A 56,995-nucleotide genomic window follows, 5' to 3' on the forward strand; every position below is an offset into this window, starting at 1 on the left:
CGACCGGCACATGCTGCACGAGGTAACGTCACCGCAGGCGTTCGAGGGGCTTCGGCTGGCTGGGCGGACGCCGTGGCGGATTGATGCGAATCTGGCGACGGTGGATCACAACGTGCCGACCACCGGGCGTGAGAATGGTGTTGAGGGGATCGAGGACCCGATCTCGCGCACCCAGGTTCGGACTCTGGATGACAACTGCAATGAGTTCGGCATTGTCGAGTACGGCATGAACGATCAGCGCCAGGGGATCGTTCACGTCATCGGGCCGGAGCAGGGAGCGACCCTGCCGGGGATGACGGTGGTATGCGGGGATTCGCATACGTCCACCCATGGGGCTTTCGGGGCGCTGGCGCATGGGATCGGCACCTCCGAGGTCGAGCATGTGCTGGCGACCCAGTGCCTGGTGCAGAAGAAGTCAAAGAATATGCTGGTGCAGGTCGATGGTGAGCTGAAGCCGGGGATCACGGGCAAGGATGTGATGCTGGCGATCATCGGAAAAATTGGCACCGCCGGCGGTACCGGTTATGCCATTGAGTACGCGGGCTCGGCGATCCGCGGCCTGTCGATGGAGGCGCGCATGACCATGTGCAATATGACCATCGAGGCGGGTGCGCGGGCCGGCATGGTGGCGGTGGATGACACGACCATCGACTACGTGAAGGATCGGCCCATGGCGCCGAAGGGCGAGATGTGGGAGCGCGCGGTTGCGTCCTGGCGCGAGCTGAAGAGTGACGACGATGCCGAGTTCGACAAGGTGGTTCATCTGGATGCGGCTGATATCGAACCCCAGGTCAGCTGGGGAACGTCGCCGGAGATGGTGACCAATGTCGGGGATCGTGTCCCGGATCCGGCGAATGAGTCGGATCCCATCAAGCGTGAAGGCATGCAGCGGGCCCTGAAGTACATGGGGCTGGAACCGAACACCCCGATGACGGGCATCCAGCTTGACCGGATCTTCATCGGCTCTTGTACCAATGCCCGGATTGAGGACCTGCGTGAAGCGGCGTCCATCCTCAAGGGGCAGACGATTGCATCCACGCTCAAGCAGGCGATGGTCGTGCCCGGCTCCGGTATGGTGAAAGCCCAGGCCGAGAGGGAAGGGCTGGACCGGATCTTCATTGATGCAGGGTTCGAGTGGCGGGAGCCGGGCTGCTCCATGTGTCTGGGGATGAACCCGGACCAGCTGGGTGAAGGGGAGCATTGTGCCTCCACCTCCAACCGGAACTTCGAGGGCCGGCAGGGCTTTGGCGGGCGCACGCACCTGGTGAGCCCGGCTATGGCAGCTGCCGCCGCTATTCATGGCCATTTTGTGGATATTTCCGACTACTACGACAGGGCGGGGTGAGATCATGAAGGCATTCACCAGGCACACGGGGCTGGTTGCCCCCATGGATCGGTCCAATGTCGACACTGACATGATCATCCCCAAGCAGTTCCTCAAGTCGATCAAGCGCACTGGCTTCGGGCCCAACCTGTTCGACGAGCTGCGCTATCTGGACGAAGGTCAGCCAGGCAAGGACAACAGTCAACGGCCGCTCAACCCTGAGTTCGTGCTGAACCAGGCGCGTTACCAGGGAGCGAGTGTGCTGCTGACGCGCGCCAACTTCGGTTGCGGCTCCAGCCGTGAGCACGCGCCCTGGGCGCTGGAGGATTTTGGTTTCCGGGCGATTATTGCCCCGAGTTTTGCCGATATCTTCTACAACAACTGCTTTAAAAATGGCCTGTTACCGCTTGTTCTGAAAGAGGAAGAGGTCGACGAGCTGTTCCGTGCGGTGGAGTCCGTCGAGGGCTATGCACTGACCGTGGATCTGGAGAACCAGACTGTTGCCACGCCGGACGGTAAGATCTATCACTTCGAGGTGGATGAGTTCCGGCGCCACTGCCTGCTCAACGGCCTCGACGATATCGGCGTGACACTTGAGGATGCGGATGCCATCCAGGCCTACGAGGAACGCCGGAAGCAGGAGGCGCCCTGGTTGTTTCCTGCCGGGTGAGTTCCTGGAAGCTGTTCCGGATTGCCTGCGGGGGCAGGCTTCTACAGTAATACATTAGTTTTCATATGTAGGAGCCCGCTTTGCGGGCGATTTTCGTAATAACCCTCGAAACTGGATTACTGGACAAGGATCATGATGCTATGACACAGAGAGTACTCTTCCTGCCGGGTGACGGCATCGGCCCGGATATCATCGAGCAGGCACGCGCGGTTCTTGGGCACGCCAATGAACGGCTTTCGCTGGGACTCGATTTCGATGAGGCGTTGGTCGGCGGTGCCGCCATTGAGGCCGCGGGCACTGCGCTCCCGGACGACACCATGAGCAGGGCGCGGGAAGCCGGGGGCATCCTGCTGGGCGCTGTGGGCGGCCCCAAGTGGGATCATCTGGAGATGGCCAATCGGCCCGAGAAGGGGCTGCTGGGCCTGCGCTCCGGCCTGGGTCTTTTCGCCAATCTGCGTCCCGCGTTCCTGTACCCGCAGTTGGCGGAGGCCTCCAGCCTGCGTCCGGAAGTGGTCAGCGGCCTGGACATCCTGATCGTGCGGGAGCTCACCGGCGGCATCTACTTTGGTCAGCCCCGCGGCGTTGAGACGCTGGAAAGCGGAGAACGGGAAGGGATCAATACCTATCGCTACAACGAATCCGAGATCCGGCGCATCGGGCGCGTGGCATTTGAATCCGCGCGTCAGCGCAACGGACGACTATGTTCCATCGACAAGGCCAACGTGCTGGAAGTGACCGCGCTGTGGCGTGAGGTAATGGAGGATCTGGCGAGGGAGTATCCGGACGTTGAGCTGAGTCACATGTATGTGGATAACGCCGCCATGCAGCTGGTGCGCGATCCGAACCAGTTTGACGTGATTGTCACCGGCAATATGTTCGGTGATATCCTGTCTGATGAGGCAGCCATGCTGACCGGTTCCATCGGGATGCTGCCCTCGGCGGCGCTGAACGAGAGCAAGCAGGGCATGTACGAACCCTGCCACGGGTCGGCGCCGGATATTGCGGGCCAGGACAAGGCGAACCCGCTGGCGACGATTCTGTCCGGTGCCATGATGCTGCGGTACAGCTTTGGCATGGAAGGTGCAGCGGGCGCGATCGAAAAAGCGGTGCAGGACGTGCTGGAACAGGGGCTGCGTACGCCGGATATCCATTTCGAGGGCACGCAGCTGGTTGGCACCCGCGCCATGGGCGAAGCGGTGCTATCGGCCCTGGACACGCACCTGTAGGAGCGGCCATGGCTGCGATCGCCGCAGCCCCGGCGAAAAACCCAAGACACTGAAAACAGAGGCGGCACAATGAAGCGAGTAGGTCTGGTTGGCTGGCGTGGCATGGTCGGATCCGTGCTCATGCAGCGGATGCAGGAAGAGAATAATTTCGCCGGAATCGAGCCGGTGTTCTTCACCACATCCCAGGCGGGCAAGCCCGCGCCGGACTTCGGCAAGGAGGCGCCGCCGCTCAAGGATGCCCGGGACATTGATGAACTCAAGGCGATGGACATCATCGTCACCTGTCAGGGTGGGGACTATACGAATGAGGTCTATGGCCCCCTCCGCCAGTCAGGCTGGAATGGTTACTGGATTGACGCCGCCTCCGCCCTGCGGATGGAGGATGAATCGGTGATTGTTCTGGACCCGGTGAATCGTGGCGTGATTGACCGGGCTCTGGATGCCGGGCAGCGTGATTTCATCGGCGGTAACTGCACGGTCAGCCTCATGCTGATGGGTATTGGGGCCCTGTTTGATCATGATCTGGTGGAATGGATCAGCCCCATGACCTACCAGGCCGCCTCTGGCTCCGGCGCCAAGCACATGCGGGAGCTGCTGGATCAGATGGGGGCGCTTAACGGCGCCGTATCCGATCTTCTGGCGGATCCTTCCTCGGCGATCCTGGAGATTGACCGGCAGGTGACCTCGACCATGCGCAGTTCCGAGTTCCCCACGGAGAATTTCGGTGTGCCCCTGGCGGGCAGCCTGATTCCCTGGCTCGACAAGCCCATGCCCTCCGGCCAGAGTAAGGAGGAATGGAAAGCGGGCGCGGAGAGCAACAAGATCCTCGGGCGTACTGATAACCCGATCCCGATTGATGGCACCTGTGTTCGCGTGGGCGCCATGCGCAGTCACAGCCAGGCGCTGACCATCAAGCTTCGCAGGGACGTTCCGCTCGCGGATATCGAAGCCATGCTCCGGGAGCACAGTGAGTGGTGCGAGGTGGTACCCAATGAGCAGCAGGCCAGTATGGAAAAGCTGAGCCCGGCTTATGCCACCGGCAGCCTGACGGTTCCGGTCGGTCGGCTGCGCAAGCTGGCCATGGGCGGGGAGTATCTCAACGCCTTCACCGTGGGCGACCAGCTGCTGTGGGGGGCGGCTGAACCGCTGCGGCGTATGCTGGCCATCCTGCTTGAGCGTGATGGCTGATTCCTGAATGCAGCGTCCCGGTCTGGCGTGAACCGGGGCGCATTCCCGCCAGCCGGGCGCTTCCAGTGCCCGGCGATTTATTGCGTAATTCGCAGTTATCAACAATACTTCCGCTTAACTTCATAATTACAGGTCTATTTCCGTAATCTGCGCGGAATCCGTGGACGGCTGCCTGACGAGAACGGGGAAAGGAAACGGCATGAAAGTACGCAAACTGGCGGTGGCGCTCGCCCTGGCGGGTGGGCTTGGATCAGGTCTGGCTCAGGCGCTCGGCATGGGCGAGGGTCGAATACTGACGAACCTGAATGAACCGCTGCGGGCCGAGATCGAGCTGAGTGAGCCGGGCGATCTGTCCGCAGACCAGATCCGGGTATCGCTGGCACCGGAGTCCGCATTTGAGCGGGCCGGGCTTCGTCGCATGGATGTTCTCCATGATCTGGATTTTGACGTGATCGAATCCGATGGCGGGTTCCGGATTAACGTTACTTCTGAGGACCCCATCCGGGAGCCATTCCTGAACTTTCTCGTGGAGCTTGCCTGGCCAAATGGGCGGCTGTTGCGTGAATATTCCTTCCTGGTGGATCCCCCCTCCCGTGATCCCGGCCCGGAAGCGATTGGGCCGAGTGCGGAAACCGGTGGCGGCGATACCCGGACACGTGAGCAGGCCGCTCCGGAGGCCCGGGGCGAGCGCCGGCAGCCGGAAAGCGCGACTTCGGCTACGGGCGGAAGCCCTGACGAATACGGACCCACTGGTGCCAATGACACCCTCTGGGGGATTGCCGGGGAGGTCAGCCCGTCCAGCGACCTGAGCCGCCACCAGGTGATGCTGGCGGTCCAGGAAGCCAATCCCAATGCGTTCAGCAACAACAATATCAACCAGCTGCGCCGGGGGCGCGTCCTGCGCATCCCCTCTGAGGAAGCCATGCGCTCCCGCTCCAGGCAGGAGGCGATCCAGCAGGTGATGGCCCAGAACAAACGGCACCAGCAGGCTGGCCAGAGCCAGGCGGAAACCGCGGCTGCGCCTGAAGCCGAGCAGGCTGGAGGAGCGGATCAATCCCAGCAACAGGCGGGCGCAACCGGGCAGCAGTCGTCATCCGGTGAGAGCGGCGATGAACTGCGGATCCTGGTAGCGGACGGTGAGAACAGTGCTGGTGACGGCACCATGGCCGGCATGGGCGACGGTGAGGGTGATGAACGCCTTGCTGCTGCTCTGGAAGAACTGGAGCGGGCGGAAAGGGATCGCGAGGAGCTGTCGGATCGCCTGAAGGATCTCGAGGAACAGCTGGATACCATGAGCCAGTTGATCGAGTTGAAGGACGATCAGCTTGCGGAGATGGAACAGCGGCTTGCCAAGGCACGCGAGAGTGGTCAGGCGTCTGGTGATACGGAGTCGGAAGGTACCGGCGGTACCGACGGTGATGAAACCGCGGCGGATGATGCAACTGGGACCGGAAGCGGTCAGGCCTCCGGTGGAGAGACCACGGAAGGGGATTCGGGCGAGGATTCGGTCGCTTCTGAGGAATCTGTCGAGGAGTCCATGGCCGAATCGGACACGGCTGAGTCAGGTTCCGGGGAAGCGGGCGCCGATGACGATGAGTCTGACCCGGCCGCAGCGGCGAGCTCCGGCGGTGAGCCGGATGATGGCGACGCTTCGGCGCAGCCTGATCCGGAACAGACCAAGAGTCAGGGTGCTCCAAAGAGTGCCGGTGATGTTGTTCAGCGCGTAATCAATGATCCCCGTTACCAGATCGGTGCGGGTGTACTGGGCATTGCGTTGCTGGCGCTGCTCTGGGGCCTGGCACGGCGCAATGCTGCGCGGGAACAGGCTTTCTACGACCAGCTGAAGGATGTCTCCGAAAACCCGGAGGAACCGGTTGAGGCTGAGGACCCACTGGATCTGGACGCGGCCGGAGATGAAACGGCCACGGAGGCTACCGGTGAAGAGGCGGCACCGCGCAGCGAGGGCAGCGAGGATGCGCTGGCTGAGGCGGATGTCTACCTGGCCTATGGTCGTCTCGGGCAGGCTGCCCGGCATCTTGAAGGGGCCATTTCATCGGAACCCAGCCGCGTGGACCTGCGGCTGAAGCTGCTCGAGGTCTATGCCGATGCCGGTGAGTCAGAGAATTTCGAAAAGCAGTATCGCGAGCTCGGGGCCTTCAATGACGATGAAGCCATCGAGCAGGCGGATGCGCTTCGCAGCCGTATGGAGGCCGCTGACGAGGACCTCAGCATTGAGGACCTGACCGAACAGCTGAAGACGGGCACGGGCTCCGAAGCGGAGACTGGCGGGCAATCCCTTGAGGATGATGCGTCGCTTGAGGACGAGGGCTTTGACTTCAGCGCCCTCGAGGACGTTGACGATCTGCTGGATGAATCCAGCGGCTCGGAAAGCAGCGATACCAGCCATGCCGAAAAGGGCGGGGATCAGGAGCTGCAGTCCGAGGAATTCAGTCTCGACTTCGATCTTGGCGAGGAAGAAACCCCGGCTGCATCCGAAACGACAGGCGCCAGCGAAGACACCGTGGATGCCTCAGACTCAGAAGAGGATGTGGCCGATCTCGGGTTCTCCATGGATGATCTGGAGCTGGAGGAGCCGGGAGAGACGGAAGAAGAGTCCGTGCCTGAGCTGGATGCGGAAGCTGAAGCCGCTGAGCAACCCGTGTCTGAAACCGGTGATAACACTGAACAGGCGAGTGATGCGGATACGGATCTGAGCCTGGACGATCTGGATGTTGATCTGGACACCGGGGAGGAACCGGCAGAAACCGCTTCCGAGGCGCCATCCGGTACGGATTTTGATGACTCCTTCCTCGAAGAGCTGGATGCGGAACTTGATCGGGTGACCGATGGTGAGGCTGAAGCTGGAGAGTCCGGGGAAACAGCTGCCCCGGCCGGGGAAAACGCCGCACCGGAAGGTGATGATGAGCTGGATGACCTGAGTCTGGATGTCTCGGACGAGGATCTTGAGCTTGCTGAAGAGGTGGCTCAGGAGGGCGTTGGCGAAGAACCCGAAGCGCCCGGGGAAACCAGTGACGCTTCCGGCGGTGAGGACGAAGCCCCCGCCGATCAGCTGGAAGAGAGTCTGATGGACTCTGAGATGGAGGATCTCGGGGCCGAGAGCGCGCTCTCCGACGAGGAGCTGGCTGCTCTTGAGGGTGAGGAATCACAGGCATCCCAGGGACACCAGGAAGAGACGGGCGATATGGAGTCAGGCGAGACGTCCACTGGATCGGAAGACAGTGATGATGAGTTCGACTTCCTTGAGGGCACGGATGAAGCGGGCACCAAACTGGATCTGGCCCGGGCCTATGTTGAGATGGGCGATGCGGACGGCGCACGGGACATTCTGGAAGAGGTGGCCCGTGAAGGCAGTGAAGAACAGCAGCAGGAAGCCCAGCGGCTTCTCAGCGAACTCTGATCTGCCGTGCTGCAGGACCCCGTTGAGCTGACGACTGCGATCGCGGCTGGCCCCGGGCGTATTGGCCTGGTTGTCGAATACGATGGCGGCGGCTTCCATGGTTGGCAGGACCAGAAAAGCAGTATCCGGACCATTGGCGGCACTCTGGCGGCAGCTGTCTCCAGAGTGGCGAATGAGCCTGTAGAGCCAGTCTGTGCCGGGCGTACGGATTCAGGCGTTCACGCCTGCTACCAGCTTGTGCACTTTGATACGGGGGCCTCGCGCGCCATCCGCTCGTGGGTTCTGGGCATCAACAGTGCTCTGCCGGCCGACATCCGCGTTCACTGGGCTGGCAATGTGGCATCGGATTTCAGTGCACGTTTTACTGCCCACTCCCGCCGTTACCGGTACGTGATGCTGGACACGCCAACACCTCCGGCACTGCTGCGCGGGCGCGTGGCGTGGACCCATACGCCACTCGACGCGGATGCCATGCATCAGGCCGCACAGTACCTTCCAGGTGAACAGGATTTTTCGGCCTTCCGCGCAGCCGGCTGTCAGGCCAACAGCCCCTGGCGCTGTATTGAAGCGGCCACGGTTAACAGGGAAGGGCCCTTTCTGGTGCTGGATATTGCGGCCAATGCCTTTCTTCATCACATGGTGCGCAATATCGCCGGGACCCTGATGGCTGTGGGTCACGGGGAACGCCACCCGGAGTGGGTCGCTGAGCTTCTGTGCCAGCGGGATCGTCGCCGTGCGGGTATCACTGCACCGCCACAGGGGCTCTACCTGGTGGATATCGGCTATCCGGAGCAGTGTGGGGTGCCCCGGCCCAGACTGGGCCCCTGGTGGCTTTCCGGGAATCTCTGAGACTTGGTCTGTGGGGCCGCGGGCGCTATCCTGTGCGTTTTGGCGCAGGAGGTGGTCTTGCCACGCACCCGAATCAAGATCTGCGGCATCACCCGCGAAGAGGACGCCGTGGCAGCGGCGCAGGCTGGCGTGGATGCCATCGGGCTGGTCTTCCACCCTGGGAGTCCGCGTCATGTCACCTTGGAACAGGCTCAACGGATCCGCGCGGCGCTGCCCCCGTTCGTGACCACAGTGGGGCTTTTTGTGAATGCCTCTGAGTCGCTGGTCCGGGAGGCGCTGTCAAAAGTGCCGCTGGATCTGCTGCAGTTCCACGGGGATGAATCAGCCGAATTCTGCTCGGGGTTCGGGCACCCATGGATCCGCGCGGTCAGGGTTCGGGATTCCCGGGTGGTTGCCGCAGCCGAGAGTACCTATGATAGAGCGTTCGGCCTGCTTGCCGACGCTTACAGTGAGGACCGCTACGGCGGTACCGGCAAAACCTTCAACTGGGATTGGCTGCCGGAGACACGGAAACTGCCCCTGATTCTGGCCGGTGGTCTGACGCCGGATAATGTGGGTGAGGCGGTGCGCCGTGTCCGCCCCTGGGCTGTGGATGTCAGCGGCGGTGTCGAGTCGGCGCCGGGTATCAAGAGTTCCCAGCGCATCAATGAATTCGTCCGGGAGGTTACCCTGACCCATGAAACTGACTGAACAACAGATCAAGGATAGTCCGGACGCGCGGGGCCATTTCGGCGCCTACGGGGGCCGCTTTGTCTCCGAGACCCTGATCGACTCACTGGAACATCTGGAAAGTGAATACCGGCGGCTGCGTGAGGACCCCGATTTCCTCGCCCGGTTCAACAGTGATCTGGCGGATTATGTGGGAAGACCCACCCCCCTGTACCACGCGGATCGACTGAGCAGTGAGCTGGGCGGTGCTTCCATATGGCTCAAGCGCGAGGACCTCTGTCATACCGGTGCGCACAAGGTGAATAACACCATTGGGCAGGCACTGCTGGCGAAGTTCCTGGGGAAACCGCGCGTGATCGCGGAAACGGGCGCGGGTCAGCACGGTGTTGCCACGGCAACAGTGGCAGCAAGGCTTGGTCTCAAATGCAAGATCTATATGGGCGCCGAGGATGTTCGCCGGCAGGCTGTCAACGTCTACCGCATGAAGCTTCTCGGGGCCGAGGTTGAAGCGGTCGAAGGCGGCACAAGGACTCTAAAGGATGCCATGAACGAGGCACTCCGGGACTGGGTCACCAATGTCGATGACACCTTCTACATCATCGGCACGGTGGCGGGCCCGCATCCCTATCCGATGATGGTGCGTGATTTCCAGTCAGTGATCGGCCGTGAAACCCGACAGCAATGCCTGGAAAAGAACGGGGCACTGCCGGACGCGCTGGTGGCCTGTGTCGGCGGCGGCTCGAATGCGATCGGTCTCTTCCATCCCTTCCTGGGTGACGAATCAGTGGCCATGTACGGGGTGGAAGCCGGCGGGTACGGCATCGAATCCGGTCAGCATGCGGCGCCGCTGAGCGCTGGCAGGCCCGGAGTGCTGCATGGTAACCGGACCTACCTGATGGAAGACGAGTACGGCCAGATCTCCGGAACCCATTCTGTGTCCGCGGGGCTGGACTATCCTGGCGTAGGGCCCGAACACTCCTGGCTCAAGGACATCGGGCGTGTGAACTATGTATCGGTGACGGATGACGAAGCGATGGATGGGTTCCGGCGATTGACGGCGGTGGAGGGCATCATGCCCGCGCTCGAAACCGCTCATGCCATTGCCTGGGCCATCAAGCTGGCGCCCCAGATGCGCCCGGACCAGTCCATTGTCATCAACCTTTCGGGTCGTGGCGACAAGGATATGGATACCGTCGCCCGCATGGACAACATCGAAGTGGAGGGGCGCTGACTCATGAGCCGAATCGAACAGAGACTCACGGCCTTGGGCGAGCAGCGCCGCAAGGGCTTGATTCCCTATATCACTGCCGGGGATCCGAATACCGGTGAAACCCTCCGCATCATGCACAGCCTGGTGGCATCCGGTGCGGATCTCATCGAACTCGGGGTGCCGTTCTCCGATCCCATGGCGGACGGCCCGGTCATCCAGCGGGCCTGTGAACGGGCCCTGGCAAACGGCTGTACCAGCCGTGATGTGCTGGAGGTCGTGCGCCGGTTCCGCGAGACGGATACGGAAACCCCTGTGGTGCTCATGGGCTACCTGAATCCGGTGGAAGCCATGGGTTACGAGGCGTTTGCGGAAAACGCCGCACAGGCCGGTGTGGATGGTGTCCTGATGGTGGACCTGCCGCCCGAAGAGGCCGGGGAGGTTGTGCCGTGGTTCCGTGCCCAGGGTCTGGATCTGATCTTCCTGATCTCGCCCACTACTTCGGATGAACGCATCCGGCGCATGGGGGAACACAGCAGCGGCTACGTCTATTACGTCTCGCTCAAGGGCGTAACCGGCTCAGCCAGTATTGATGCCGGGGCAGTGGAGGAACGGGTTGCCCACATCCGGGAACTCACGGAGCTGCCAGTGGGCGTCGGTTTCGGAATCCGGGATGCGGAAACAGCGGGCGCCATAGGACGGGTTTCGGATGCTATTATCGTGGGTAGTGTTATTGTTGACTGCATTGGCCGGCATCCCGAGGGCGGTGATTCACTGCACCAGGCGTTGAAATCCCTGGTGAAGCCCCTGCGGGACAGCCTTGATACACCCTGAGCCGGAGGACAGTTCATGAGCAGCTGGCTCGATAAGATCATGCCCGGGATGATCCGTTCGGACGCACAACAGCGTTCCACGGTTCCCGAAGGGCTCTGGAAGAAGTGCCCCAAGTGCAACGGGTTTCTGTACCGCCCGGAACTGGATCGCAACCTTAACGTCTGCCCGAAGTGCGAGCACCACATCCGGATCAATGCCCGTCGCCGTCTCGAGATCTTTTTTGACGGCACAGACAGCCGGGAGCTCGCGGCGGATCTGGAACCGGTGGATCGCCTCAAGTTCAAGGACACCAAGCGCTACAAGGATCGTCTGAGCCAGGCTCAGAAGAGTACTGGCGAAAAGGATGCCCTGGTGGCCATGGCTGGCACCGTTCAGGACGTGCCGGTGGTGGCTGTAGCCTTCGAATTCCAGTTTCTGGGTGGCTCCATGGGGCAGGTGGTGGGCGAGAAATTCGTCCGCGCGGTGAACTTCTGTATTGAGGAGAACGTGCCCCTGGTGTGCTTCGCGGCCAGTGGTGGGGCGCGCATGCAGGAGGCGATCCTGTCCCTGATGCAGATGGCCAAGACCGCGGCAGCGCTGCAGCGCATGCGCGAGAAGGGTATCCCCTTCATCTCGGTACTGACCGACCCGGTCTTTGGCGGCGTTTCCGCGAGCCTCGGGATGCTGGGGGATCTCAACATCGCCGAACCCTATGCCCTGGTGGGCTTTGCGGGGCCGCGGGTGATTGAACAGACGGTTCGGGAGAAGCTCCCCGAAGGCTTCCAGCGCAGTGAGTTCCTGATCGAGCACGGGGCGATCGACATGATCGTTTCCCGGCACGATATGCGTGATCGCATCGCCCATGTTCTGGCCAAGCTGCAGCGTCGCGAGCAGCCGCCGGAGGATGAACACGAGCCGCTTGCTGAGCAGCTGCCCGAAGAGGAGGGCAGCGGGGACGCCAATGCCGCGGAGTGATGCCAGCCTGGATGACTGGCTGGCGTACCTCGAATCATTGCATGCCAGCGAGATGGAGCTTGGCCTTGACCGGGTAATGATCGTCTACCGGCGTCTCATGCAGGAAGGCCTGCCCGGTCAGGTGGTGATCATCGGGGGCACCAATGGCAAGGGCAGCACCCTTGCAGCCCTGGAATCCCTGCTCCGCGCCGGGGGGTACAGCACCGGCGCTTACACTTCACCCCATATCCGTTGCTTCAACGAGCGCATCCGCATCGACGGTGAGGAAGCCACGGATGAGGCCATCTGCAGGGCCATGGCGGCCGTGGAGCGGGCGCGCCGCAATGTGCCACTGACCTATTTCGAGTTCACGACCCTGGCGGCGTTCTGGCTCTTCCGGGAGGCGGGAGTGGCGTATCCGCTCCTGGAGGTGGGCCTGGGCGGACGCCTGGACGCGGTGAATGTGGCGGACCCCGTACTGCCCATCATTACGGGCGTGGACCTGGATCATACCCAGTGGCTGGGTAATGACCGGGAACAGATCGGCTATGAAAAAGCCGGTATCCTGCGGGCGGGGCGGCCAGCGCTGTTCGGTGATCCGGATCCGCCTTCCTCCGTGACGGATCAGGCGGCCGCCCAGGGGATCCCGCTGCGCATACGCGGTCGGGATTTTGGTGGCGAGGATGGCGAGGGAGGGCTCGCGGCCTCCCAGCAGACGGCTCTGGAGGCCTATGGCATTCTCGGATTCGAGGCGGATTCCGGCTTGTTGGCAACCCTCCGCGAAGCTCCCGCACCGCCCGGGCGATTCCAGAGGCTGGAAGGTGCGCCGCCGGTGATCCTGGACGTCGGGCACAATCCCCAGGCGGCACGCTGGCTGGCCCAGCGCCTGAGCGATATTCCGGAGAAACCGGTGCAGGCCGTCTATGGCGCAATGGGCGACAAGGACATTGAGGGCGTTTCGGGTACCCTTGCCGACGTGATTGACGGTTGGCACCTGGCCCCGCTTCCGGGACCGCGCGGGCTGACCGCGGAGCAGGTCAGTGACCGGATTTCCGGAGTCATACCGGATGACCGGATCCGGACATTCCCGTCGGTCCGGGAAGCCCTGGCTTCGGCCCGGGAGGCGGCCGGAAAGGAGGGATGCGTTCTGGTGTTCGGATCCTTCCTGACGGTCTCGGAAGCACTGGCCTTGCTGGGGTCGTAACTGGCCCCGGGCTCATCAAAGCGGTTACACTCGCGCAGAACCAAAGACAACCGAGGCGCAGGGATTTGGACGGATTCAAACAGCGGATTATCGGGGCACTGATCATTGTCAGTCTGGCTGTGATCTTCCTGCCGATGCTTTTCGACGAACCGCATCAGGCTCGCCGGGAACAGACTCTGGAGGTTCCGCCGGAACCTGAAATGGAACCGGTTGAGGTTGAGCAGCCCCGGGAACCGGAAATGCCGGAATCCGAAGAGGCGCCTGAGATCCCGACAGCCGATGAAGGCGAGGTCGAGCGTGACGGGGCGCGTGATGAGAAGATAACGGCAACCAGGGATGAGCCGGAGCCCGACCGTGTTTCCGAGGCTGAGCCCACTCCCGAGGTTGAGCAGGAAGAGAGCGGAGCGCTCAGAGGGGCATGGCTGGTACGCCTCGGCAGCTTCAGCAACCGCGACAATGCCCTGAAACTGCGTGATAGCGTACGGGATCAGGGGATGGACGCGCACAGCGAAACGGTGGAAAACGACAAAGGCACCTTTACGCGCGTATTCGCGGGGCCCTTTGTGGATGAACAGAAAGCAGTGTCCGCAATGGAGCAGCTCGAGAGCGAGTTCAATCTGGAAGCAATGGTGGTTGAAGGAGAAGAGTAACGCCGGTTTGGCGGCTTCCCGATTCCTGCTAGAATGCCCGCTTCCTGAAAGCACTGGGGCCTCCGGATGGATGCGCTGATCTGGATTGACTGGGTCATTATTGCCATTGTCGCCATTTCAACCCTGATCAGCCTGAAACGGGGCTTCGTCAGGGAAGCCATGTCGCTTGTGATCTGGGTGGGCGCCTTTGTGATCGCCCGCACCTTTCACCCCAACATGCAGATGCTGCTGGCGGATACCGTCGGCAATCCCACGGTTCGTCTCATCGCGGCTTTCGGCATACTGTTCGTGGGCACACTGGTCGTCGGTGCTGTGGTTAACAACGCACTGGGCCGTCTGGTGGAAGCAACCGGTCTCAGTGCCACCGACAGAACCCTGGGCATGTTCTTCGGGCTGGCGCGCGGTCTGGTGGTGGTGCTGGTTGCGCTGGCGCTGCTGCGGATGACACCGGTCACTGGTGACACCTGGTGGCGCGAGTCGGCCACCGTCCAGGAACTCGCAAAGGTGGAGGCCTGGACGCGGGATGTGCTTGGTGACGAGATCGATGCGCTTCTGCCGGATGCAGAAGCTACCAGTGCCGCCTCCGGAGAGGCCATGCAGGAAGGCGCAAAGCGCCTTATCGAAATGCAGGAAGACCGATCCCAATCCCCAGCAACCGCGGAGTAACCCAATCCGATGTGTGGAATCGTTGGCATCGTTGGCACGACCAACGTTAACCAGTCACTCTATGATGCACTGACTGTACTTCAGCACCGGGGCCAGGATGCCGCCGGAATCGTGACCTTCGAGAATGAGCGCTTTTTTCTGCGCAAGGACAACGGCCTGGTCAAGGATGTCTTCCGGACGCGGCATATGCGTCGACTGGTGGGCAATGTGGGCATCGGCCATGTGCGCTACCCCACGGCGGGCACCTCCAGCTCCGCCGAAGCGCAGCCGTTCTACGTCAACAGTCCCTATGGCATAACCCTCGCGCACAACGGCAACCTGACCAATACCGAGGAGCTGGCGAACGACGTATTCCGCTCCGACCTGCGGCATATCAACACCAACTCGGACTCCGAGGTTCTGCTCAACGTCTTTGCCCATGAGCTCCAGAAAAAGGGCAAGCTGAATCCGACCAGTGAGGACGTGTTTGACGCGGTGCGCACCGTTCACCGGCGGTCCAGGGGCGCCTATGCCGCCATTGCCATGATTACCGGCTACGGGATTGTGGGATTCCGTGACCCCAATGGCATCCGGCCGGCCTGTTTCGGCGTACGCGAGACGCCCGAAGGCAGGGAATACATGATCGCCTCTGAAAGCGTGGCGCTGGCCTCCCAGGGTTTTGAGCTGATCCGGGATATCGCTCCGGGCGAAGCGGTCTACATCGAGACGGATGGCAGTCTCTACACCCAGCAGTGCGCGGAATCCCCCAAGCTCAACCCCTGCATCTTCGAGCATGTGTATTTCGCGCGCCCCGACTCCATCATCGACAACATCTCCGTGTACAAGTCCCGGCTGCGCATGGGCGAGGCCCTTGCCGGCAAGATCAAGCGCGATATGCCCGACCATGACATTGATGTGGTGATCCCCATCCCCGACACCAGCCGCACCTCAGCGTTGCCGCTGGCCTACGACCTGGGGGTCAAGTTCCGGGAGGGGCTGATCAAGAACCGCTACATCGGGCGGACCTTCATCATGCCCGGGCAGACCATGCGCAAGCGCTCGGTACGCCAGAAGCTCAACCCCATCGAGCTGGAATTCCAGGGCAAGAACGTGCTGCTGGTGGACGACTCGATCGTGCGCGGCACAACCTGCCAGGAAATCGTGCAGATGGTACGGGATGCCGGGGCAAGGAAAGTCTATTTCGCCTCCGCGGCGCCGCCGGTTCGCTACCCCAATGTGTACGGCATCGACATGCCGGCCGCGAAGGAGCTGATCGCACATGGCCGGACCGAAAAAGAGGTCGAGGAGCTGATCGGAGCGGACTGGCTCATCTACCAGGATCTGGACGATCTGGTGGCGTGTGCCCGGGAAGGCAACGAGGCCATCAGCGAGTTTGACTGTTCGGTGTTCAATGGCCATTACCCCACCGGGGATGTGACCGAGGAATACCTGACGCGCCTGGAAGAAGAGCGTTCGGAAGCGAAGAAGAACGAACGCAACAAGGAGCTGACGGCGGACAGCGACGTTATCGATATCCATAACGACGAGTAGACCCATGAGTGATTCCAGCAAGCAGGTGCCGCATGCCGATCTGACCGGCACACGGGTCGAAACCCGGGCCGTGCGCGCGGGTCAGCGGCGGACGCCGGAACTTGAGCACAGCGAAGCCCTGTATCCGACGTCCAGCTTTGTCTACAACAGCGCGGCCCAGGCAGCGGCACGTTTTGCCGGGGATGAGCCGGGCAATATCTATTCCCGGTTCACCAATCCCACGGTCGCCACCTTTGAGGACCGCATTGCCGCTCTGGAGGGCGGTGAACGCGGGGTAGCCACAGCCTCGGGTATGTCCGCGATACTCGCGACGTTCATGGGCCTGCTCCAGCAGGGGGATCACATCGTGTGCTCCCGCGGCGTCTTTGGCACCACTACGGTTCTGCTGCAGAAGTACATGGCCCGTTTCGGTATCGAGACCACCTTCGTGGACCTGACCAGCCAGGCGGAGTGGGAAGCGGCGATCCGGCCCGAGACCCGGATGCTCTTTCTCGAGACCCCTTCCAACCCCCTGGGGGAAATCGCCGACATGGAGGCCCTGGCGACCCTGGCGCACAGCAATGAGGCGCTGCTGGTGGTGGACAACTGCCTGTGCACGCCCGTTCTGCAGCAGCCGTTCCGCCATGGGGCGGATATTGTCATCCATTCAGCCACCAAGTACCTGGATGGTCAGGGCCGTTGCGTGGGTGGAGCCGTGGTCGGAAGCAATCAGCTGATGGAAGAGGTCCATGGTGTGATCCGGTCGGCTGGCCCGACCATGAGTCCGTTCAATGCCTGGGTGTTCCTCAAGGGGCTGGAAACCCTGTCGCTGCGGATGAAGGCCCATTCCGACAATGCCCTGAAAGTGGCCCAGTGGCTGCGTGAACAGCCGGGCATCGAGACCGTTCTCTATGCCGGCCTGCCGGATCACCCGCAGAACGAGCTGGCACGCCACCAGCAGAGTGGCGGCAGCGGCGTGGTGTCCTTCCGGGTCAGAGGTGGCCGTGAGCAGGCGTGGCATCTGATTGACCGCCTCAACCTGTTCTCGATCACCGCCAACCTGGGGGATGCCAAGAGCACGGTTACCCATCCGGCAACCACCACCCATGGACGGCTGTCTGATGAGGAAAAGGAGCGGGGAGGTATCACGGAAAACCTTGTGCGGCTGTCCGTTGGCCTGGAATCGGTCGAGGACCTGATCGAGGATCTCGAGCGGGCGCTTTCCGGCGGCTGAACGAATGGTTGCCGCTTGGACATGTTCTGGCGAATCAGGCCATTACATGTTTAACTTGGGGCAAAGGATCAAGTGGACGCTATGGCACAGGGTAAATCCGGACAGGCGCAGCAGGAGACAGGCCATCGCGGCCAGACCCGCTTCCGTGAGCTGTTGGCCCAGGGAGGGCGTGAAGGCGCGCTGATTGCCCTGATTGTGCTGTGCGTCTATCTGGTGATGGCGCTGGTCTCCCACAATCCATCCGATCCCGGCTGGGCCAGTATCGGGCATGAACTGGACGCCACCAACTATGCCGGCCGCAGTGGCGCCTGGCTCTCAAGCCTGCTGATGACCTTCTTTGGGGAACTCGCCTGGCTCTTCCCAATGCTGGCTGGCTGGTGCGCCATTGTTCTCTACCGCAATCGCGGTACCTATCCGGATTTCCACTGGCCGTTGTTCTTCCTGCGCACCGGTGGTTTTGTGCTCTTCATTTCCGCCAGCTGCGGCCTTTTCGGGCTGTATTCGTTCTTTGGGTTGGGCCCGGACTCCGGTGGAGTGCTTGGCAGCGAGATGGCCATGACCCTGGTTACCATGCTCAACAGGCCGGCGACCACACTGATCCTGGGGGCGATAGCGCTTTTCGGGCTGACGCTGGTAACAGGCCTGTCCTGGATCGCCATGATAGACCGTATCGGGCATGGTGCTGTGATGCTCGGGCGCGGCGTGACCTGGAGCGGCCGTGCCGTTAGCGGGGGGCTGGGCCGGATGCGCCGGAAAGCGGGCGAAGTGCGCCAGGCCCGCCTGGATGCCCCGAAGAAAACCGAGCCGCCCATCGTGAACCGGCGCGTGGACGAACCGTCGCCGGGCCTTCTGAAGCGTCTGGGTCAGCGGTTCAGGCGTGACCGGGCCGTATCCGGAAAGCCGGAACCGCAGCGGCGTGAACCCGTAATGAGTGACGAGGTGGAATCGGAGCAGCCGTCGCTGCCGCTGGTGGTGGATACCGTTGATGAGGCACCCGAGGCACCCGACGGGGAAGCCGATCAGCAGGCGGTGACGATCACACGCTTCCAGGGCCAGGGGGCAGGCAAGGCGCAGCCAGAGTCCGAGCAGAAGAAAGACAAAGGAAAACGGGGTCGCCGGGGTAATGGCAAGGTGGTTGATAAAGGGCAAAGTCCCGTGCCCCCAGTCAGCCTTCTGGACGAACCCGGGCCCCATAAGAAACAGGGCTATTCAGCGGATTCGCTGCAGTACATGTCGCGCCTGCTGGAGGAAAAACTGGCGGACTTCGGGGTGGCCGTGGAAGTGGTCGAGGTCAATCCCGGACCGGTGATCACCCGCTTCGAGATCAAGCCGGCGGCTGGCGTGAAGGTCAGCCGGATCTCCAATCTGGCGAAGGATCTGGCGCGGGCCCTGGCGGTTTACAGCGTCCGTGTGGTGGAAGTGATCCCGGGGAAGTCCGTGGTGGGCATCGAGATCCCGAACGAGGAGCGGGAGATGGTGAAGCTGTCCGAGATCCTGTCCTCGGCCAGCTATTCAAAATCCGGTTCCGCTCTCACTCTGGCGCTGGGCAACGACATTGGTGGTGAGCCCGTGGTGGCTGACCTGGGCAAGATGCCACACCTGCTGGTGGCCGGCACCACGGGGTCGGGGAAGTCCGTGGGCGTGAACGCCATGATCCTGAGCATGCTCCTCAAGGCCACGCCCGAGGAAGTGCGCATGATCATGATCGACCCCAAGATGCTGGAGCTGTCGATCTACGAGGGCATTCCGCACCTGCTGGCGCCGGTGGTCACGGACATGAAGGAGGCCGCCAACGCCCTGCGCTGGTGTGTTGCGGAAATGGAACGGCGCTACCAGCTGATGTCCTCCCAGGGTGTCCGCAACCTGGCCGGTTACAACCGCAAGGTGCGGGACGCCCGGGAGCGCGGCGAACCCATAAAGGACCCGCTCTGGAACCCGCAGAACGCGCTGGACCCCAGCGAGGACGCACGCCCGGAACTCGAGCCGTTGCCGTACATCGTTGTGGTTGTGGATGAGTTCGCCGACATGATGATGATCGTGGGCAAGAAGGTGGAAGAGCTTATTGCCCGCATCGCCCAGAAGGCGCGGGCGGCCGGCATCCACCTGATCCTGGCGACCCAGCGGCCCTCGGTGGATGTGATCACTGGCCTGATCAAGGCGAACATTCCCACAAGGGCATCGTTCTCCGTTCAGTCCAAGGTGGACTCACGCACGGTGTTGGACCAGGGCGGTGCCGAGCAGCTTCTGGGTAATGGCGACATGCTTTACCTGCCTCCGGGTTCCAGCAATCCCGAGCGGGTACACGGGGCTTTTGTGGATGATGATGAGGTTCACCGGATTGTCGAAGCCTGGAAGCAGCGCGGTGAGCCGGACTACGTGGACGATGTGCTCAGCGGCGGAGACAGTGACAGCGTACCTGGAATCGCCGCTATGGGCGGTGAAGACAGCGAGCAGGATGCGCTCTTTGACGAGGCTGTGGCTTTTGTCACCGAGAGTGGCCGGGTTTCGATCTCTTCCGTGCAGCGCAAATTCAAGATTGGATACAACCGGGCGGCCAACCTGGTGGAAGCCATGGAGTCGGCGGGTGTTGTCAGCGCCGCCGGCCAGAATGGTTCCCGCGAGGTGCTTGCTGCCCCGCCACCGAGAGACTAGATGATGACAAGACGGACCGCGATTGCACTGATCATGCTCTGCCTGGCAGCCCTTCCGGCCTTTGGTCAATCGGCTGATACAGAGGATGCCGCAGAGCTGCTCAGTAAACGCCTTTCGGATTACAGGAGCTATCAGGCGGATTTTGAGCAGACGGTGCAGAGCCCTGACGGCGAACGGCTTCAGAAGACCACGGGTGAGCTGAGCGCCCGGCGCGGCGGCGATTTCTTCTGGCATACCGATCCGCCCATGGAACAGAAGATTGTGACTTCCGGGGAGAAGGTGCGTGTCTATGACCCGGATCTGCGCCAGGTAACCATCTATCCCCTTGAAGAACGCATTGCCTCAACACCGGCCCTGCTTCTCTCCGGTGAGGTGAGCAACCTGTCGGAAACCTTCCGGATCCGGCGCGAGACAACCAGAAAGGGCGAGCGGTTCATTCTGGAACCGCTGGATAAGGACACGCTCTTCCTGGAACTGAGTATGCGGTTCGACAGCGAGGGTGTGTTGCAGGGCATGGAGCTGCACGACTCCCTCGACCAGCGCAGCGACCTGCAGTTCCGCAATGTGGTTCTCAATGAATCCATTCCCGATGAGCGTTTCGAGCTGGACGCGCCTGACGACGTGGATGTGATCCGCAGCGGAGGCAATGGGGCCCGCTGATGCAGGAGGGGCTGTTCGGCACTGACAACGGGCGGCATCAGCCCCTGGCGGCGCGTATGCGACCGCGCGGGCTGACCGACTATGTCGGCCAGCCGCACCTGGTAGGCGAGGGCAAGCCGCTGCGTCGTGCCGTGGAGGAGAACCAGCTCCACTCCATGATCCTCTGGGGCCCGCCGGGCGTCGGTAAGACGACCTTTGCACGGCTACTGGCGGAACAGACCTCGGCGTATTTCGAGACGCTGTCAGCTGTGGCCGCTGGGGTGAAGGATATCCGGAATGCGGTGGATGCGGCCCGGGAACGGCTGGAGATGAACGGCCAGGAAACCCTGTTGTTCGTGGACGAGGTCCACCGTTTCAACAAGTCCCAGCAGGACGCCTTCCTCCCGCATATCGAGGAAGGCACCGTCATCTTCGTGGGCGCTACCACCGAGAACCCGTCGTTCGAACTCAACAGCGCGCTGCTGTCACGCACGCGTGTGTACGTGCTGCGGGATCTTGAGGAAGCGGATCTTGTGGCGCTGCTGCGGCGTGCGCTCGAAGCGGAAGATGGGCTCAACCAGGCGGTGTCGGTGTCCGACGAGGTGCTTGGAATGATGGCCCGGGCGGCGGATGGCGATGCGCGGCGGGCACTCAACAGCCTCGAGGTGGGCGCGGATCTTGCTCGGGATGAGGGTGGCGAAAAACCCGTCATTGATGAGGCCGTTCTGGGGGAAGTGCTGCAGACGTCGCTGCGGCGTTTCGACAAGGGCGGCGATGTTTTCTACGATCAGATCTCCGCGCTGCACAAGTCGGTGCGCGGATCTGATCCGGATGCGGCCCTTTACTGGATGTGCCGGATGCTGGATGGCGGCTGCGACCCGTTGTATATTGCGCGCCGGCTGGTGCGCATTGCCAGCGAGGACATCGGTAACGCCGACCCCAGGGCCCTGAGCCTGAGTATGGAAGGATGGCAGGTGCAGGAGCGGCTGGGGAGCCCGGAAGGCGAGCTGACACTGGCGCAGGTGGTGACCTACCTGGCGCTGGCGCCCAAGAGCATCGGCGTCTATCGGGCGTTCAACGAATGCATGGCCCTGGTGCGCAAAGACCAGGACCGCCCGGTGCCGGTGCATCTGCGCAACGCGCCCACGAAACTGATGAAGGAACAGGGCTATGGCGCGGAATACCGCTATGCCCATGATGAACCCGAGGCGTTTGCGGCGGGTGAGAGCTACATGCCGGAAGCGCTCCACGGCACGCGCTTCTATGAGCCGGAACCGCGTGGCCTGGAACAGAAACTGGCGGAAAAGCGCGCCTATCTCGATCGGCTGAATGCCGCGAGCGACCGGCAGCGCTATCCGGAAGGAAACAACAACTGACGACTGGACAAGAGAGCATCATGCTGGATCCCAAATGGGTGCGAACCGATCCTGACACCGTGGCTGCCCAGCTGGCACGGCGCGGTTATGAGCTGGACACCGGGCGGGTGCGTGAACTGGAAACCCGCCGGCGTGACCTCCAGACGCGGACCGAGGAACTCCAGGCGGAGCAGAAACGCCGCTCCAAGGCCATTGGGGAAGCCAAACGCAACGGCGAGGACGCTCAACCGCTGATGGACGAGGTGGAATCCCTCAAGCAGCAGAAGGCGGACGCAGAACACCAGCTCAGGGAGCTCCAGGCGGAGCTCAACGCCTTCCTCGAGGGGATTCCGAATGTGCCGGATGAGACGGTGCCCGAGGGGGATTCCGACGAGGACAACGTTGAGATCCGGCGCTGGGGCGAACCCGCGGAACCGGCCTTTGAACCGGTGGATCATGTGACCCTGGGCGAAGGCCTTGGGGGTATGGACTTTGCTGCAGCCGCCACCATCGCCCGGGCACGGTTTGCGGTGATGCAGGGTGGGGTGGCGCGCCTGCACCGCGCGCTGACCCAGTTCATGCTGGATCTGCACACCGCCGAGCACGGCTATACGGAAACCTATCTGCCGTACCTGGTGAACAGCGACAGCCTCACCGGTACCGGGCAGCTGCCCAAGTTTGAGGAAGATCTCTTCCGGATTGACGGTGATCGGGATCTCTACCTGATTCCCACCGCCGAAGTGCCCGCCACGAATCTGGTGCGGGACAGCATCCTGGGGGCAGCGGAACTGCCGAAGCGGATGGTCTGCCATACGCCGTGCTTCCGCAGCGAGGCCGGGGCCTATGGCAAGGATACCCGGGGGATGATCCGTCAGCACCAGTTCGAGAAGGTGGAGCTGATTCATGTTGTGCGGCCGCAGGACTCCGATGCGGCGCTGGAAGCGTTGACCGGCCATGCCGAGACGGTATTGCAGCGCCTAGAGCTTCCCTACCGGGTTGTGACGCTCTGTGGTGGTGACATGGGCTTTGCGGCTGCCCGCACCTACGATCTGGAAGTCTGGCTGCCCGGGCAGTCCGCCTACCGGGAAATCTCCTCCTGCAGCAACACCCGGGACTTCCAGGCCCGTCGGATGCAGGCACGCTGGCGCAATCCCGAGACCGGCAAGCCAGAGCTGGTGAACACACTCAATGGCTCGGGCCTGGCGGTAGGGCGCGCCCTCGTGGCGGTCCTGGAGAACTATCAGGAAGCAGACGGCCGGGTCCGTATTCCGGCGGCACTGAAGCCCTATATGGGCGGCATCACTGAGCTTGTACCGGAAGGAGCCTGAAGCCAATGGTGACGCAGTGGGTGAAGGATCGCCTGAGAAGCCTCCTGCCTCCGGGCAGGACGACCTCCACGGAAATCCAGCGGGGCGGCGAGGTCTATCTGGTGGGGGCAGGACCCGGGGACCCGGACCTGCTCACCATCAAGGCGCTGCGCCTGCTGCGTGAGGCGGATGTGGTGCTGCATGACCGGTTGGTCTCGGAGCCCATTATGGCCCTGATCAATGAAGGCGCGGAGGTCATCCATGTAGGGAAGGCGCGCTCCAATCACAGCGTCCCCCAGGACCGGATCAACGAGCTTCTGGTGGAATACGCACAGGCCGGAAAGCGGGTCGTGCGACTCAAGGGCGGGGATCCGTTCATCTTCGGACGTGGCGGCGAGGAGATCGAACGTCTGGCGGAACACGGTGTGCCCTTCCAGGTGGTGCCTGGCATCACGGCGGCCCAGGGTTGCTCCGCTTATGCCGGGATACCGCTGACGCATCGTGATCACGCCCAGTCGGTGCGTTTCATTACCGGCCACCTGAAGAATGACAGCACGGATCTGCCCTGGCAGGATTTCGTGCAGAACCGGCAGACACTGGTCTTCTACATGGGCCTCGTCGGGCTTCCGGTGATCACCCGCGAGTTGATTGCCCATGGCATGCCGGCTGAAACGCCCTGCGCACTGGTATCCAAGGGGACCACACCGGATCAGCAGGTTGTCAGCGCTACCCTGGAGTCCATTGTGGAGGCGGTTGATGCGGCCGGGGTGCGTGCCCCGACCATCATCATCGTGGGCGATGTGGTGAGTCTGAGAGGCCAGCTCGGCTGGCTGGAGCAGATGCCCGCCGAGCCGGAGGCGTTCAGCTCCGGTGACGGTGGGGAATCAGGTCCCTGAGTTCGTCCCGCATCTGACGGATGGCCTTCTCGGTGGTTTCCCAGTCGATGCAGGCATCGGTTACGGAGACGCCGTATTCCATCTCGTCCATGGCGGCAAGCTTCTGTTTGCCCCAGTTGATGTTGCTTTCGACCATCAGCCCAATGATGGACTGATTGCCTTCCTTGATCTGATGGGTCACATCCTGCATGACCAGTGGCTGCACCGCCGGATCCTTGTTGGAGTTGGCGTGGCTGCAGTCGACCATGATGGCATTACGCACATCCGCCGCTTCCAGCTCCTTCTCACAGAGGGCGACGTTCACGGAATCGTAGTTCGGGCTTCCGCCGCCACCGCGCAGCACCACGTGGCTGTAGGGATTGCCTTTGGTCCGCGTGATGGCCACCTGGCCATTCTGGTCGATGCCCAGAAAACTGTGCGGGTTGGCGGTGGAGTTCATGGCGTTGACTGCTACATCCAGGCTGCCGTCCGTGCCGTTCTTGAAGCCGACGGCCATGGACAGGCCGCTGCTCATCTCCCGATGGGTCTGGGATTCGGTGGTGCGCGCACCGATGGCGGACCAGGCAATGGTGTCCTGCAGGTACTGTGGCGCCGTGGGATCCAGGGCTTCCGTGGCCGTGGGCAGGCCGAGCTCGGCAATATCGAGCAGCAGCTTACGGCCGATGTAGAGGCCACGCTCGATATCGAAGCTGTCGTCCAGGTGCGGGTCATTGATCAGACCCTTCCAGCCGGTAGTGGTCCGCGGTTTCTCGAAATAGACCCGCATGACAAGAAAGAGGGTGTCGCTGACCTCGTCCGCCAGCGCCTTCAGGCGCCGGGCGTAGTCCAGAGCGGCATCGGGGTCATGGATCGAGCAGGGGCCCACAACCAGAAACAGGCGTGGGTCCTTGCCATCGAGGATATTGTTGATGGTCTGACGACCTTCCAGCACGGTCCGCCGCGCTGCATCGGTCAGTGGCAGCTGCTCCTTGAGCGCCGCCGGCGTGGTCAGTACCTGTTGTTCCTCAATGTTGACGTTCTCGATGTCGCTGCTTGCCATCACTGCCTCTTGTTCACCCATGCACGGAAACGGGCCGTTATAGTGCGTCAAATCCCGCGGTGATGCAATCCGGCGGCCCTCTGTGTACTGGTCGCCGTTCGTTGCCTGGTTTAAGGTGTATGCCAGACACCCATGACCGTGCAGGGCAACGTGTGAGCCTGATTGAATCCATCATCACCGAGTTGCGGATACCGGATCTGCCGTATCCGGTGGGGCAGTCCGCGCCGGATGACAGTTCCCGCTGGCACAGTACTCTGTCGGAGGCCTGGCAGGCTGGCAGTGACGAACGGGTAGTCACCCACCTTCAGCGGACTGATGCCGTCTGGAGCATGCGTCAGGTCAACGCCGCCTATCTCGCGGATCGGATCATGAACGTCTTTCTGCGCCGTTCAGGCCTTCATCCCTACCTGGTGCACCGTGCGGCGCGACTGCGTTTCTGGCTGGCACTGGACCTTGAGGCGCGTGGTGCTGAAGCGGTCTCCGAGCAGCGCCCGCTTCACCGGTGGCTGGACAGCCTTCAGGCATTGCGGGGATGGAGCCGGACCGGGGGGCGTTCCGATAGACCGGTGGAAAGCCATCTTGCGGCTATGGAACAGGCGGTGGGCGAGGCGTTCCGGACCGGCGGGGAAGAGCCACTTGAGGCCTGCGTCAGTGACTGGCTGGAACAGATCAGCCACCAGGCTGAACAGGCCGAGCGTGTGGCGCAACGGCTGTGGCAGACCGAGTCCGGCGCGGCCGGCCAGCGCGCCGCGGAGCAGGCAGTGCGGGCGGCGCTTTCGCGCACCTGCCGGGGGCGGCAGCTCCCCGCCAGCCTCTGGGCTTTCATTGAGGATGACTGGCGGGTACTGATGCGTCGGGCGGCTCTGGAACACGGCATTGATTCCGAGCCCTGGCGCCATGCCTTCCGCCTTCTGGAATGGCTGATCTGGGTTGGGGATGGGAATCTGTGTGGCCAGGACCGGAACCGGCTCTATCACGTCGGGGAACAACTCACTGACAAACTGGTGCAGGTGGTCACCCTGGTGGAGGGGCGTGATCCGGATCCACAGCGCTTTGCACCGGTGGATGCGCTTCTTGCCAGGCGCCTGCGGGATGAAGCGGTGGAGCAGGAGGCCGCGAGCATACCGGAAGCGGATCCGCGCTGGCTTGAGAGACCCGATGAGGCTCAGGGGGATGAGGCCCGTAGCTGGGTGGGCAGCTGGTATCTGTACGAGGCGGATGGCCAACAGATCCGACAGTTTCTGACCGGTTTTCTGGAGGAAACCGGCGAGGTGCTCTGGACCAATGCCCGGGGCGCCAAGCTTGATATCGAGCCCTTCCGGTCGGTCAGGGAGCGATTTGAGGCCGGTGAGCTTACCCATCTGCCGGAAGCCTACCCCTTTGCCGGCGTACTCAGTGATACTCTGGACAGCCTCCAGCGAGTACTGGAGTCCCAGAGAAAACAGCGCGAAGAGGCGCGGGACAAAGCACGGGAGGAAGCGGAGGCTTTGCGCCGGGCCCAGGAGCAGGCGTTTGAAGAAGAGCGCCAGCGGGAGCAGGAGCGCGAGGAACGGGAGGCCCGTGAGCGGGCGGAAGCGGAAAGGGAAGCCCGGGATGAGGCCGAGACACGGCGCATCAATGACGAAGCGGAAATCCGGGAGAAGGTGTTGGCGGAAGTGGATCGTCTGGAGGCCGGAAGCTGGATCCAGCTTGGCAGCGGGGAGGAAGCGCTGCGGCTGAAGCTGGCGTTGCGTATCAGGGCTTCCGGAAAACTGGTGTTCGTGGACCGGTACGGTCTCAATCGCCGGGAGATCCTGCGCGAAGATCTGGCCACCCGTGTACGGGATGGGGAAGCGCAGCTGCTCAGTGAAGGCGCTGAGTTTGCGGATACGCTTTCCCGCGTTGTGGGACGACTGCGGGTGGGGCGCTGATGACAGGAACCTGGAAGCCGGAAGACGGAGAACAGCGGGACGAGTACCGGATTGCCGGGCGTATTGTGGCGGATCTCCAGGTGGCGGACGGTGTGGGTGACGAACCACCCCGCTGGCTGCGCTGCCGCACACGGGACATCTCCGCCAGTGGCCTCAGTGTTACCGCGGACGAGCCGGTTGTGGAGGGGGCTCTGCTGAATCTGAAGGTGACGGTGGATGACAGCGCCGTTCACTCGCTGCTGATCGAGGTACGTTCGTGCCGGGAATGGGCGGATGGCTTCTGGCGGGTTGGTCTTGCGGTGCTGGATACGGGTGACGACAGCCTTCCTGCCTGGAAGGAGACTGTCGCCATCCTGCTGGAGGCCTGAGCCCTTCAGTCCTCTATCGGGTTCATGCCCATGTTGCGGAATCCGGCATCCACATAGATGACCTCGCCCGTTATACCGCTTGCCATATCGGAGGTCAGGAAGGCCGCCGTGTTGCCAACCTCCTTTGTGGTGACATTGCGCTGGAGGGGCGTGCGCTTTTCATTCTCCGCGAGCATGCGCCGGAAACTCTTGATGCCTGAGGCCGCGAGGGTCTTGATGGGGCCGGCTGAAACGGCATTCACGCGGATGCCTTCCGGACCCATGGAGGCGGCCAGGTAGCGGACGCTGGCTTCCAGGCTGGCCTTGGCCAGACCCATGACATTGTAGTTGGGCAGAACCAGCTGCGAGCCCACGTACGTCATGGTCAGGATGGAGCCGTTCCGCCCCTGCATCAGAGGCCGTGCTTCGCGGGCCAGCGCCGTCAGGCTGTAGGAGCTGATGTCATGGGCCATCTTGAAGCCTTCACGGCTGGTTACATCGGTGAAGTCGCCGTCAAGCTCTTCGCCGGGAGCGAAGCCCACCGAGTGCACCAGGATGTCGAGGCCACCCCAGTGTTCGTTGAGGGACTCGAACAGTTCCGCGATCTGCTGATCGTCGGAGACATCGCAGGGGAACACCATGTTGCTGTTCCAGCTCTCGGCAAAGCCTTCCACCCGGGATTTGAGCTTTTCGTTCTGATAGGTGAGCGCAAGCTCGGCACCCTGTTCATGCAGTGCCTGGGCAATGCCAGTGGCGATTGAATGTTTGCTGGCGACGCCGACGACCAGCGCTTTCTTTCCGTCCAGTATTCCCATGCTGACCTCAGTGTGTGTTGCGTATGTCCACGTACAGCTTAAGCCGCTGTCCGGGCTGAAGATAGTCCTGTGTATTGATGTTGTTCCACTGGGCGATCTGGGAGACGCCCACGTTGAAGCGGTTCGCGATGTGGCGGAGGGAGTCGCCGGAGCGCACCGTATAGCCCACGCGCCGGACCATTTCACGGCGTTCGCTCCGGGGCTGCTGCTTGTCTGTCCAGATGGCGAGCGTATCCCCGGGCCGCAGGGTGTCGCCGGGCGCCAGATTATTCCAGCTGGCCAGTTTGCTGACGGCGACATCATGCGCACTGGCGATATCCCAGAGCGTGTCTCCGGCGTTGACACGGTAGTCAATGCGGTTCTGCCCCTTGTTGCCGGAGGCGGCCTGGCGTGCTGCCCTGCGGTTGGATTCGCTCAGGGTATAGGCATTGCTGGCGTTGCCGGCAGATGGGATCAGCAGGCGCTCGCCCTTGCGGATGGTGTGGCCCCGGATGTCGTTGTGCTGGCGGATCACATCGGGGGTCGTATTGAAGGAACGTGCAATGCTGATCAGGGTATCGCCACTCTGGATGGTGTAATTGCGCCAGCTCACCCGCTGGTCCTCGGGCAGGGTGGTCAGCGCTTCCCGGAACCTGTCCGCTGAATCGGCGGGTACAAGCAGTCGGTGCGGGCCGTCCGGAGCCGTCGCCCAGCGGTTGAAGCCGGGATTGAGCCGATAGATCTCGTTCACTCCGACTCCGGCCATGCTGGCAGCCTGTGCCAGATCCAGCTGGCCGCCGATATCCACCACCTCGAAGTAGGGATCATCCGGAATGGGTTCAAGCTGGATACCGTGGGCTTCCGGGTCCGCCACGATACGGGCCAGGGCTATAAGCTTGGGCACGTAATGACGGGTTTCTCTCGGTAGATGGAGGTTCCAGTAGTCCGTGGGTCTTCCCTGGCGCTCGTTGCGTCGTATGGCACGCAGTACCCGGCCGGCACCGGCATTGTAGGAGGCGAGGGCGAGTTCGTAATCGCCGTCGAATCGCCCCGATAGCCGCTCCAGGTAGCTCAGAGCGCCCTGGGTGGCGCTGATGATGTCACGGCGGCCGTCATACCACCAGTTCTGCTCCATGCCGAAAGCGCGGCCCGTGGCTGGAATGAACTGCCAGATTCCGGATGCCCGGCCATGGGAATAGGCGAACGGATCGTAGGCGCTTTCGACCAGCGGCAGGAGTGCCAGTTCGCCGGGCATGTCCCGCTTCTCGATCTCGCGGATGATGTAGGGCAGGTATCGGCGGGCCCTTTCCGCAGTCCGGTCCATGTAGGACTGGTTACGGCTGTACCAGGCGAGCTGGTCGCGCACGCGCTCGTCGTTGACATCAAGATCAAGCTTGAAGCTGTCCCGCAACCGGTGCCAGACCGTGTCATAGCCGTCATCCGTTTCGTCGGGCCCATCTTCGGCTTTTCTCTGGTGCTCGGGGCGCAGCGCTCCATCGTTGCGCACGTCGGCATCCATCCGCGCGGCCCGGGTAATGGGCGGTGGATTGCTCTCAGTACTGGCCCCCTGGGGCTGGAGACTTTCGCAGCCTGACAGCAGTGGCAGGCTGATGGCTGAAAGCAGGCATAGGAGCGGAACGTAATGCATAGGGACAGCCGGTTGGTTGAAGCCTGTGACAAACCCGGTTCACACAGCGTATCGGGATTCTAGGAAGGGCCCTGAGTACCGTCAATTAAACCGGGTAAGTTTTAATGTGGGTTCTGTTAAAAGCGGTTTTCAGCCGCGGAAACCGTCCTTCCACTCCCGGATGATGCCGAAGATGCGGTCCCCGTCGAGCCCGTGCTCGCCGGCCCTGGTTTCCGCCGAACTTACCACGGCCGGGTCATCCCAGCGCAGGAAGGGGTTAAGGCGGCGTTCCTGCCCGAGGGTGGTGGGGACCGAGGGCTGGCCGGCTTCACGCAACCGTTCAACCTTGGTCTGGTATTCCGCAAGCTCTGTGTCGTCCGGTGTGACGGCGCGCGCAAAGGCGACATTGGCGCGGGTGTATTCGTGGCCGCAGCACACCAGAGTGTTGTCCGGCCATTCGCGGAGTTTTACCAGGGAAGCGCGCATCTGTGCGGGGTTGCCCTCGAACAGCCGACCACATCCGCAGGCGAACAGGGCATCACCACAGAGGGTTATGGGTTGGCTGAGCCCCGGGCTGTCGCTGTTGAAGGCAATGTGATCACGCGTGTGTCCGGGTACGGCCAGGATCTGGAATGACAGCGCCCGCCAGCCCAGGGTGTCACCTTCACGCAGGGGGTTGGTGATGCCGCCAAAGGGTGAATCCGCAGGGCCGTGCACGGGCACGCCGCTGTCGCCGATCAGCTTGCCCACCCCCTGGGTGTGGTCCGGGTGGTGATGGGTCAGGAGAACCGCCTCAAGCGTCAGGCTGTTGCGCTCGAGGAAATCCAGGGCAGGGGCTGCTTCGCCGGGATCCACAATCAGCGCGGCTTTGCTTTCTGTATCATGGATGCACCAGATGTAGTTGTCGCTGAGTGCGGGGATGGCATCGACCTGATAGCTCATAGCGGACTCCGTTACTGGATTCACCCCCATTATAGGAAAACCAGAGCCTGTGACGAGAGCGCACTTGCCAGCTGTGGCGCAGGGCTCGACAATTGCGCTGCGGACAGGGGGAATCAGTATGAACGCAGAGGCATTCGCACACTGGCTCGGAACCGGGCTGGGTTCGGCTCTGCTGAACCAGGAACAGGCCTGTGTGGCGACGGCCATGACCCGTGTCTTCGGTACACGCCATCTTGAGGTTGGTCTGGATTCGGCACTGGCGGTCACACCACGCCTGCCGGAGGGGCAGCAGCCACAGGTGCTGCCCAAAGTGAACTCTGATACGGATCGCGGGCCGGTCATCGCCAGGCCCGAGGAGTTGCCTTTCCACGATGACTGGATGGACTCGGTGGTGCTGCACCACACGCTGGATCTGGCCGAGGACCCACGTCAGGCCCTGAGGGAAGCGGTGAGGGTAGTGCGCTCCGGTGGTCAGGTCATCGTCATCGGGTTCAACCCGGTTGGGCTCTGGGGCCTGCGCCGATTGTTCGGCCTTCGGCGTGAGGCGCCCTGGAACAGCCGCTTCCTATTGGCAAGGCGTGTTCAGGACTGGGCGCAGGTGCTCGGGTGCTGTGTGGCACCGGCACGCTACGGGTTCTTCCGCCCGCCGGTCGGTGGCCGCCGCCTGCAGACGCGGCTGGCCTTTCTCGAACCTTTCTATGAACGGGGGATTCAGGTGCCTTTCGGGGGATTCTATTGTGTTGTAGCGGAAAAACGGGATGCGGCGGGGATTCCGCTGCGGCCGGTGATGCCCGAACCCGGGGTGGCATCCATGCCGGTTGCAAATCGTAACGTGTCACCTGGGATGGGACGGGCCAGACTGAGGGTGGTGAGAACCCGCCCCGGTGACAGCGGAGAGCTTTCATGAGCCAGGTGACGCTGTACACGGATGGCGCGTGCAAGGGCAATCCGGGGCCGGGCGGATGGGGTGTGGTGCTGCGTTACGGTGACCACGAGAAACACCTCTGGGGTGGCGAGCCGGGCACCACTAACAACCGCATGGAGCTGCGGGCCGCGATCGAGGGGTTGGCAGCGCTCAGGCGCCAGTGCGACGTGGACATCTACACGGACTCGCAGTACGTGCGCAACGGCATCAACCAGTGGATGGCCAACTGGAAGCGTAATGGCTGGAAAACATCGGCACGCAAGCCGGTCAAGAACGCGGAACTGTGGCAGAGGCTGGATGAACTGGTTCAGTCACACCGGATCCAGTGGCACTGGGTACGTGGGCACAGCGGTAACGATGGCAACGAACAGGCCGACGCCCTGGCAAACAGGGGAGCGGCGGAAGTGATGGAAGGCAGGGGCTGAAGCATGCGTCAGATTGTGCTGGATACTGAGACCACGGGGCTGGAACCCGAGCAGGGTCATCGGATCATTGAGATCGGCTGCGTGGAAGTTGCCGATCGTGAGCTGACCGGCCGTCACTACCATGTGTACATCAACCCGGAACGGGAGGTGGAGGACAGCGCCATCGAGGTCCACGGGATCACCAATGAGTTTCTGGCCGACAAACCGACATTCCGGGAGATTGCGGATGAGTTCCTGGAGTTCATCCGTGGCGCCGAGCTGATCATCCATAACGCGCCCTTTGACGTGGGTTTCATGGACCATGAGTTAGGGATGCTTGACGGGGGCTACCCGCGCACTACTGATGTGTGCGGCATCCGGGACTCGCTGGTGATGGCGCGCAGCAAGCACCCGGGGCAGAAGAATAACCTGGATGTGCTGTGCCGTCGCTACGGTATCGACAACAGTAACCGGGAACTGCACGGGGCACTGCTGGATGCTGAGATACTGGCCATGGTCTATCTGGCGATGACCGGCGGTCAGACAGCTCTGTCCCTGGGAGAGGCTGAGGACGGACAGGATGCCGGTACGGAAATCCGGCGGCTGGATCCCGGGCGATCCCCGCTGGCTGTCCCCGAGGCGGATGAAGAGGAACTGAATGCGCATCGGGCCTTCCTCGATGGCATGGCAGCCAAGACCAATGTGCTCTGGGACGAGCAGGGTATTTCTTGAGAAAACTGAAAAACCTGCTACAGGTTATTGAATATCTGACTCTATAGTGGAAGCCCCGTTTATGGTGCAGGCGTCACTGGCAAGCAAGACCCAGTCCTTCGGGCTGGTCCGCGAGGAGATCGAACAGACGATCGGTCAGGCGGAACAGAGTCTTGAGCAGTTCCAGGAGAACCGTGAAAGCGAGGAGGATCTGCAGAACTGTGTGGATTATCTCAATCAACTGCGCGGGATTTTTTCCCTGGTGGAACTCAAGGGAGGCGCGCTGCTCTGTCAGGAAGCGGTGGTCCTGGCGAACGAGGTGCCAGTGGGGGCCACGGATGACAAGAACAACCTCCTGACCGCGCTCAGTAACGCCCTGTTCACACTGAGGCGTTACATCGAATACTACCAGCGCCAGCAGGTGGATCGGCCCGAGCTGTTGCTGCCGGTGGTCAACGAGATCCGTGAAGCACGGCGGGATACACCCTATCCGGATTCCTGGTTCTTCGGTGCCGGCCTGAGTGTGGCTCCCGATTTCTGTGGCCAGCGTCCGGTGCCGCCACTGGCGACCTCTGACGAGTCGGAATTCGAGGTGCACGCACGCCGCTTCCGCCTGATGTACCAGGTGGGGTTGCTCGGGCTGCTGCGCAATCAGGATCCCCGGACCAGCTGTCGGCTGATCTCGCGTTCGGCCCATGGTCTTGCAAGGCTTTGTGGTGAGGGCGCGATGCAGTCGTTCTGGTGCCTGGTCAGCATGACAGCCGATGTGCTGGATGAGCAGCAGCTGCCGGTTGAGCGCAACCGCAAGCGGCTGTTCATGCGCATCGAGAAGCAGGCGCGGGACCTGGTCTACAGCCGCAGTTCGGTGGCACAGCAGTCGCCGTCGGATGCACTGGTGCGCGAACTCGTCTATATCCTCTACCGCAGCGGCTCCAGCGATCCGGAAGTACGTAGTGTTCTGGATAACAGTGGGTTGGGGCAGCCGGATATCACCGAGGCAGAGCTGATTGAGCATCAGCGCCACCTGTATGGGCCTGGCGCCGACGTTCTGCGCTCCTTTGCGGCCGCGATCAATGAGGAGTTGAGCGAACTCAAGGACCGGCTGGATATTGTCGAACGGGGGATCGATCCGGACACCACGGAGCTCGCGACCATTGCTGATTCCCTGGAACGGGTGGGTAACTCCCTGCTGATTCTGGACCTCCATCAGCTCAGTTCGCTGGCTCGCCAGGAAGCCGGACGCCTCAGGGACTGGGAGCAGAAAGGCGCGCTGCCATCGGAAGGGGAGCTCTATGCAGTCGCGGATGCCGTTCTGAATATTGAGGAGGCGGCCCAGCACCTGGCCAGCCATGGCATTACGGCGGACACCGATCGTCTTGCGCACAAGGTGCGGCGGGATGAGGGGTCGGTCTACGTGCAGGAAGCGCTGATTGTGCTCAGTGACGAGGCCAGTTCAGCGCTTACCCTGGCGAAACAGGCGATTACCGCGTTTCTTGAATCCGATTTCGATAAGCTGCATCTGGCGAACGTGCCGGCCACCCTGCGCAGTATCGAGGGTGGGATGCAGCTTCTCGGAAACGAGAACGCGGCCCGTGTTGTCGCCCGTGTGACGGGGGCGATCGAGAACCAGCTTCTGAACACTCAGCAGCCACCGGAATCACGGATTCTGGAAGCATTGGCGGATGCCATCACCTCACTGGAGTATTACATCGAGGAGCTGGGAATGAATGCCGCGCCGAACCCGGAACTGCTCCGCCTGGCGGAGACATCACTCCAGGATGTGGGTCTCTAGAGGGGGCAGGGAAGTACGCATCGAAGGTGGTCGGGAACGCCGGTGGGTTCGGCGTTCCCGGGTAAGGCCTCAGCCGATGTTGAACAGCTCACCCAGCTTGGTGGCCAGCATCATGTCGCCTTCAGCGCGCAGCTGCCCGGCCATGAATGCCTGCATGCCATCTGTCTCGCCGCTGACGATCCCCTGAAGGGTCTCCGAGTTCATGATCAGGGTCACGGACGGGTCGTCATGTGTGCCTTCCTTCAGATCACAGGTGCCGTCCTTGATGATCAGGTGATAGGAGGCATCGTCCTCGATGTCGAACTGGAATACCAGGTCCAGGCCGGCAGCAGCGTCCGCGTTGAAGTTCTTCTCGAGTTTTTCGAATACGGGTTGTACAGACATGCTCGAAGTCCTTGGTTGCCGTTGTTGTTTCGCCATGGGATGGCTTCGGCCGACTGTAGGTGGGGGCGTCAATGCTGTCAAGCTTGATCGAACGCTTGTTTGAATACCCGAATCACCGGGTTCTTATGCTGTGCCGTGGTGATGCGTAGAATAGTCACGGGTTGTGTATGGAACTTTCAGTAAAGGAGTGATTGGTGGAGATTCTTGCGGAATACGGGCTTTTCCTGGCCAAGATCGTGACCTTCGCAGTGGCCGCTCTGATCGTGGCGGCGATGATCATGGCGGCGGCGCAGCGTGGGCGCAACCAGGAGGATGAGGGGGAGCTCCAGGTTGTCAGGGTGAATGATCGCCTGCGGGACAACCGCGAGACTCTGGAGGCCCATCTGCATGAGGGGGCCGGCCGGCGGCGGTGGCTGAGGGAGCTCAGGCGCAGCCGGAAAAAGGAGAAAAAGGCTGAACGCCAGAAGGGAAATGACGGTGCGCAACGCCGCGGGCGCCTCTATGTGGTGGACTTTCAGGGGGACCTGAAGGCCAGCCAGACCGGTGCGCTGCGTCGCTGTGTCACGGCTATACTCGGAGTGGCCGAGCCCGGGCAGGATGAGGTGATGATCCGGCTCGAGAGTTCTGGTGGGATGGTGCACTCCTACGGCTATGCGGCGGCACAGCTGGACCGGATCCGCCGCGCCGGGCTGCCGCTGACCGCTTGTGTGGACAAGGTCGCTGCCAGCGGAGGCTATATGATGGCGTGTGTTGCGGACCGGATCATCGCCTCTCCGTTTGCGATTCTGGGATCCATTGGCGTGGTGGCGCAGCTTCCGAACGTGCATCGTCTTCTCAAGCGCAATGACGTGGATTTCGAGGTGCTGACCGCGGGCGAGTATAAACGCACCCTGACGGTGTTCGGCGAAAATACAGAGAAGGGCCGGCGCAAGTTCACCGAGGATCTGGAGCAGACCCATCAGCTGTTCAAGGACTACGTGAGTGAACACCGCCCGGCGGTGGATATTGATCGGGTCGCCACGGGGGAGATCTGGTTTGGCCGCCAGGCACTGGATGTCAGTCTGGCGGATGACCTCAAGACCTCGGATCAGGTTATAACTGAGGCCTGTGATGAGCGTGATGTCCTGCTGGTGCGCTACGAGCGCCGCCGTACGCTGCCCGAGAAGCTCGGCCTCAGTGCCGCTAGCGCGGTGGAGTCCGGCATCATGAAAGGGGTTGAGTGGGTGCGCGCGGGGCGTTTCCAGTGACCGGTCGCGGATGCTGGCAAGGGGGCCCAAGGCGGGTTATCATGGGCACCGTCGCCGATTGACCATAAGCATTTGTTGGGAGAAAGCAATGAGCTACGGCAACCAGAACGAAGAAGGCCGGAACGATGCAGCACCGAATAAAAGTGACGAGCGTGTTGATGCATTCGCTGCGGTCGGGCTGATCCTGCTCTTCGTGGCACTTGCAACCACCTTTGTTGCCACGCAGTAATCCTGTGTGAAATGCCGGGGCGCTCAGGCCGCCCCGGTGCTCTCCAGAACAATCTTCACGATTAGCGCTATACCCACCACGAAGACCACACCGAAGATGATCCCGCCGATGATGAAGGGCCAGGGAGACGAGGCACTGAAATCCTTCTGGCGATTGCTCTCTGAATTAACGCCCAGCGCGGCGGCAAGGATGCTGAAAACCACCTGCCAGAGTCCGGGTTTGTCCTGATCGCTATTGCTCACAAAACCTCCTGTGGGCTGGATTGATTAATCTATTATAAAGCAATAAAAAACGGGCATCAGGTGGCCTGATGCCCGTTGCGGTAGACCGGGCCCGCCCGGAGGCGGGCTGAGTGATGGTTACTCGTCCGGGTCGTACGCCAGGTTCGGCATGAGCCAGCGTTCGATCTCGCTCTTCTTCATGCCTTTACGCTTGGCGTAGTCTTCCACCTGGTCCGAGCTGATCTTGCCCACCGCGAAGTACTTGGACTCCGGGTGCGCGAAGTACCAGCCGGAAACCGCCGCAGCCGGGAGCATCGCATTGCTCTCGGTGAGCTGCATGGCCGCGTTTTCCTCGGCCTGCAGCAACCGGAACAGCTCGGGTTTTTCCGTGTGGTCCGGGCAGGCCGGATAACCAGCGGCTGGACGGATACCCTGGTAACGCTCCTTGATCAGGTCTTCCGTCGAGAGAGACTCATCGGTCTGGTAGCCCCAGTATTCCTTCCGCACATGCTGGTGCATGCACTCGGCAAAGGCTTCCGCAAACCGGTCCGCAAGGATCTTGACCATGATGGCGCTGTAGTCGTCATTGGCCTTTTCGTATTCCTTGGCCAGTTCATCCGCCTCGGGGCCTGCCGTTACGGCGAAGCCACCGATGTAATCCGGAATACCGGATTCCTTGGACGCGATGAAGTCGGACAGGGCCATCATGGGCTTATCCGGCGCCTTGTCGTCCTGCTGGCGCAGGTGGTGAACCTTGGTCAGCACCTTCTTGCGGGACTCGTCCTCGTAGATCTCGATATCGTCCCCGACACGGTTCGCCGGCCAGAAGCCAATCACGCCGCGACAGCGGATCTTATTCTCTTCAATCAGCCAGTTGAGCATGTTCTTGGCATCGTTGAAGAGGTTCTGGGCGGTTTCCCCCTTGTTCGGATCCTCAAGGATGTCCGGGTACTTGCCCGGCATGTCCCAGCTCTGGAAGAACGGGGACCAGTCGAAGTATTCGACCAGCTCGTTCAGGTCGAAGTGATCGAAGGTCTTGAGGCCCAGGAACTGGGGCCTGGTCGGCTGGTACTCGTCCCAGTCCAGTTCCGGAGCACGGGCGCGCGCCTTATCGATCGGAATGATCTTGGCTTTGCGGCCCTGGTTCTTACGGCGCTCACGGACCTTTTCATAATCCGCCTGGATCTCGTTGATGAGGTCCTGCTTGCCGCCTTCACTCACCAGCTTGGCTGCAACGCCCACGCTGCGTGAGGCGTCAGACACATAGATCACCTGATCGTTCTCGTAAGAGGGATCGATCTTGACGGCGGTATGGGCCTTGGACGTGGTCGCACCACCGATGAGCAGCGGGATATCCATCTCAAGGCGCTGCATTTCCTTGGCCACGTGCACCATCTCGTCGAGCGAAGGCGTGATCAGGCCGGAGAGACCGATCATGTCCACATCCTCGTCCTTGGCCTTCTGCAGGATCTGGTCAGCGGGGACCATGACGCCCATGTCGATCACCTCGAAGTTGTTGCACTGCAGTACAACCCCGACGATGTTCTTGCCGATGTCGTGGACGTCGCCCTTGACCGTGGCCATGAGGATCTTGCCCTTGGCCTTCTGGCCTTCGGACTTGAGCGCCTCGATGAACGGAATCAGGATGGCGACGGCCTGCTTCATGACGCGGGCGCTCTTGACCACCTGCGGCAGGAACATCTTGCCTTCGCCGAAGAGGTCGCCGACCACGTTCATGCCGTCCATGAGCGGGCCTTCGATGACCTCGATGGGGTGATCGGCGCGCTGGCGTGCTTCTTCGGTGTCCTCATCGATGTAGGTGGTGATGCCCTTGACCAGCGCGTGTTCAAGCCGCTTTTCCACCGGCCATTCGCGCCATTCCAGGTCTTCCTTCTTTTCCTGGCCGCCCTGGCCCTTGTATTTCTCGGCAATGTCGAGCAGGCGGTCCGTGGCGTCTTCGCGACGGTTCAGGATGACGTCTTCAACGTGCTCCTTGAGCTCGTCGTCAATGTCATCGTAAACCACCAGCTGGCCAGGGTTGACGATGCCCATGTTCATGCCGGCCTTGATGGCGTGATACAGGAAGGCAGAGTGCATGGCTTCGCGCACGGCGTTGTTGCCGCGGAAGGAGAACGACAGGTTACTGACGCCACCACTGACCGAGGCGTAGGGCAGGTTCTCGCGGATCCAGCGGGTGGCTTCGATGAAGTCCACGCCGTAGTTGTTGTGCTCTTCAATCCCAGTACCGATAGCCAGGATGTTCGGGTCGAACACAATGTCCTGGGGCGGGAAGCCGTCCTCAACGAGCAGGTCATAGGAGCGCTTACAGATCTCGATCTTGCGCTCGGCGGTGTCGGCCTGGCCGGTTTCGTCAAAGGCCATGACGGTCACAGCGGCACCATGGCGCCGGCAGATGCGAGCTTTGGAGAGGAAATCCTCTTCGCCTTCCTTGAGACTGATGGAGTTGACGATGCTCTTGCCCTGAATGCACTTCAGGCTCTCTTCCATCGCTTCCCAGCGCGAGGAGTCCACCATGATCGGCACCTTGGAGATGTCCGGCTCGGACGCCACCAGGTTCAGGAAGGTGGTCATGCACTCCTTGGCGTCGAGCATGCCTTCGTCCATGTTGATGTCGATGATCTGGGCACCGTTTTCAACCTGGTCCTTGGCTACTTCCAGGGCTTCCTCGTACTGCTCCTCTTTGATGAGGCGCAGGAACTTCTTGGAGCCGGTCACGTTGGTCCGCTCACCCACGTTGATGAAGACCACGTTGTCGTCATCGGTGAAGGGCTCGAGGCCCGACAGGCGCAGGCGGGGCTTTCGCTGCGGGATGGTGCGCGGCTCGTATTTCTTCATGCGCTCGGCAATGGCCCCGATATGCTCGGGCGTGGAGCCGCAGCAGCCGCCGATCACGTTCAGGAAGCCGTCCCGCGCGAAGCCTTCGACGATGTCCGCCATCTCTTCCGGCGTCTGATCGTACTCACCGAATTCGTTGGGCAGGCCAGCGTTCGGGTGCGTGGTGACGTAGAAGGGTGCCTTGTTGGCGAGCTCTTCCACGTAGGGACGCATGGCGTCCGCGCCCAGGGCACAGTTGAGGCCGATCAGCAGCGGGTTGGCGTGTTCCACGGAGTTCAGGAAGGCTTCCGTGGTCTGGCCGGACAGAGTACGGCCGGAGGCGTCGGTGATAGTCCCGGAGATCATGAGCGGCACTTCTTCGCCGGAATCGATCTCGTACTGCTGGGCGGCGTAGATCGCTGCCTTGGCATTCAGCGTATCGAAGATGGTTTCCAGCAGGATGATGTCGACGCCACCAATGATCAGGTTCTCAATGGCTTCGTAATAGTCCTCGTAGAGGGCATCAAAGCTGGTATTGCGGTAGCCGGGGTTGTTGACGTCCGGCGAGATTGACGCTGTTTTGGACGTCGGGCCCACGGCACCGGCCACGAAACGCGGCTTGCTCGGGTCCTCGGCCGTTTTGGCATCGGCGCATTCGCGTGCCAGCTGAGCCGCCTTCTGGTTCAGCTCGGGGACCAGGTCCTCCATGTGGTAGTCGGACTGCGACACCCGCGTGGAGTTGAACGTATTGGTCTCGATGATGTCCGCACCGGCATCCATGTACTGCTTGTGGATATCCCACAGCTTTTCCGGCTGGCTCAGGCAGAGGAGGTCGTTGTTGCCCTTGACCTCGTATTCGTAATCCTTGAACCGCTCACCGCGATACTGGGCCTCGCTGAGCTGGAGGTTCTGGATTTCGGTACCCATGCCGCCATCCAGGATGACGATACGTTCCTGCAGCGCCTTTCGGAGCTGCTCGAGTCGAGTTTTGCGATCACTCATTGATTCAACTACCTCATTGTCAGTTATCGAATCTTGAGACAGAAAATGTGCGCCAGGCGGTCACCCTGTATGGCAGGGGGAGCGTCATCCTGAGCGTTGTCTGAAGGGGGATACTGTCCGTGTCCCTTTTGCGGGTTTTGCTTGAAGTAAGCGAATGCTAACACAGAATCCGAAAAAGTCCTGATAGTTCATCAAACTTTTTTGATGTTATGCAAGCGCGTTAATTCCTGACTCGTTTGGTCGGTCTTTTATTAACGGGGGAGCTTCCTTACAATAGACCCATACTCGACCATCAAGAGGGGGAACGGCATTGGATACCGTCACCGTCACCGAATCAGCCCGGCGCTATCTGGGGCAGCTCGTCCAGAAACAGGACGTTGAGGGGATGGGAGTCCGGCTGTTCGTGACCCAGCCCGGAACCCGTCACGCCGAAACCTGCCTGGCGTATTGCCCGCCCCATGAAGTGGTGCCGTCCGATGAGCAGCTCGACATGGACGAGTTCCCGCTCTACATCGATCACAACAGCATCACCTTCCTGGAAGAGGCTGTGATCGACTTTCAGGAGGACCAGACCGGCGGCCAGCTGACCATCAAGGCGCCCAATGCCAAGGTGCCGCAGGTAAGCCCGGACGCGCCTCTGTCAGAGCGCCTGAACTACGTCCTTCAGTCCGAGGTCAATCCCAGCCTGGCGGCCCATGGCGGCGAGGTGTCACTGGTTGAACTGACCGATGACAACGTGGCCGTACTGCGTTTCGGCGGCGGCTGCCAGGGGTGCGCGGCGGTGAGTCTCACGCTCAAGCAGGGTGTGGAGCGTACCCTCAAGGAGCAGCTGCCTGAAATCAGTGGTATCGAGGACGTGACGGACCATAGCTACCGCGAAAACGCTTACTACTGATCGATTCAGCAGTGCCCTTGGGCGCTGCTGCATACCGTAACGCGACGGTTTCCGCTAGAGTGTTGCCCTGAATACGCGTTCAGGGATCGCACACGTGACCGTATCCGATCTACCGCTTACCATCTGGGCACTGCCTCTGTTCACCGCGCTGGTCGGTTGGGCCACCAACCGCCTGGCCGTGCTGATGCTGTTCCACCCGATTGAGTCTGTTGGCAGGCCCCCGTTCCTGGGCTGGCAGGGTGTGGTTCCACGTCGGGCGGAGGAAATGGCCCATGAGTGCATTGACCGGACCCTGGCGCGCAGTGGCGATCTCACCGGCCTTTACCAGCGGCTGGATCCGGCGCTGATCACCGGGGAGGTGGTAAGCCGGATCATGCCCCATCTCGAGGAATACGTGGATGATGTGATGTATGAGCATCATCCCGTGCTCTGGGATAACCTGCCGCGGCGCGTTAAAGGGCGGATCTACCACTATGTCGAGCGCAACCTGCCTGAGCGGGTGGACGCTATGGTGGCGGATTTCGGTGAAGAGCTTGGGGATCTGGTGGACCTCAGGGCCCTGATGAGTGAGGAACTGCGCCAGCATCCGGACTTCATGAACAATATTCTGCAGGATGCCGGCGCGTCGACCTTCCGTTTCGTGATCCGCAGTGGCGCCGTCATAGGGCTGCTTATGGGCGTGGCGCTTGCTGTGGGGTGGACCTTCTGGCCCTCCAGCTGGCTGCTTCTCGGGGGTGGTTTCATTGTTGGCCTTCTGACCAATTGGATCGCGATAACCCTGATTTTCCGGCCGCGGGAGCGGAAGCAGTGGGGGCCTTTCCGCATTCAGGGGCTGCTGATGCGCCGTCAGCCGGAGATCAGCCACATCTGGGGCCAGCGTGTCGCCCACGAACTTCTGACCTGCGAGAAGGTGGCCCACGCTATTGTCCATGGGGAAAAGGCCGGACGGACACGGGCCATCATCCAGAAACACCTGCGCCCGCTTCTGGATCAGTCGACGGTGCTGCGTATCAGCACCCAGATGGCTGTGGGCGCTTCCGGTTATACGGAGCTCAAGAAAAGCATGAATGACCGGGCCCTGAGTGCCTCAGAGGAGGTGTTCCGCGATGACGCCTTCAACCATGACCGGGCACGCATCGTGGCTGAGCTTATTGAGGAGCGGATTGCGGGGTTGTCTCCAGAAGCATTCCAGTCTCTTCTCCGGCCGGTATTCGCCGCCGAGGAGGGACGGCTGATGCTGGCCGGCGGTGTCTGTGGGCTGCTGGCGGCCCTGGTGCCCGTTGTGCTGGTCGGGCTCTGAGTTGAGCCACCGCTTACCAGAAAATGGGCTGATGGGTTGTGAGGACCTGTTCCACAAAAGCGGCATGCGTCACGGCGGTGCATCCAGGGGGCAGTGTCAGGTTCTCCGGGGCCTCCGTCAGGGCCAGGATCCTGCCCGCCTGAATACCTTCCAGCGGTTCCGGGTGCGCCAACCGTTCCAGGGCGGTCGCCGTCAGCACCAGCGTGTCCCGGGCGCCCAGCATCTTCAGGCACCGTTGATGCCGCGGGTGGTCCGGGGGCTTGGCCAGTACGTGCACCCGCCCCGTCATGGATGCAGAATCCTCGGTACCCGTGCGTAAAGGTCCCGGATCTGGCCGCTGTTCACGGTGATAACTGATTCAGGCAGCTCAGGATCCGGATCATCGGCGCCGTGTAATCCCACCATGAGCTGCTGTAACCCCATCTCCGGAAACCGCGTGACGGGGATTCCCCGGTGCTCTGCCGTCAGTGCCGTAATGCCTGACTCCACCAGCAACAGGCTGGTGCTCATACCAAAGGTGCAGAGTGTGAGCAGCATATCCAGAAACTCGCCGCTGTCCTCGCCTCGGTCAAGCACGAAGAGCTGATCGGGCAGGGGTGTGGGTGCCGGCTGCGTCATCACCGCTCCCCCGTGAACTGGAGAATGCGGTCCGCCTCGGTGCAGGCCATGACCCAGTCCCCCAGTCCGCCAGTCGACCAGCCATGCCTGAGATGGGCATCACCAAGGGCGCGTTGCTCCGCCGAACCGATGCACACGGTTGCCGGAAGCGACCACGCAGCGATGAGCTGTTCCCATTGGTTGGCGTTTTCGTTCCGGGTGGGAGAGGCGGGGTCGGGTTTTGCGGCCAGAAAAACCGCATCCCCCTGGAGGAAGATGCGGTTGATGCTGTGGCCGGCCTGGAGAAGTGCACTGGCGAAACACCAGGCGGAATGGAGCGCCTGGCGTTCAGTGGGCCCTGCAGTGATGTGGAAGGCCGCTTTCAAAGCCGTATCAGTTCTCGCCGGCAAACGCCATCAGCAGGTGGAGCAGGCTGATGAAGAGGTTGTACAGCGATACATAGAGGCCGATGGCCGCCATAATGTAGTTACGCTCGCCGCCGTTAATGATGGCGCTGGTCTGATACAGGATGCAGGCGGACGCGAAGAGGGTGAAGCCCGCTGAGATCGCCAGGTGCAGGTTCGGCAGATTGAACAGGAAGGCGATCAGCATGCCGCCCATGAGGACCAGGGCACCGGCAAAGATGAAACCACCCAGGAAGCTGAAGTCCTTGCGGGTAATCAGGGTGTACGCCGACAGGGCGAGGAAGATGGTGGCTGTCAGCCCGAGTGCGGTGGTGACCAGGTGCCCCGCGCCGTTGGCCACGAAGGCGTTGAGGATCGGGCCCAGAGTCATGCCCATGAAGCCGGTCAGGGCAAAGGTGGTTACCAGGCCCCAGACGCTGTTCTGGAGCTTGTGAGTGGCAAACAGGAGGCCATAGAAACCGACCAGTGTCAGGATCAGGCCAGGATGGGGCAGGTTCAGCGCCATGCTGGTTCCGGCCGTTACAGCAGAAAACGCCAGGGTCAGGCCCAGCAGCATGTAGGTGTTGCGCAGTACCGTCGTGACCTCGGTGCTCAGCCCTTCGCGGACCCCGCCCTGGGCCCGGCTCTGGGCGGCATTGGGGAAACGGTTGTCGGCCATGTGCGGAATCTCCTTGATGGACTCTTGACTGTATACCCAATCATAAAGCGTCCAGGGGCCAGTGCAAAGCCTTTCCGTATGCATTTGGGGGCTTCAACACTTTGACATGACGCCGATTTAAGGTAATATTCCGCCTGCTGTCCGTTCCGACAGCACCTTCCCGGTGGGCTGGCAGAGTGGTCGAATGCAGCGGTCTTGAAAACCGCCGAGGGTTAACGCCCTCCCGGGGTTCGAATCCCTGGCCCACCGCCACTTAACTTTTTGATTGAAAAGCTTTTTTCTGTTTTCCAGAAAAAAATGGGACACGTATGGGGCAAGATTCACAACCCTGCCTGCCCCTGATTGGCTCCCTCTGACCCTTCCGCATCGAAACCGAGCAGTTTATTGGCGATGGCTTTCATGTCCGGAGCATCTTCCGTAATCCATTCCGCGTATCGCGTCTCCAGCGTTCGGGTCGATGAGTGACCCATCTGTCTTGCGATCCATTCCCGTGACATTCCGGCTGTCAGCAGTTGCGAGGCATAGGTATGTCGTGCCTGGTTAGGGCCACGGTGCCTGACACCAGCCTTGCGAAGATGACCAGCCAGAAATGATTCGCGAAACCGCTGGCGGCTGGTGAATGGATTTCCGGTGGTCGTGGCCAGCAGAACGAATCGCAAGCTTTCAGTCTTGACGGTCTTATTGTCGAACTGGGTAACACGAACTTCCCGTGGTGGCTGCATGAAGGTCAGGGCTTTCAGCTTCTGGAGCGCATCGAGGGCCGGCTGTAAAAGTTCGACGGTGCGGACTGAGCCCCGTGTCTTGGGGATCTTGTAGACGCCAGACACGATAGCTCTGGAAACCTTGATCGTGCCGGCTTCCAGGTCGACATCCTCCCAGGCCAGCGCCATCCACTCGCTGAGGCGCAGGCCGGTCCAGCAGGCAAGCTTGAATGTGAGCAGCTCCACCGTCCTGTGCGTAGGGGTTTCGATAATTCGGTTGAGTTCTGAGCGAGTGAAGGGGTCGGGCGGCTCGAAATGGATTGACCGATTATCAATATCTTCCATGAAGTTGTAATCAATCAGCCGATCAGCCTTGGCGGTTTTCATGATGCCGCGAAGAATGATGAGCAGTTCGTTGATGGTCTTGTTGGCGAGATCCTTAAGGTCGTGGGAGATCCATTTCTCTACCTGGGTGCGGGTAAGCTCATCAACAAAATATTGCCCCCAGGTGGGGCGGATCCATCGGTCCGCTTTGCGCTTGTAGCCTGTGTAGGTCGAGTGCTGGGCTGACGATTTCTTGATCATCAGCCAGTCATCGAGTAGTTGGTCGACCGTTTTGCGTTCCTGGATCGGGCCTGAGAAAAGGCGCGCATTTTTGGAGTCGGGGAAATGGTCCTGATAATTGAAGGTGCCAGTGGCGATCTCATGAAGAATTGCTTCCCGTTTGCGGGAGGCAAATTTGATATTGGGCTTTGTGATCCTGATCCCGAGTGTTTCACGGCATCTGCGACCTTTGTACATAAACGAAATCCGGAGCGATTCGCCCCGGATTTCTACGCCGCTAGGCAGTTCCAAATCTCGTTTAGCGGACGGCATTATTGCCCTCCACCCAAGCGTCTATGGCGCGCCAATCGACCATAATCCCTCCATCAGGGGCCGTAATCCAGTGCACTCCCTCAAGCCACTCACCGCGCTGTCGCTTCTTTTTCTGTGCTTCGGTGGTAATCCCCGAGATCTGAGCGTAGAGTTTTGCCTTGATCCACTTCGGGAGATTGGTCGATACTGCGGATTGTTCAGCCATAGTGTTTCACCTCTGTCGCGTTCATTCCCTTGCTTTACGGCACCCTGTAATTTGGAATGACTGTCGCGTGGCTTGTGCTTTCGAAATCCTGTCAGCTGCAGCCTTAGGCAAGGCAGGCCACACTGAATTTGTCAGTCGCGGTTTTGATCCGGTGTTCCACAGTCCAGTGAGCTGATTGTATTCCTGAGAGCGCCCACCTCGGTCCGGAGGGCTGCCAGTTCCTCCTTCAAAGCTGCCATCTCCCTTTCTGAAGTTTTTACCGAGTTGTCTTCTTCAGTCACGTTGCCGTGGCGAAAGACATGTATGGCGTAGGCGATTGCAAGCCCAACAATCGGGATAAGCATGAGCGTTAACGCCAAATCTTGCTCTGTCATAGTAGCTCCGCAAAGTGATCTGCCGGGTGACTGAATCACGGGGTCTTTCGTAACCATTATGATGAAGGAACTGAATTCCAGGCCCGAGTCCTTTGCCCAGCTAATGCCAGGTGGGGCGGCCCATATCCTGGATCAGAGCTTTCATGAAGACACGGAAAACTTCCTCCAATAACTCCTCTCTTCGGCACACAAGCTGCTTTTCAAGCCAATCATAAACGGCTGCGTCCAGCGAAGAATGCTCGCTCACATGAACGGCTCTCCGGAACATGCTTTCGAGCTGAGTTCGGCTGTAACTGTCAATGATGACCTGGACCATTTGTTCCAAGATAGGTTTGCTGATTTCGAGGCCTGTATCTTGTGAGACCAATGTGATCTCCTGTAACTGATTTATGTGCTATAGACGAAGTCGCGCCAACCCCGTCTCCTGCTCAGTCAATTCAGATTTGCCTGACTTATTCGGCCATGCCGGGATCAATCTCGACCAGTTCCCGTTTGAGCAGTAGCGCCAGCCTTTCGAATGCTTCTTTTGAGGGAGACAAGCCTTCACGAGCCAGTGTGGCGCGCGTCCAGGTGATAATCGCCTCGCGGTTCGTGTCTTCCATTCCATTGCCAAGAATCATGACGAGGGACTTTCCCGGCTGAATATGGAAAGTGGTGACCAGTGAGGCTGCCATCCTCACCACTTGATGCTCTGATGCGCTCGGCTGAGGACTGACGGTACCGGTGACCAACTGCAGGTTACTGGTCATGAACAGGCTCCTTTTCCTTAAACAGCTAGAGTCGAGGGACAGCATCAATTCTTCCCAGAGCTCTGCCGTCGCTATTGGCTTGTGACACGGCGTTGCCGTTTTGCTACTGTTGCGCCGGAATCAATAAGAGCTCTTTTTGGTTCTTATGATTCTCTATAGAACATTATGCACATTATGAGTTGCTAGTTAAAGCATTTTGAATATCTAAAGACCAATATGAGCTTCTGAAGATGGTTAAGTGTCATTTGTCCCGCTTTATGGGTGAAAGAAAGCTGAAGATTGTGGACGTTGCCCGGGAAACGGATATAAATAGGGGAACGATTACGCGGCTCTACCACGAGACTGCGAACCGTGTAGATCTGGAGGTAGTTGAGGTGCTATGTCGTTACTTTGATTGTGATATTGGCGACCTTTTCGAAATCATCGAGGAGGAGGGTCAAAGTTGATCCGCCTCGGTGGACAGCCGGTCTTTTGAAAACTAAAAGTCGTTAGTGAGATTGTAACCGTTGAGCGCCCTTATACGGGGAGAGCGATAGTATGCTTTTCCTAGAACCAATTTTGGCTATTCCGCTAATGGCTCTAACGGTCCTTCTGGTTTCGGGAGCGGCTGTTCTGCTCGTGCGCTCGCGGAAAAAGAAAAAATTGAGACCCAGCAGAGCGGAGAAAATGCTTCTGCGCGGACTCGACGCGCATACCAGCCACGCGGATGAGGTGGCGGAGCCGTTGAAGGGAGAGTGGCCGCAGCGAGAAGAAGGTGACGGGTTGACGCCTCAGCAGCGGCTGAAAGGAAGCGTTCTTTGCTACGAGCGACCCGCTGACCCCGTATGGGAAGATTATGAAGGTAAAGATGATAAGAAGTCGTAGGTGCCAGGTTTATGCCTAAACCGATACCTGTTGAGGTTCTGCCGGGCGCGGGCTTGAAGATTGGCGATGTCTTCACTGTTGAAGCCCGCCATGATCGCAATGTAATTGGAGGGCTGGGTGTGAGGCTCTGGTTTAGGCATAAACCAGCTTTAGGTGCTGTGCGGCAATGTTATCCCGAGCGGTTTAGGCCTAAACCTCAGAATTAACGAATCCTCTTGGAAAGCTACGGTGACCTGATAGAAAGCTCGTCTTATATGGAGGCCCGCAAGATGGCCCGCTCAGAGCACGAAAGCAGCATTCAGGATGTAGAGCAGCTGACTCAGCAACTTCGAATCTCAAAGCACGAGCTCGCCTACGCACTTGGGATAGAGCCGGAATCTATGGCTCAGCTTGATTACGTACACTCGCCGCGCCTTCAGCAGGTCATGGCAATCCTGAACCGCGTCGAGCCATGGGAAGGCAGTACCAGTGCCGCCTGGTGTTGGTACAGGTGTAAGCCGATTCCGGCGCTTGGTGGGCTGACTGCATCGCAGCTTGTCAGCAGCGACCGGGGTAGTGAGGTCTTGGCTTATCTGGCAGCAGTTGCGGAGGGCGGCTATTCATAAGCGGTCGTCAATTAGAGTCTGAATGCGGCTCGATGAGCGGGAGGCGCTGCGTGACAAGCTTGTTCCGATGAGAGGTCTGCCGCAGGCGCCGTCAGTTCGAGGGGACGGACGCCTGCTTGAATCCTGCTAGGGATTTTACCGGTCGTTCACCGTGAGTGCCTGCGAGGTGCAGTCCGTCGTGGAGATAGTGCCGGTAAACGAATTCAGTTTTACAGCGCACTTTTCGACATTAAGTTTGCCGTTTCCGCCACTCGAAATGTTGGTCACATAGGGGCCAGCCGTTGTGCAGCCTGCCATAAACAGGGACGCAACCGCGGCGATCAGTGCCTTCCTCATTATAACTCCTTTCGAACTTGATGGATTCCTAGCCTCTGTATCTGAGAAGCGCATGGATTATAGTCCCTGTATGTGATTACGCCACTGCGATGACGTTCATTCGGGGCTGTCTTCCCAAGGTAGGAATCGCTGGGGCCGGCATATGCAGTTGCCTTGTGCAGGTGCGGCGTCAGGTTTAGGCCTAAACCAGAGTCCGGTTGCCTGCTCATCGACAGTGGTCTTCAAATCGGTGCGGCCACTTTCTCGGTGAGTAGTCTCGCAATCCAAGACCTCCTGCGCGTGCCAAGGTGGAGCGCGAAAATAGGGTATCAGAGCATCTAAATGTGCTAACTCCGTACGCGACACTGCGTGTCGTTGAAATGAGCCACGATTAGGGAAGCGGTGACGGCAGTAGGAGGGCCCCAATGAAACGAACGTTCTGTGTGGATGGTCTTCTTTATGAACTACGAGTCACTCGTGGCTATGAAATCGAATTGGCAATAACAGGCGGGGCATCACCCAGCTACCAGCCAGACTATGATCCCTTTGACTGGCACTACACTCCCTTTGTAGTGGACGACATCGGTAACACCCGTTACCCGGTAACGGTTATGCGGCGCACAATGCGGCTGCTCTGTGAGTGGATTGGCGAGAAACGTCCATCGTACTTTCGCTTCGCGGCACGGAGTGATCGCCGGTGCAATCTCTATCGGCGCATCGCATGGTTGTTGCTGAAACGTTTCCCGGGTTATCAGCTGGTGGAGCATGAGGGGCGCTTCTACTTTTACAGGTTAAAGAAAAGCAGCACTGTCTGAACAAGATAATGGAGAACCTATGTACGACCTGATCGGTGATATTCACGGCCATGCGAGTGAGCTGAAAGCGCTGCTGACAAAGCTTGGGTATGAAGAGAAGGGGGGCGTGTGGCAGCACCCTGAACGCCAGGTGATCTTTCTGGGTGATTTCATCGACCGGGGACCGGAACAGATCGAGAGCGTTCGGATTCCGATGAAAATGGTCAAGGCAGGGCATGCTCTTGCCGTGATGGGCAACCACGAGTTCAACGCGATTGCCTGGGCCAAGCCGGATCCTAAGAATCCGGGCGAGTATCTCCGCCCGCATACCGAGAAGAATCGGAACCAGCATCAGGTCTTCCTGGACGCCGTTGGGGAAGACTCATCTGTGCATGCGGAATTTATCGAGTGGTTTGAACAGCTTCCGTTTTATCTCGATCTGCCAGAGTTGCGTGTGGTGCATGCATGCTGGCACCCGCAATACATCGATTGCCTTCAACCGTTTCTTGATGACCAGAAACGTGCTCTCCCAAATGCATGGCCATCACTAACGTCTCGCGACACCGTGCCATTTGAAGCAGCAGAAGTGGTCCTGAAAGGGCTGGAAATCCCGTTGCCAGATGGGCATGCATTTGAAGACAAAGATGGCAATGAGCGTACAGACATTCGTGCGGAGTGGTGGAACCTTCATGGTGTGACCTATCGCGATCTCGCGATGGTCCCCACAGGAGTGATTGAACAGATCCCTCATACACCAGTTCCTGAACACATCCTGCCGGGATATGACCAGGAAAAGCCCGTTTTCGTCGGTCATTATTGGTTGCGTGGTGAGCCGGAGCTGATGGCTGATCACATTGCCTGCCTTGACTACAGCATCGGCGCCAAAGGCTTGGGAAACAACGAGGGCTGCAAGCTGCTCGCATACCGCTGGGAAGGGGAGTTGGCACTGAGTCCGGAAAACTTCGTCTGGGTCAGGTGAGCACACAGCTGTTCGATGCTGTCGTCGTTTACAGCGGTGTTTAAGTCTCCTACACACAGAGAAATTCTTTAGGTCACGGTGACTACAACGACGAGTGAGGCGCACGGGACATGAGATTCTTCAATTTTGGAGACAAAGACGAGTACGGCCGCCAACGCCGCATTGAGCACCGTGGTCGCTTCCTGCGCGCCAGCCGTACTGGTGGTGTCGCACTCCGAGCACAGGCTGAGGCGGCCGGTGTCAATGTTACCGCCAACACCAGCCAGGGTTTCCGGCTCTCCAGCACGCCGCTGCAAAATACCCAGGTTGCGCTCCAGAACGGGCGATTTGTGCTGCGGGGGCGTTACGGCAGTGGGCCTACCAAGCTGAACGTCTCCAAAACCGGAGCAACCGTCAGTACGCGCAACGCGCTGGGCTCCTTCAACTGGATCAAGCCCAACCGTTCGTCGGCAAAAGTCGCCGGGGTTCAGGTCCGCGGTAAAAACGCCGCCTACCTCCAGGGCATCTACATGCTGTTCGTGGGCGCGGCGATGGCGCTCAAACTACTGGTTCAGCTGCTTGTGCTGGTGTTCCAGCTCGCAGTTTGGCTGGGCGATATGGTTTACCGCTTGGCCCTGGCTACGCCCTATGCCTGGGCTGTACTCAAGCGCCGTTTCCGGAACGGGCAATTGCGCCGGCGGTTGTTGGAAGGCAGCGGGAAAACCTCCCCAACGATCGATGAGTGGTCTTCTCAGGAGCAGGTTGCCGGTATCGTTCTGATCCTGGTCAGTTGGGGGCAGGGCCAGCGTATGAGTGAGACGCTCAACAGCATTCAGGGTCGTGTCACTCAAAGTCAGGAATGGCCACTGCTGGCGAGTGCGGCGGAATGTCTGGATCCAGTTGCAGAGCGCCTGGAAAGTGCTCGGGAAAATGCTTCCGATCCCAAAGCCGGTGATCCCCGGCTGTTCATAGCGGCACTTGCGGGTGCGCTGGAAGAATCCGGCGATCAGCAGACAACGGCAGAAGCCATCCTCCAGGCTGACGAGTTGGCCTTGGCTGTAGGTGAACGAACGGAATTGCAGGAACAGTCGCTACAGGTCTATGGCGATTTCGCTGGTATCCGGTTTCAGGAACCTGAGGTTTCGCCCGCCGGTAGCGAGGAAGAAGCAAGAGATATGCAGGCGTCGACCCCCGAATATGGCGCCCCACAACGCTCTCGCGGGGATGCCGCTATTGATCTGAATACCGCCTCTTTTGAGGAACTGCAGGAAGTGCCTCATATGGGTCCCGAAAGGGCAGAGGAGGTTATCGCGATGCGTCCGGTTACCGATCTGAGCCAACTGCGCTCAATTGATGGCATCGGGGCGAAACGCCTCGCGGATATTGAGGCGCATGTACGTCTAGGGTGAAGTAAACTCGCGCCCCCACCAAGGACAAACCCAGCTGCCTCCGGCGGGCTGAAATTAACCTGCTTCTATACTCGCCGCTTTCTGGCGCTGCAGTGATGCCTCCAGAATCTTCATCGTTTCCCCGCGCAGGTACTCCGGCGCGAGAAGGTCCAGGTGGCTGGCCTGTGCTACCAGCCACCATCTGAGATCCATGGTATCGCTCACCGTGGCCGTGAGCTCAAAACTCTCATCCGTTTCATTGAATATCTCCTGGTCCAGGCTCATGGGCGACTCGGCCAGGTGCAGCATGAATTCGGTATCACAACGAAGATGCAGCTGAATGGGGGTGTGGTGGAATGGCTGACCCATGGCGCCCGAATGGATGTATTGATCCAAGTCAAAGTCCTTCGGCCGATCAACAGCCTCATCCAGCAGGGCGCTGCTACTGGCCCGGTGCAGAGCGAGCTGCCGGATTCCTTCCCGCCCATCAATGGTTCCAATTAGATAAACATTGGGATCTCGGAAGATGAGGCCGTATGGATGGACACGGATTGTCTCCGGTTCTGGCCATGATCGAGCTTTGTAGACCAGCTCGCACTGGAGGTCCTTAAGCAATGCTTCCGTGATGGTTTCCAGCACCTCGCCATTCACCTCCGGGCGCCGCGTCATCAGGCCACGATTAATGACGCGAACCCGCTCCGGCCATCGGCCAAGAGGATTGTCTCGCCTTCCCAATGTCTCCTGTGCCTCCCGGAAGTGAGGCTGAAGATGCTCCAGTGCCCGTTGGGGCAGAACTGGAGCAAGGTAGGCGCGAGCCAGCTCCAGCGTCAGGGCTGCAGGCATGTCCAGTGCCGGAATCATGCTGGCAGCAGCCGAGGCGTTATAGGACCAGGCGTAAGGGCGCGCGGACTCATCCACCATCAGCGGAAAGTGGGCGGAAAGCTTCTCCAGATCTCGCTGGATGGAGCGTAGCGTCAGTTGGAACCCGTGTTCCTCCAGATCCTCCGCCAGCTTGGATGTGGTGACCGTACGGGGATAGCGTGGGATCATCCGGAGCATGGTCAGGTAACGGATGCTGGTTTCGGCCATGGGGAGACTCTTAAGTTGGTGACTGAAAACCGTATAGAGTGTAGATGCTGAACCCCTTCGACGACAGCCACTGTCGGGGGGGGAAGGATCTGATGAGGAAGTCAGGTTTAGGCCTAAGATACACACGGGCATCAGTGGAGGGTGCTATGCGAAGGCTCTACACGCTCGATGAGCTACTGAGTCAATGCGATCCTAATTCGCCTTTCCCGGAGGAGATTAAGGCTTGGGAGCAGGCGGATTCCGTAGGAGAGGAATGGGGGAGAGATGCCGGGGCGTAAGCCCCGGCGCATAGGAGGGAACGGGTCAGTTTGCGACGCGCTTGAGTGTGCCGACAGTATCGCCATTCACCCAATTGAGGGTTTCAGTGCCGCGTACATAGATGTAGCGGGTTGTAAGGGTGCCACCGTTGCCATCAGCCTTGGAGTAGGCCCGATTGAGCTCACGCCAGGTGCATGCGCTCATGTCGTCACAACCCGGAGCAACATCGGCACCGCTACCAGACGGGCTGGTGCTGAAGTTGACAGTGCTCTCAGGGAAGGATTCCTTGTCACTCCCGCCAATACCGACTTCAGTCCACTCACCATCTGTCAGATCAACCGTATGCTCGACTGCTTCGAGCCGGTCCATAACGGTGACGAAGAATCCTTGCTCTTCAAAGCTGTCAGCACGCTCTTCAGACTGAGCAGGCACGCCGCTCTTGGTGAAGTAGTCTCGCTTGATCCGGATCAAGCGATCGCCACCAAGACGGTCTACGAAAGCTACATCGGAATACCCGACAATAGGTCCGTTGTGGTTGCTGCTTTCTTCGCAGTAATCAACCTCATCGTGGTTGACAGCACCCCCGTCAGGGTTGTTGGCAAAGTAGGCGTCGGACATGCACAGTGCATCCCAATCCGTAACGGTGGTCCGCAGATCCGCCAGGCTGCAGACAGGGCCGCAATCCAGATCGATAATGCCCTCGGCATCAATGTCCCACTCGACACCGGTGTTACCGTTGCGAGTCACCTGAGTGAACCGGTTACCATCAGCGGTGCTGGCATAATCAACCGTGCTGCAGGTGCCGTCTGTTTCCGTGCGAATCTCATCACCGTACTGGAAGCCGCTCTCGTCATTTATCACCAGCCGCGACTGTCCGGCATCCTCGCAGCTTGAGTGCGTCTCGTTGGCGCCCGGGGTATCCGCAAACGCCTGACCAAAAGCCTCACGATAACTGGCGGTCACATCCCAAGTTCCACTCAGATCGATGGCAGCATCATCAATGTTGCTCAGGGTCTGCTCAAGGTGGTTGCCAGCATCGGTGAAGCCGACGAGTGATTGGACATCGGTCCCAGCCGTAGTGAATAGTGTAGCTACAGCAGTTTGACTGGAGAGGTCGTCGGCTTCTGAGGCCAGATCAAACCCAATGGGCGCTCCACCGTCTTTGTCAAAACTGCCGGGAATCGAGATCACAGAGTCGCTGTCAGAGGCATCGATGGTCTGGAGAACTCGCAGGATATTGATCGCCTCATGCGGGTGACCCGCCACGTTGGCGTTATCGATTGCCACATGTGACATCGTATCCATTGGCGTTGTGTAGAGTTCGGCATCGGTGAAGATCAGACGATCATTGCCAAGGTAAAACGCTACTGCCTCACCGGGCTCGAAATCGAATGAGCCATTCTCATCGGTTTTCTGGACTCCGGCGGAGGCTGTCCAGTAGGTCATGCCTTCCACGGCCGCATCCTGGAGCTCACCTGTCTGAGCGCCTTCGAGTTCCGTGGTACTGTCCATGGTTTGCTGGGTGGCCGTCTCAGGGTCCTGTGAGCCACCGGAGCCAGACGAAGATCCTCCGAAGCACCCAGCCAAAGCCAGAGCCAGGCCTGTTACGGCGAATCGAGAGGCCATTTTCCCCTGCGCGTAGATCGTGTTTTTCACGTTTTTTTCCTTCCTTGCTGTTGTTTGTCCTTATCGGACGTTGGTCAGGGGTAAAACCGGGCGCTCATTCCACTCTGCGGGCAGAACAGGTTTCCCGCACCCCTGGTGCCTATTGATCAAAAGCAGCGCCGTAGCGCTGCTTTTGATGGATCAGTATTTCTCCCGAATCCGACGACGCTTCATCATGTACTCGTCTTCGGAGATCTCATCCGCCATGCGCTGTTCGTCGAGTTCATCGAGCTTCTCATTCCGAAGATCTTCCACGTGGGCCACAGTGGCGAAATAGTTGGCGGTACGTGCACCGTTATAGCCACTTACCGGATCCCACAGAATTGAGGCGGGCCAAAGCAGGGTGTTGGCTACAGCGGGCCCATAGTGCCCTGTGTACCAGGAACCACCTCCAGGCAGCAGACCCGCAGCGGTGGCGCCTCCAGTGCTCTTTTCCTGAACTACCAGGCCACGGGCTTCGTACTCGGCCAGTTGGCGGCTTTGGCTGGACGTCAAGGGGGATGCGCAGCCGGCGGCAATGGAGCCTGCCAGAGCGACAACGGATAGCTTGGTTGAGACTGCTTTCTTCATCGGTTTTCCTCTTTTGGGTTTGGGGTTTATCAAAGCTGCATAGCCAGGCTTAGGGTTTTCCGAAACGAATTTAGGATTCTTTTCTCAGGGGATTGATCTTGGATTTGACCTGCTATTGGACGCTCTGGCGTTTTGCCGACGCGACGGATTCCGAGTCGCTGCACTTGATAGTTGTAGCGACATCCAGGGGCTTAAGAGAGCCTTGGCAGTTACTGAGATCCTGTTTGCAGACCTGAACGCCATAGTCCGTGTCAAAAGGACTTGAAAGCCTGAAAACGAACTCTGCCTCTGTAGAACCTTCAATAAGGTTGTCGGGTTCCGCGGCTAGAGGGTTGTCCGCGTCTCCTTCAAATACCATCAGCTCATAGTCTTCAGGGATTGAGACAGTTCCGTCGTAGGTCAGCTCATAGAGCTCACATACTGGAATAGAGACCGGGGAATGTTGGGTGAATAAAGCGTTATTGCAGCGGGAGGGGTCGGCGAGGACTTGTTGAGCGGTCACTCCGCCGTTGATTTGCGGGCCAAAGGCGTTCTCAACCATCAGTGGTGCATTAAGGATGCCTCGGCCAAGGGAGTTACTTTGGCTGGCAACGCCTGTTGCCGAGGCGGAAACCCAGTCGCGAACAGTTTGAGGGGTACTGATCCCCGCGAGACTTTGAGTATAAGCAATAATCCCGGCAACAATGGGGCTTGAAAAGGAGGTGCCATCCCAGCGCGAAGTTTGGTATGTTCCGTTGCCATCGGTGCCGCTGGCAGCTATAACATCGACGCCCTGGGCGGCGATGTCGACAGAGCTACCATAATTGGTGAAGTTGGCTTGAGACCCTGAACGGTCGACCGCTGCAACGGTCATTACGTTGTCGCAGTTTC

The 56,995-nt window shown here is 60.4% G+C and carries 54 protein-coding genes, 1 tRNA gene and 1 pseudogene (2 of these 56 cut by a window edge); 37 read left to right on the top strand and 19 right to left on the bottom strand.

What is annotated here, in order from left to right; all coding sequences use genetic code 11:
• The 20 genes and pseudogenes from leuC to cobA form a co-directional block, all read left to right on the top strand.
• Window positions 1-1,345: the 3' portion of a 3-isopropylmalate dehydratase large subunit gene (gene leuC, locus GLW01_RS11990; RefSeq protein ID WP_151439635.1), read on the top strand. 83 nt of this gene lie to the left of the window's left edge; only the last 1,345 of its 1,428 coding nucleotides appear in the window; its start codon lies off the left edge, out of view; the stop codon is at window positions 1,343-1,345.
• Between the two features lie 4 nt (window positions 1,346-1,349).
• Complete coding sequence (leuD, locus tag GLW01_RS11995) at window positions 1,350-1,994, top strand: 3-isopropylmalate dehydratase small subunit (protein WP_095616730.1); 645 nt, start codon at window positions 1,350-1,352, stop codon at window positions 1,992-1,994.
• 140 nt (window positions 1,995-2,134) lie between these two features.
• Window positions 2,135-3,220 carry a 3-isopropylmalate dehydrogenase gene (gene leuB / locus GLW01_RS12000; protein WP_151439634.1) on the top strand — a complete coding sequence of 362 codons (1,086 nt, stop codon included), beginning with the start codon at window positions 2,135-2,137 and terminating at the stop codon, window positions 3,218-3,220.
• A 69-nt stretch (window positions 3,221-3,289) separates the two neighbouring features.
• Window positions 3,290-4,408 (top strand): aspartate-semialdehyde dehydrogenase, encoded by a 1,119-nt coding sequence (gene asd, locus GLW01_RS12005; RefSeq protein WP_095616732.1) that lies wholly within the window; start codon window positions 3,290-3,292, stop codon window positions 4,406-4,408.
• Window positions 4,409-4,607: 199 nt separating this feature from the next.
• Entirely contained in the window at window positions 4,608-7,826 is a 3,219-nt protein-coding gene (locus GLW01_RS12010; protein ID WP_160899198.1) for a FimV/HubP family polar landmark protein, read from the top strand.
• A gap of 6 nt (window positions 7,827-7,832) precedes the next feature.
• Entirely contained in the window at window positions 7,833-8,675 is an 843-nt protein-coding gene (truA, locus tag GLW01_RS12015; RefSeq protein ID WP_340162454.1) for a tRNA pseudouridine(38-40) synthase TruA, read from the top strand.
• A gap of 57 nt (window positions 8,676-8,732) precedes the next feature.
• Window positions 8,733-9,365: a phosphoribosylanthranilate isomerase gene (locus GLW01_RS12020; RefSeq protein WP_160899199.1), complete on the top strand. Its 633-nt coding sequence runs from the start codon at window positions 8,733-8,735 to the stop codon at window positions 9,363-9,365.
• Window positions 9,352-10,575 carry a tryptophan synthase subunit beta gene (gene trpB, locus GLW01_RS12025; RefSeq protein WP_151439630.1) on the top strand — a complete coding sequence of 408 codons (1,224 nt, stop codon included), beginning with the start codon at window positions 9,352-9,354 and terminating at the stop codon, window positions 10,573-10,575. Before GLW01_RS12020 ends, trpB begins: the two co-directional genes overlap by 14 nt.
• Before the next feature lie 3 nt (window positions 10,576-10,578).
• Window positions 10,579-11,385, top strand: coding sequence for a tryptophan synthase subunit alpha (gene trpA, locus GLW01_RS12030; protein ID WP_160899200.1), 807 nt, complete (start codon window positions 10,579-10,581; stop codon window positions 11,383-11,385).
• Window positions 11,386-11,400: 15 nt separating this feature from the next.
• A complete protein-coding gene (accD, locus tag GLW01_RS12035) occupies window positions 11,401-12,339 on the top strand; it encodes an acetyl-CoA carboxylase, carboxyltransferase subunit beta (protein ID WP_095616738.1) in 939 nt (312 codons plus the stop codon).
• Window positions 12,326-13,522: a bifunctional folylpolyglutamate synthase/dihydrofolate synthase gene (locus tag GLW01_RS12040; protein ID WP_160899201.1), complete on the top strand. Its 1,197-nt coding sequence runs from the start codon at window positions 12,326-12,328 to the stop codon at window positions 13,520-13,522. The genes accD and GLW01_RS12040 overlap by 14 nt, the downstream gene beginning before the upstream one ends.
• Before the next feature lie 65 nt (window positions 13,523-13,587).
• Window positions 13,588-14,172, top strand: a complete 585-nt coding sequence (locus GLW01_RS12045) for an SPOR domain-containing protein (protein WP_160899202.1) — start codon at window positions 13,588-13,590, stop codon at window positions 14,170-14,172.
• A gap of 66 nt (window positions 14,173-14,238) precedes the next feature.
• Complete coding sequence (locus tag GLW01_RS12050; RefSeq protein ID WP_095616740.1) at window positions 14,239-14,838, top strand: CvpA family protein; 600 nt, start codon at window positions 14,239-14,241, stop codon at window positions 14,836-14,838.
• A gap of 9 nt (window positions 14,839-14,847) precedes the next feature.
• Entirely contained in the window at window positions 14,848-16,368 is a 1,521-nt protein-coding gene (gene purF / locus GLW01_RS12055; RefSeq protein WP_160899203.1) for an amidophosphoribosyltransferase, read from the top strand.
• A gap of 4 nt (window positions 16,369-16,372) precedes the next feature.
• A complete protein-coding gene (locus GLW01_RS12060) occupies window positions 16,373-17,581 on the top strand; it encodes an O-succinylhomoserine sulfhydrylase (RefSeq protein ID WP_151439624.1) in 1,209 nt (402 codons plus the stop codon).
• 81 nt (window positions 17,582-17,662) lie between these two features.
• A complete protein-coding gene (locus GLW01_RS12065; protein ID WP_160899204.1) occupies window positions 17,663-20,233 on the top strand; it encodes a DNA translocase FtsK in 2,571 nt (856 codons plus the stop codon).
• Complete coding sequence (lolA, locus tag GLW01_RS12070; protein ID WP_160899205.1) at window positions 20,234-20,893, top strand: outer membrane lipoprotein chaperone LolA; 660 nt, start codon at window positions 20,234-20,236, stop codon at window positions 20,891-20,893.
• Window positions 20,893-22,248, top strand: coding sequence for a replication-associated recombination protein A (locus GLW01_RS12075; RefSeq protein WP_151439621.1), 1,356 nt, complete (start codon window positions 20,893-20,895; stop codon window positions 22,246-22,248). The genes lolA and GLW01_RS12075 overlap by 1 nt, the downstream gene beginning before the upstream one ends.
• 20 nt (window positions 22,249-22,268) lie before the next feature.
• On the top strand, window positions 22,269-23,555 hold the full coding sequence (serS, locus tag GLW01_RS12080; protein ID WP_160899206.1) for a serine--tRNA ligase: 1,287 nt from the start codon (window positions 22,269-22,271) through the stop codon (window positions 23,553-23,555).
• An 86-nt stretch (window positions 23,556-23,641) separates the two neighbouring features.
• A pseudogene (cobA, locus tag GLW01_RS12085) lies at window positions 23,642-24,430 on the top strand (uroporphyrinogen-III C-methyltransferase); the annotation flags it as partial.
• Here the strand turns inward: cobA and GLW01_RS12090 are convergent.
• Window positions 24,396-25,469, bottom strand: a complete 1,074-nt coding sequence (locus tag GLW01_RS12090) for a 3-deoxy-7-phosphoheptulonate synthase (protein WP_095616748.1) — start codon at window positions 25,467-25,469, stop codon at window positions 24,396-24,398. The pseudogene cobA and the gene GLW01_RS12090 sit on opposite strands and share 35 nt — an antisense overlap.
• A 119-nt stretch (window positions 25,470-25,588) precedes the next feature.
• Between GLW01_RS12090 and GLW01_RS12095 the strand changes: the two genes are divergently transcribed.
• Both GLW01_RS12095 and GLW01_RS12100 read left to right on the top strand, forming a co-directional pair.
• Window positions 25,589-27,379, top strand: a complete 1,791-nt coding sequence (locus GLW01_RS12095; RefSeq protein WP_160899207.1) for a DUF1631 family protein — start codon at window positions 25,589-25,591, stop codon at window positions 27,377-27,379.
• Window positions 27,379-27,747, top strand: coding sequence for a PilZ domain-containing protein (locus tag GLW01_RS12100; protein WP_160899208.1), 369 nt, complete (start codon window positions 27,379-27,381; stop codon window positions 27,745-27,747). The genes GLW01_RS12095 and GLW01_RS12100 overlap by 1 nt, the downstream gene beginning before the upstream one ends.
• Before the next feature lie 5 nt (window positions 27,748-27,752).
• Here GLW01_RS12100 and GLW01_RS12105 read toward each other — a convergent pair whose 3' ends face one another.
• The 3 genes from GLW01_RS12105 to gloB all read right to left on the bottom strand — a co-directional run bounded on the left by GLW01_RS12105 (window position 27,753) and on the right by gloB (window position 31,089).
• Window positions 27,753-28,541: an enoyl-ACP reductase FabI gene (locus GLW01_RS12105; RefSeq protein WP_151439613.1), complete on the bottom strand. Its 789-nt coding sequence runs from the start codon at window positions 28,539-28,541 to the stop codon at window positions 27,753-27,755.
• 7 nt (window positions 28,542-28,548) lie between these two features.
• Window positions 28,549-30,168: a lytic transglycosylase gene (locus GLW01_RS12110; protein ID WP_095616752.1), complete on the bottom strand. Its 1,620-nt coding sequence runs from the start codon at window positions 30,166-30,168 to the stop codon at window positions 28,549-28,551.
• A 129-nt stretch (window positions 30,169-30,297) separates the two neighbouring features.
• Complete coding sequence (gloB, locus tag GLW01_RS12115; RefSeq protein WP_095616753.1) at window positions 30,298-31,089, bottom strand: hydroxyacylglutathione hydrolase; 792 nt, start codon at window positions 31,087-31,089, stop codon at window positions 30,298-30,300.
• A 118-nt stretch (window positions 31,090-31,207) separates the two neighbouring features.
• On the opposite strand from gloB, the gene GLW01_RS12120 reads away from it, so the two are divergent.
• From GLW01_RS12120 to GLW01_RS12135, 4 genes are all read left to right on the top strand, one after another.
• Window positions 31,208-31,996, top strand: coding sequence for a class I SAM-dependent methyltransferase (locus GLW01_RS12120; RefSeq protein ID WP_160899209.1), 789 nt, complete (start codon window positions 31,208-31,210; stop codon window positions 31,994-31,996).
• Window positions 31,993-32,439, top strand: a complete 447-nt coding sequence (rnhA, locus tag GLW01_RS12125; RefSeq protein ID WP_095616755.1) for a ribonuclease HI — start codon at window positions 31,993-31,995, stop codon at window positions 32,437-32,439. The genes GLW01_RS12120 and rnhA overlap by 4 nt, the downstream gene beginning before the upstream one ends.
• A gap of 3 nt (window positions 32,440-32,442) precedes the next feature.
• Window positions 32,443-33,150 carry a DNA polymerase III subunit epsilon gene (gene dnaQ / locus GLW01_RS12130; RefSeq protein WP_160899210.1) on the top strand — a complete coding sequence of 236 codons (708 nt, stop codon included), beginning with the start codon at window positions 32,443-32,445 and terminating at the stop codon, window positions 33,148-33,150.
• Between the two features lie 61 nt (window positions 33,151-33,211).
• Window positions 33,212-34,921 carry a chemotaxis protein gene (locus tag GLW01_RS12135; protein ID WP_151439612.1) on the top strand — a complete coding sequence of 570 codons (1,710 nt, stop codon included), beginning with the start codon at window positions 33,212-33,214 and terminating at the stop codon, window positions 34,919-34,921.
• A 69-nt stretch (window positions 34,922-34,990) separates the two neighbouring features.
• On the opposite strand, the gene GLW01_RS12140 is transcribed toward GLW01_RS12135, so the two are convergent.
• Window positions 34,991-35,305 carry an SCP2 sterol-binding domain-containing protein gene (locus tag GLW01_RS12140; protein ID WP_095616758.1) on the bottom strand — a complete coding sequence of 105 codons (315 nt, stop codon included), beginning with the start codon at window positions 35,303-35,305 and terminating at the stop codon, window positions 34,991-34,993.
• 194 nt (window positions 35,306-35,499) lie between these two features.
• Between GLW01_RS12140 and sohB the strand changes: the two genes are divergently transcribed.
• Complete coding sequence (sohB, locus tag GLW01_RS12145; protein ID WP_160899211.1) at window positions 35,500-36,552, top strand: protease SohB; 1,053 nt, start codon at window positions 35,500-35,502, stop codon at window positions 36,550-36,552.
• Window positions 36,553-36,640: 88 nt separating this feature from the next.
• Complete coding sequence (locus GLW01_RS12150; protein ID WP_158223053.1) at window positions 36,641-36,781, top strand: hypothetical protein; 141 nt, start codon at window positions 36,641-36,643, stop codon at window positions 36,779-36,781.
• 23 nt (window positions 36,782-36,804) lie between these two features.
• On the opposite strand, the gene GLW01_RS15540 is transcribed toward GLW01_RS12150, so the two are convergent.
• Window positions 36,805-37,023: a DUF2970 domain-containing protein gene (locus GLW01_RS15540; RefSeq protein ID WP_295719763.1), complete on the bottom strand. Its 219-nt coding sequence runs from the start codon at window positions 37,021-37,023 to the stop codon at window positions 36,805-36,807.
• 117 nt (window positions 37,024-37,140) lie between these two features.
• Complete coding sequence (gene metH, locus GLW01_RS12160; protein ID WP_160899212.1) at window positions 37,141-40,839, bottom strand: methionine synthase; 3,699 nt, start codon at window positions 40,837-40,839, stop codon at window positions 37,141-37,143.
• A 310-nt stretch (window positions 40,840-41,149) separates the two neighbouring features.
• Between metH and nfuA the strand changes: the two genes are divergently transcribed.
• On the top strand, window positions 41,150-41,734 hold the full coding sequence (nfuA, locus tag GLW01_RS12165) for a Fe-S biogenesis protein NfuA (protein WP_160899213.1): 585 nt from the start codon (window positions 41,150-41,152) through the stop codon (window positions 41,732-41,734).
• 94 nt (window positions 41,735-41,828) lie between these two features.
• Window positions 41,829-43,034 (top strand): hypothetical protein, encoded by a 1,206-nt coding sequence (locus tag GLW01_RS12170; protein WP_202405703.1) that lies wholly within the window; start codon window positions 41,829-41,831, stop codon window positions 43,032-43,034.
• Window positions 43,035-43,047: 13 nt separating this feature from the next.
• Here GLW01_RS12170 and GLW01_RS12175 read toward each other — a convergent pair whose 3' ends face one another.
• From GLW01_RS12175 to GLW01_RS12190, 4 genes are read right to left on the bottom strand one after another with little or no spacing between them, the layout of a single operon-like run.
• Entirely contained in the window at window positions 43,048-43,323 is a 276-nt protein-coding gene (locus tag GLW01_RS12175) for a hypothetical protein (protein WP_160899214.1), read from the bottom strand.
• Window positions 43,320-43,652, bottom strand: coding sequence for a hypothetical protein (locus tag GLW01_RS12180; RefSeq protein ID WP_160899215.1), 333 nt, complete (start codon window positions 43,650-43,652; stop codon window positions 43,320-43,322). Before GLW01_RS12180 ends, GLW01_RS12175 begins: the two co-directional genes overlap by 4 nt.
• Window positions 43,652-44,017 carry a DsrE/DsrF/TusD sulfur relay family protein gene (locus tag GLW01_RS12185; RefSeq protein ID WP_160899216.1) on the bottom strand — a complete coding sequence of 122 codons (366 nt, stop codon included), beginning with the start codon at window positions 44,015-44,017 and terminating at the stop codon, window positions 43,652-43,654. The genes GLW01_RS12180 and GLW01_RS12185 overlap by 1 nt, the downstream gene beginning before the upstream one ends.
• A gap of 7 nt (window positions 44,018-44,024) precedes the next feature.
• Window positions 44,025-44,714, bottom strand: coding sequence for a Bax inhibitor-1/YccA family protein (locus tag GLW01_RS12190; protein WP_077531306.1), 690 nt, complete (start codon window positions 44,712-44,714; stop codon window positions 44,025-44,027).
• Window positions 44,715-44,876: 162 nt separating this feature from the next.
• Between GLW01_RS12190 and GLW01_RS12195 the strand changes: the two genes are divergently transcribed.
• Window positions 44,877-44,966: transfer RNA gene (locus tag GLW01_RS12195), tRNA-Ser, on the top strand.
• A 68-nt stretch (window positions 44,967-45,034) separates the two neighbouring features.
• On the opposite strand, the gene GLW01_RS12200 is transcribed toward GLW01_RS12195, so the two are convergent.
• The 4 genes from GLW01_RS12200 to GLW01_RS12215 form a co-directional block, all read right to left on the bottom strand.
• Entirely contained in the window at window positions 45,035-46,291 is a 1,257-nt protein-coding gene (locus GLW01_RS12200) for an Arm DNA-binding domain-containing protein (RefSeq protein WP_160899217.1), read from the bottom strand.
• Complete coding sequence (locus GLW01_RS12205; RefSeq protein WP_160899218.1) at window positions 46,278-46,496, bottom strand: excisionase; 219 nt, start codon at window positions 46,494-46,496, stop codon at window positions 46,278-46,280. Before GLW01_RS12205 ends, GLW01_RS12200 begins: the two co-directional genes overlap by 14 nt.
• A gap of 131 nt (window positions 46,497-46,627) precedes the next feature.
• Window positions 46,628-46,870, bottom strand: coding sequence for a hypothetical protein (locus tag GLW01_RS12210; protein WP_160899219.1), 243 nt, complete (start codon window positions 46,868-46,870; stop codon window positions 46,628-46,630).
• A gap of 452 nt (window positions 46,871-47,322) precedes the next feature.
• Entirely contained in the window at window positions 47,323-47,619 is a 297-nt protein-coding gene (locus tag GLW01_RS12215; RefSeq protein ID WP_160899220.1) for a hypothetical protein, read from the bottom strand.
• Between the two features lie 230 nt (window positions 47,620-47,849).
• Between GLW01_RS12215 and GLW01_RS12220 the strand changes: the two genes are divergently transcribed.
• From GLW01_RS12220 to GLW01_RS12245, 6 genes are all read left to right on the top strand, one after another.
• Entirely contained in the window at window positions 47,850-48,065 is a 216-nt protein-coding gene (locus GLW01_RS12220) for a helix-turn-helix domain-containing protein (RefSeq protein ID WP_160899221.1), read from the top strand.
• Between the two features lie 91 nt (window positions 48,066-48,156).
• A complete protein-coding gene (locus GLW01_RS15545; RefSeq protein ID WP_202405704.1) occupies window positions 48,157-48,483 on the top strand; it encodes a hypothetical protein in 327 nt (108 codons plus the stop codon).
• Between the two features lie 215 nt (window positions 48,484-48,698).
• Window positions 48,699-49,088, top strand: a complete 390-nt coding sequence (locus GLW01_RS12230) for a DUF2384 domain-containing protein (protein ID WP_160899222.1) — start codon at window positions 48,699-48,701, stop codon at window positions 49,086-49,088.
• A gap of 740 nt (window positions 49,089-49,828) precedes the next feature.
• Complete coding sequence (locus tag GLW01_RS12235; RefSeq protein ID WP_160899223.1) at window positions 49,829-50,218, top strand: hypothetical protein; 390 nt, start codon at window positions 49,829-49,831, stop codon at window positions 50,216-50,218.
• 19 nt (window positions 50,219-50,237) lie between these two features.
• Window positions 50,238-51,176, top strand: coding sequence for a metallophosphoesterase (locus tag GLW01_RS12240; RefSeq protein WP_160899224.1), 939 nt, complete (start codon window positions 50,238-50,240; stop codon window positions 51,174-51,176).
• Window positions 51,177-51,286: 110 nt separating this feature from the next.
• On the top strand, window positions 51,287-52,564 hold the full coding sequence (locus GLW01_RS12245) for a ComEA family DNA-binding protein (protein WP_160899225.1): 1,278 nt from the start codon (window positions 51,287-51,289) through the stop codon (window positions 52,562-52,564).
• Between the two features lie 54 nt (window positions 52,565-52,618).
• Here GLW01_RS12245 and GLW01_RS12250 read toward each other — a convergent pair whose 3' ends face one another.
• The 4 genes from GLW01_RS12250 to GLW01_RS12265 all read right to left on the bottom strand — a co-directional run.
• Complete coding sequence (locus GLW01_RS12250; RefSeq protein WP_160899226.1) at window positions 52,619-53,632, bottom strand: helix-turn-helix transcriptional regulator; 1,014 nt, start codon at window positions 53,630-53,632, stop codon at window positions 52,619-52,621.
• Between the two features lie 303 nt (window positions 53,633-53,935).
• The gene (locus tag GLW01_RS12255; protein WP_160899227.1) at window positions 53,936-55,546 is read right to left on the bottom strand and encodes a hypothetical protein; all 1,611 of its coding nucleotides are present in this window, start codon (window positions 55,544-55,546) and stop codon (window positions 53,936-53,938) included.
• Between the two features lie 150 nt (window positions 55,547-55,696).
• Window positions 55,697-56,125, bottom strand: a complete 429-nt coding sequence (locus GLW01_RS12260) for a hypothetical protein (RefSeq protein ID WP_160899228.1) — start codon at window positions 56,123-56,125, stop codon at window positions 55,697-55,699.
• Window positions 56,126-56,237: 112 nt separating this feature from the next.
• Window positions 56,238-56,995, bottom strand: the end of a protein-coding gene (locus GLW01_RS12265; protein WP_160899229.1) for a S8 family peptidase. Its footprint extends 784 nt past the window's final position; only the last 758 of its 1,542 coding nucleotides appear in the window; its start codon lies beyond the right edge, outside the window; the stop codon is at window positions 56,238-56,240.

This window comes from Vreelandella halophila (assembly GCF_009856365.1).
Classification (GTDB): Bacteria; Pseudomonadota; Gammaproteobacteria; order Pseudomonadales; family Oleiphilaceae; genus Halospina; species Halospina utahensis_B.

What these genes read in the sequence shown, in the direction of transcription:
- leuD (WP_095616730.1), top strand. Translation starts at nt 1,350, where the DNA reads ATGAAGGCATTCACCAGGCACACGGGGCTGGTTGCCCCCATGGATCGG.
- leuB (WP_151439634.1), top strand. Translation starts at nt 2,135, where the DNA reads ATGACACAGAGAGTACTCTTCCTGCCGGGTGACGGCATCGGCCCGGAT.
- asd (WP_095616732.1), top strand. Translation starts at nt 3,290, where the DNA reads ATGAAGCGAGTAGGTCTGGTTGGCTGGCGTGGCATGGTCGGATCCGTG.
- GLW01_RS12010 (WP_160899198.1), top strand. Translation starts at nt 4,608, where the DNA reads ATGAAAGTACGCAAACTGGCGGTGGCGCTCGCCCTGGCGGGTGGGCTT.
- trpB (WP_151439630.1), top strand. Translation starts at nt 9,352, where the DNA reads ATGAAACTGACTGAACAACAGATCAAGGATAGTCCGGACGCGCGGGGC.
- trpA (WP_160899200.1), top strand. Translation starts at nt 10,579, where the DNA reads ATGAGCCGAATCGAACAGAGACTCACGGCCTTGGGCGAGCAGCGCCGC.
- accD (WP_095616738.1), top strand. Translation starts at nt 11,401, where the DNA reads ATGAGCAGCTGGCTCGATAAGATCATGCCCGGGATGATCCGTTCGGAC.
- GLW01_RS12040 (WP_160899201.1), top strand. Translation starts at nt 12,326, where the DNA reads ATGCCGCGGAGTGATGCCAGCCTGGATGACTGGCTGGCGTACCTCGAA.
- GLW01_RS12050 (WP_095616740.1), top strand. Translation starts at nt 14,239, where the DNA reads ATGGATGCGCTGATCTGGATTGACTGGGTCATTATTGCCATTGTCGCC.
- purF (WP_160899203.1), top strand. Translation starts at nt 14,848, where the DNA reads ATGTGTGGAATCGTTGGCATCGTTGGCACGACCAACGTTAACCAGTCA.
- GLW01_RS12060 (WP_151439624.1), top strand. Translation starts at nt 16,373, where the DNA reads ATGAGTGATTCCAGCAAGCAGGTGCCGCATGCCGATCTGACCGGCACA.
- GLW01_RS12065 (WP_160899204.1), top strand. Translation starts at nt 17,663, where the DNA reads ATGGCACAGGGTAAATCCGGACAGGCGCAGCAGGAGACAGGCCATCGC.
- lolA (WP_160899205.1), top strand. Translation starts at nt 20,234, where the DNA reads ATGATGACAAGACGGACCGCGATTGCACTGATCATGCTCTGCCTGGCA.
- GLW01_RS12075 (WP_151439621.1), top strand. Translation starts at nt 20,893, where the DNA reads ATGCAGGAGGGGCTGTTCGGCACTGACAACGGGCGGCATCAGCCCCTG.
- serS (WP_160899206.1), top strand. Translation starts at nt 22,269, where the DNA reads ATGCTGGATCCCAAATGGGTGCGAACCGATCCTGACACCGTGGCTGCC.
- GLW01_RS12090 (WP_095616748.1), bottom strand. Translation starts at nt 25,469, where the DNA reads ATGGCAAGCAGCGACATCGAGAACGTCAACATTGAGGAACAACAGGTA.
- GLW01_RS12095 (WP_160899207.1), top strand. Translation starts at nt 25,589, where the DNA reads ATGCCAGACACCCATGACCGTGCAGGGCAACGTGTGAGCCTGATTGAA.
- GLW01_RS12100 (WP_160899208.1), top strand. Translation starts at nt 27,379, where the DNA reads ATGACAGGAACCTGGAAGCCGGAAGACGGAGAACAGCGGGACGAGTAC.
- GLW01_RS12105 (WP_151439613.1), bottom strand. Translation starts at nt 28,541, where the DNA reads ATGGGAATACTGGACGGAAAGAAAGCGCTGGTCGTCGGCGTCGCCAGC.
- GLW01_RS12110 (WP_095616752.1), bottom strand. Translation starts at nt 30,168, where the DNA reads ATGCATTACGTTCCGCTCCTATGCCTGCTTTCAGCCATCAGCCTGCCA.
- gloB (WP_095616753.1), bottom strand. Translation starts at nt 31,089, where the DNA reads ATGAGCTATCAGGTCGATGCCATCCCCGCACTCAGCGACAACTACATC.
- GLW01_RS12120 (WP_160899209.1), top strand. Translation starts at nt 31,208, where the DNA reads ATGAACGCAGAGGCATTCGCACACTGGCTCGGAACCGGGCTGGGTTCG.
- rnhA (WP_095616755.1), top strand. Translation starts at nt 31,993, where the DNA reads ATGAGCCAGGTGACGCTGTACACGGATGGCGCGTGCAAGGGCAATCCG.
- dnaQ (WP_160899210.1), top strand. Translation starts at nt 32,443, where the DNA reads ATGCGTCAGATTGTGCTGGATACTGAGACCACGGGGCTGGAACCCGAG.
- GLW01_RS12135 (WP_151439612.1), top strand. Translation starts at nt 33,212, where the DNA reads ATGGTGCAGGCGTCACTGGCAAGCAAGACCCAGTCCTTCGGGCTGGTC.
- GLW01_RS12140 (WP_095616758.1), bottom strand. Translation starts at nt 35,305, where the DNA reads ATGTCTGTACAACCCGTATTCGAAAAACTCGAGAAGAACTTCAACGCG.
- GLW01_RS12150 (WP_158223053.1), top strand. Translation starts at nt 36,641, where the DNA reads ATGAGCTACGGCAACCAGAACGAAGAAGGCCGGAACGATGCAGCACCG.
- metH (WP_160899212.1), bottom strand. Translation starts at nt 40,839, where the DNA reads ATGAGTGATCGCAAAACTCGACTCGAGCAGCTCCGAAAGGCGCTGCAG.
- GLW01_RS12175 (WP_160899214.1), bottom strand. Translation starts at nt 43,323, where the DNA reads ATGACGGGGCGGGTGCACGTACTGGCCAAGCCCCCGGACCACCCGCGG.
- GLW01_RS12180 (WP_160899215.1), bottom strand. Translation starts at nt 43,652, where the DNA reads ATGACGCAGCCGGCACCCACACCCCTGCCCGATCAGCTCTTCGTGCTT.
- GLW01_RS12190 (WP_077531306.1), bottom strand. Translation starts at nt 44,714, where the DNA reads ATGGCCGACAACCGTTTCCCCAATGCCGCCCAGAGCCGGGCCCAGGGC.
- GLW01_RS12200 (WP_160899217.1), bottom strand. Translation starts at nt 46,291, where the DNA reads ATGCCGTCCGCTAAACGAGATTTGGAACTGCCTAGCGGCGTAGAAATC.
- GLW01_RS12205 (WP_160899218.1), bottom strand. Translation starts at nt 46,496, where the DNA reads ATGGCTGAACAATCCGCAGTATCGACCAATCTCCCGAAGTGGATCAAG.
- GLW01_RS12210 (WP_160899219.1), bottom strand. Translation starts at nt 46,870, where the DNA reads ATGACAGAGCAAGATTTGGCGTTAACGCTCATGCTTATCCCGATTGTT.
- GLW01_RS12215 (WP_160899220.1), bottom strand. Translation starts at nt 47,619, where the DNA reads ATGACCAGTAACCTGCAGTTGGTCACCGGTACCGTCAGTCCTCAGCCG.
- GLW01_RS12220 (WP_160899221.1), top strand. Translation starts at nt 47,850, where the DNA reads ATGGTTAAGTGTCATTTGTCCCGCTTTATGGGTGAAAGAAAGCTGAAG.
- GLW01_RS15545 (WP_202405704.1), top strand. Translation starts at nt 48,157, where the DNA reads ATGCTTTTCCTAGAACCAATTTTGGCTATTCCGCTAATGGCTCTAACG.
- GLW01_RS12235 (WP_160899223.1), top strand. Translation starts at nt 49,829, where the DNA reads ATGAAACGAACGTTCTGTGTGGATGGTCTTCTTTATGAACTACGAGTC.
- GLW01_RS12240 (WP_160899224.1), top strand. Translation starts at nt 50,238, where the DNA reads ATGTACGACCTGATCGGTGATATTCACGGCCATGCGAGTGAGCTGAAA.
- GLW01_RS12245 (WP_160899225.1), top strand. Translation starts at nt 51,287, where the DNA reads ATGAGATTCTTCAATTTTGGAGACAAAGACGAGTACGGCCGCCAACGC.
- GLW01_RS12250 (WP_160899226.1), bottom strand. Translation starts at nt 53,632, where the DNA reads ATGGCCGAAACCAGCATCCGTTACCTGACCATGCTCCGGATGATCCCA.
- GLW01_RS12260 (WP_160899228.1), bottom strand. Translation starts at nt 56,125, where the DNA reads ATGAAGAAAGCAGTCTCAACCAAGCTATCCGTTGTCGCTCTGGCAGGC.